This window comes from Sphingomonas sp. MA1305 (genome assembly GCF_016107325.1).
Classification (GTDB): domain Bacteria; phylum Pseudomonadota; class Alphaproteobacteria; order Sphingomonadales; family Sphingomonadaceae; genus Sphingomonas.
Genome location: NZ_RCVT01000004.1, coordinates 224,294 through 269,073, shown reverse-complemented (window position 1 = coordinate 269,073; position 44,780 = coordinate 224,294). Strand labels below are relative to the sequence as shown.

Below are 44,780 nucleotides of genomic sequence, written 5' to 3'. Positions count from 1 at the left end.
GACTTAAAATCGGCTTCCTATGGAGTGCGGGTTCGAGTCCCGCCGTCCGCACCATCGCCGCGCTGCTCGCGCTGGCGGGTTGCAACCAGCGGCCGGATTCGGGGGCGGTGATCGTCAGTGCGATCGGCCCGGCACCGCGCGCCGCGGACCCGGCGCGGGTCTCGCTCGATACGCCGACGCGCTTGCTGCTCGACGCGACCGCGCAGGGGCTGGTGCGGTTCGACGCGACCGGCCAGATCGAGCCCGGCCTGGCCGAACGCTGGATCGTCATCGACGACGGCACCAGCTACATCTTCCGCCTCCGCCCTGCGCAATGGGCCGACGGCAGCACGGTCACCGCCGAACAGGTCGTCGCCCTACTCCGTCGCCAGTTGCGCCCCGGATCGCGCAACCCCCTCGCCCCCTTCCTGACCGCCGTCGATGAAATCGTCGTGATGACGCCGCAGGTGATCGAGGTGCGGCTGCGCCGGCCTCGACCCGACCTGCTCAAGGTGTTCGCTCAGCCCGAACTCGCGCTGTGGCGGGCCCGCGCCGGCGGCACGGGGCCGCTGCGCATCGCGCGGGGCTCGGCCAGCCCGCTGCTCCGCCCGGCACTCGATCCCGGCCGGGCCGATCTAGACGACCAGCGCACCCCAGGTCCCGAAGAGAATGTCCGGCTAATCGGCGAACGGGCGGCACGCGCGATCGTTCGCTTCGCCGCACATGATTCGGATCTGGTCGCCGGCGGCACCTTCACCGACTGGCCCCTGGTCGGGATCGGCGGCATCGCACCGGCCAACATCCGCATCGATCCGGCCGCCGGCCTGTTCGGACTGTCGATCGAGCGCCGCACCGGCTTTCTGGCGGATGCGGCCAATCGGTCGGCGCTGAGCGGCGCGATCGATCGGGGTGCGGCGACGGCCGCGGTGATGGGGGGCTGGGACACGGCCGACCGGCTGTTGCCGGAACAGCTCGATTCGGCCGCGCCGCCGGCCCTTCCGAGTTGGTCGCTACTCACCCTCGACCAGCGGCGCGAGGCGGCGCGAACCCGCGTCGCCGCTTATGCCGATGGCCCGGTGACGCTCGCCGTGGCGGTGCCGACCGGGCCCGGCGGCACCTTGCTCTACGCCGGCATCGCCGCCTCGCTGACCGAGATCGGTATCACGGCCCGCCGGGTCGGGCCGGACGAGGCAGCCGATCTGCGGCTGGTCGATCTGGTCGCGCCCTATGACAGTGCGCGCTGGTATCTGGCTCAGGCGTGCCGGCCATGTAGTCCCGATGCGGAGGCGGCGATCCTCGCCGCACGCGACGCGCCGACGCTGGCCGAGCGGGCGCGGCTGATCGCGGCGGCGGATGTCGCCCTGGCCAATGACGCGGCCTTCATCCCGCTCGCCCGGCCGCTGCGCTGGTCGCTGGTCGCGATGCGGCTGCGCCAGTGGCGGCCGAACAGCCGCGCCTGGCACCCGTTGAACCGGCTGCGCGACGACACCAGATGATCGGGCATGCAAGACCGAGTCCGCAGCATCGATCCCCAGCAGGTCCTGAGCGCCCTTCCCGTCGGGCGTGATCCGGCGTCGGTCCGCAAGCGGATCGAGGCGATGGAGCGCCTGATGGAGGGACTGTTCGTCATCCCGGGCACGCAGCGCCGCGTCGGCCTCGACGTCTTGCTCGACCTCGTGCCCGTGATCGGCACCAGCGTCGCGGCGATCCTCGGGTCGTATCTGGTCTGGGAAGCGCGCAACCTCGGCATGTCGAAGATGCAGATGGCGCGGATGTTCGGCAATGTCGGCGTCGACTGGGCGCTGGGCATGATCCCGTGGATCGGCGCGGTGCCCGATTTCTTCTTCCGCTCGAATACGCGCAACCTGCGGTTGATCCGGCGGCACCTCGACCGGCATTTTCCCGGCACGGTGACGCTGCAAGCCTAGGTCCCGGCCCGACAGGCGCGTGGCGGCGGGCCATCGCCGCCCGCCCGGCATATCCACGTTGAGGCGCAGAGCCATCGCGTCTATTCGCGCACTCTCGCCATCAAGGGCAATTCATGGCCGCGACCTACCTGCCGACGCTCAAACAATTGCAATATCTCGTCGCGCTGCGCGACCATGGCCATTTCGGGCGTGCGGCCGACGCTTGCTATGTGACGCAATCGACGCTGTCGGCGGGGCTGCGCGAGCTGGAGACGCTGATCGGCGTGGTGCTGGTCGAACGGACGCGGCGGGTGGTGCGATTCACGCCGCTCGGCGAACGGATCGCCGACAAGGCCCGCCGCGTGCTGCGCGAGGCCGAGGAGCTGGGCGACATGGCGCGTGCTGCCGGCCGGCCGCTGTCCGGCGAGATGCGGATGAGCGTCATCCCGACCATCGCGCCCTTCATGCTGCCGCGCATCCTGCCGCGGTTGCGCGCCGACTATCCTGACCTGAAGCTGTTCTTGCGCGAGGAGCCGAGCGGCGCGGCGTGCGAGGGGCTGCACAACGGCCGCACCGATTGCGTGCTGCTCGCCCTGCCCTTCGCTTGTGGCGAGGTGGCGTCGCAGACACTGTTCGACGACCGGCTGTTCGTCGCCTATCATCAGGGTGACCTGCCCGACGATCCCGCGTCGATTCCGGCGGCGGCGATCGACGAGGACCGGCTGTTGCTGCTCGAGGACGGGCATTGCCTGAAGGACCACGCCCTCGCCGCCTGCAACCGGCCGGAGTTGCGCGCCGAGGCGACGATGCTCGGCACCTCGCTGCACACGATCGTGCAGATGGTCGACAACGGCTTGGGCATGACGATGTTGCCGGAAATGGCGATCGAGGCCGGCATCCTCGATCACACCAACATCATCGCGCGGCCGCTTGCGGCGGACAATGCGGTGCGGCGGATCGCACTGGTCTGGCGCCGTGCGTCGCCGCGGGAGCGCGATTTCCAGCTGCTGGCGGAGACGCTGGCCAAGGTCCGCTGAGCCTCACCCATCGGCGTGCAACCGCGATGCCGGCTCGAACGTAGCAGCCGGGTGAATGTCGCTCTTCCCCGCCGGGCGTGGCTGGTCGTCCTGCTCGCCGCCCTGCCGGGATGCGTGCCGCCCGCTGCCGCCCCGCCGCCCGCCGTGCCGGCGGCGATCGCCCCGGTTTCGGTCGATGTGACCCGGATCCGGCCGGAGGCGACGATCGGCACGTCGATCGCCCAGGTTCCGGGTCTGACGCAGCTCGCACGCGAGGCGGCGGTCGCGGACGCGACTGCCCTGCTCGACGGTGCCGGCCCCTATACGCTCTTCGCGCCGACCGACTCCGCCTACGCCCGGCTGGCGGAAGACGTGCCGGCCGCGCTGCTCGCGCCGGAGAATCGCGTGACGTTGCAGCTGCTGCTGCGCGACCATCTCGTCGCCGGTGCGGTGAGCGAGGCCGATCTGGTCGCGCGCATCCGGGCCGGAGGGGGCCGGGCGACGCTGACCAGCCTGGCCGGGCAGCCGATCGTCGCGACGCTGGACGGCGATGTCGTGATGCTGACCAGCAGCAGCGGCAGCCGCGCCTATATCGAGACGGCCGACCGTCGCCAGGCGAACGGCGTCATCCATGTCATCAACGGCGTGCTGGTGCCGACACTAACGGAATGATTACGGCGTTCCGCGTGTATTATCCTTACAAAACAGCTCGTTGAAGCGTTGCGTTTGTGCGACGAACAGGGTCAGATGCCTCCACAAGCGTATACCAAAGTCTTTACATTGCAGTGCAGCATATGACAGCTTCATGACGTTCGCCGACGTTGGAGATGTCCCATGACCCGCCACTCCCAGCTTGCCACCGCCCTTACGCTGACCGCCCTGCTCTGCGCCGGTACGGCCGCAGACGCCAAGAAGAAGGAGAAGCCGCCGCAGCTGTCGGTCGGGCGGGTCGCCTTGCCGCCGGAAGCGCCGACCGCGACGATCGCCCAGGCGCTGCCGACGCTCGACCATCATGCCACGCTGGCGCGGCTGGTGTCCGCCTCCGCGGTCGCTCCGACGCTGGCCGGAGCCGGCCCGTTCACCGTCTTCGCACCGAGCGACGACGCCTTCGCCCGACTGGCCCCCGGCACCGTCGACACGCTGATGAAGCCTGAGAATGCGGCAAGCCTCGCCACCATCCTGAAGACCCATGTCGTGCAGGGCGCCTATACGGCCGAACAGATCAAGGCGCTGGTCGCGGCGGGCAACGGTTCGGCGTCGCTGCCGACGCTGTCGGGACAGCCGCTGACCGCGACGATCGACAACGGCAATTTGGTGCTCACCGACCCGAGCGGCAACAAGAGCTATGTCAGCCAGCCGGACGTCAAGGAGGCCAATGGCATCGTTCACGTCACCAACGGGGTGAGCGTACCCAAGCTGAGCTGACCGATCGACGCGCCGCGTCGACTTTATGCCCCGTCGCGCCAGCGCGCGGCGGCGGCATCGTCGGTATCGCGGGCCTCGACCCAGCGGCTTTCGCCGTCGCGCGTCTCGCGCTTCCAGAACGGCGCGTCGGTCTTCAGCCGGTCGATCAGGAAGGTGCAGGCCTCCAGCGCGGCGGCGCGGTGCGGCGCGGCGGTCGCGACGAAGACGATCCGCTCGCCCGGCGCCATCGGTCCGACGCGATGGACGATCGTCGCCGCGCCCAGCGACCAGCGCGCCGTCGCCGCCTCGGCCAGCCGGGTCAGCGCCGCTTCGGTCGCGCCGGGGTAATGTTCCAGTTCCAGCGTACCGACGCCGTCGTCGGCGCGCACCAGCCCGGTGAAGGTCGCGATCGCGCCGGCGCCGGGTGCCGCCTCGACCCGCGCCAGTTCGGCGTCGATCGCGATCGGCGCGGGATGGACGACGACCCGGATCATCCGCCAGTCACCGGCGGGAACAGCGCCACCTCGCGCGCGCCGGCGATCGGCGCGTCCATCGCCACGAACGCCTGGTCGACCGCGGCGCGCAGCCGGGCGCGGTCGGCGAGCGCCGTGCCGCTGTCGGCATCGCGGGCGGCGAGCCAGTCGACCAGTTGCGCCACCGTCGCGACCGTCGACGGCGGGGTCACCGTCTCGGCAGCACGGCCCATCCGTTCGCGCACCCAGGCGAAATAGAGCATTTCGATCGCCATGCCGGTCAGTCCATGTGCTTCAGGCCGACGCGCAGATAATCCCAGCCCGTCACCAGCGTCAGCACCGCAGCGCCCCACAGGCTGCCCAGACCGACGATCTTGACCCAGGGCTGTCCCGGCAGCGCGCCGGCGAGGATCAGCGCGCCGAGCGCGACGAGTTGCAGCGTCGTCTTCCACTTGGCCAGTTTCGACACCGGCAGCGACACCTGCAGCCCGGCGAGGAATTCGCGCAGGCCCGACACCGCGATCTCGCGCAGCAGGATCACCAGCGCGGCGATCAGATGGACGCCGGTGATCAGCGCGGCGTCGTCGTGACGCGTGCCGACCAGCATCAGGATCACCGCGGCGACCATGATCTTGTCGGCGATCGGGTCGAGGAACACGCCCAGCCGCGACACGGCACCCTGTGCGCGGGCCAGATAGCCGTCGAAATAATCGGTGATGCCCATCAGGCAATACAGGCCGAAGGCGATGCCGAAGCCCGCCTCCCAGCGCGGCCACCACAGCAGCGCGACTAGCAGCGGCACCGCGACGATCCGCGACAGCGTCAGGAGGTTGGGCAACGTCAGCATGATCCCTCCCTACGCTGCCGCGCGCGCCAGCGTAAGGCAGAGCGTGGCAGAAAGTCGTGCCGTCGCGACACCCCGCCGCCACCGGCCGGCTGGGGCCGCGACGCAGGCCGGTTGGCGTGCCGGTGCGGCTCGGCTATGCCGGTGCGCTACACATCGAGCGAAAGCCACGTTTCGTCATGCTGAATGCCTTGGGGTTGCTGAAGCAACGCCGCTTCCTGCCCTTGTTCACGACGCAGTTCCTCGGCGCGTTCAACGACAATCTGTTCAAGACGTCGATGGTGCTGTTCGCCACCTATGCGATCTTCAACGACCCGAAGATGGAGGCGAATTTCAACGCGCTGGCGACCGGGCTGGCGATCCTGCCGTTCTTCCTGCTGTCCGCTCTGGCCGGCCAGCTCGCCGACAGTCACGACAAGGCGCGGATCATCCGCATCGTCAAGACGGCGGAAATCCTGATCATGCTGCTCGGCGCGTCGGGGCTGATGGTGGCACGCGCCGGCCTGCCGGGGGTCGGCATCGGTCTGATGTTGGGTGCGGTGCTGTGCCTGGGCGTCCATTCGACCTTCTTCGGCCCGATCAAATATGCGATCCTGCCGCAGCATCTGCCGCCGCACGACGTGCTGGGCGGCACCGGCCTGGTCGAGGCGGGCACCTATCTCGCCATCCTGCTTGGCACGGTGACCGCGGGCTGGATCCCGATCGAGGGTGCGGCGATCACCGTGCTCGCCGTCGCCGCGCTGGGCTGGCTGGTCGCGCGGCAGATCCCGCCGGCGCCGCGCGAGGGACCGCGGCTGGTGCTCAACTACAATCCCTTCACCTCGTCCTGGCGACTGATCAGGGCGACGCTGCACATCCCGCGGCTGTTTCTGGCGATCTGCGCGATCAGCTTCTTCTGGACCATCGGCGCGGTGCTGATCGTCGTCTTTCCGCCGCTGGTGAAGAACGTGCTGACCGCGGACGAGCGCGTCGCCAGCGGTGCCATCGCGGTCTTCTCGGTCGGCGTCGCGATCGGTTCGGTGATCATCAACACGATGCTGCGCGGCCGGATCAGCGCGCGCTATTCGCCCGTGTCGGTGATCGCGATGGGCGGCTTCGTCGTACTCTTCTCGGTCCTGTGCCGGGAATGGCCGGCGGCGCCGGTCGGCACGCTCTATTCCTGGGGCGAATTCATCGCCCAGCCCCGCGCGATCGCGATCATGCTGAGCCTGCTGGCGATCGCCACGACGGGCGGGATGTTCGTGGTGCCGCTCTACGCCTTCCTGACCACGACGGTGGAAAAGGACCAGACCGCGCGTACCGTGGCAGCGAACAATGTCGTCAATTCCGGCGCGATGACGATCGGATCGGTGGCCGTCCTGATCATCACCGCATTCGGCGTCGGGCCGACCGACATGCTGCTGCTGGTGGCAGCGATGTGCCTGGTTTCCGCCTGGATCGCGCAGCGGCTGCACCGCGCCTGCGACTGAGCGCAGGCGGCTTCGCCCTCCGTCAGATCAACAGCGTGTAGAAACAGATGAAGAAGGCGGCGAAGCTGAGCATGAACAGCTTCCAGTCCTGATCGTCGTTGCGTGCGGCGCGCGCCATCGGGGGCGGCGGCAGCATCTGGCGGAAAGGATGGCGGGCCGCTTCGTTGGTGATGACTAGACGTCGTTTCATAGCGAGGTGTTAACGCCCTGTTTACGATTTCGACCAGCGACAAAGGTGGTTAAGTTCGGACCGTCCCGGCCCGGTACAGATTCCCCTTTTCTTATAGGACGTGAAAGGCGACCGGCATGAGCGTGGCATTCCGCCGCGAAAGCGATGACGAGCATCTCGAACCGAAGTTCGAGATCCCCCTGCCCGCGGGTCCCAATCGGGTGACGCGTGCCGGGCTGGCGGTGATCGCCGAGCGGATCGCCGGGATCGAACAGGCCCTGGCGACCGCGCCGGAGGCCGAGGCGGAGACGCTGCGCCGCGACCTGCGCTATTGGCAGACGCGGCGGGCGACTGCGGAATGGACGCCGGCGCCCGGCGACGGGACGATCGGGTTCGGCACGCTGGTGACGGCGATGGTGGCGGGGCGGGAACGCCGAATCGCGATCGTCGGCGATGACGAGGCGGATCCCAAGCTGGACCGTATCGCCTTCGGCGCGCCGCTCGCTCGGGCGCTGATCGGGGCGGAAGCAGGCGACGAATTGCCGTTCAACGGTCGCGACGGCGCGATTCGGGTACTGGCGGTGGCGGCGATCGATCCGCCCGCGGCCTGAGGATTATCCGGGCTGCGACGGCTGAAAGCCACCGCAGCCCGGGTCCGGGCGCCGGGGAGCACCCGATAGGCCGGTGATGCTTGATTGGGAGAGAACAGCACCGACACCGCCGTCCTAGCCGCCCGGTGTGTCTGGGGTATGTCCGGCAGCCACGGCGGCGGACATGCGCCTGCAAATCGGGTCGGCCATGATGCGCCATGGCAACGCTCTCCCCCTCCGCTCGCGTGCCGCGCTGCACGGCGAGCCGCCACCGGCCCGGCAGCGTGATCCGCGAGACGGGCGACGTCGCCCGCGCGCGCTGCCGCTGCTGCGGCCTGATGCTGATGCGACTGGCGATCAGCCGGCGCTGGATCATCGCCGACGAACTGGGGACGACGGCGCCACCCGGCCCGTCGCGTCACTAGCTGCAGCCCGGCAGGCCCGCCGCGAGGCGGATCGGCGGTCGCGTCGTTCAGATCGGCAGCCAGACCGTCGCGATGACGCCGCCATCGGGATGGTTGGCGATGTCCGCATCGCCGCCATGCGCCCGTGCGACGCCACGCACGCTCGCCAGTCCGAGACCGATGCCGCCGGTGTCGCGGTTGCGCGACCGCTCGCCGCGGAAGAAGGGTTCGAACACCCGATCGAGATCGTCGGGGTCGATTCCCGGGCCGTGATCCCGCACGGCGATCTGCGCATGGTCGCCGTCACGGCTCAGCGTCAGCGCCGCATCGCCCGCATATTTGAGCGCATTGCCGACCAGATTGCCGATGATCGTCTTGATCCCGGTCGCATCGCCGGTCAGCACCAGCGGCGCGCCATCGGCCAGCGTCACCGCCGCGCCGCGATCGGCGAGATCGTCGACGATGCTCTCGGTCAGCGAACGCAGGTCGAGCGGGCGCCGCTCGACCGATTGGGTCGAATCGCGGAAGAAGGCGAGGCCGGCGGCGATCATCGCGTGCATGTCGTGGATATCCGCCTCGCTGGCGGCGCGGATCGGCTCGGGCGCCTGCTCCAGCCGCAGGGCGAGTCGCATCAGCGGGGTGCGCAGGTCGTGCGCGATCGCCGCGATCACGGTGGTGCGATCCTCGACATAGCGGTTGAGTCGCGTCTGCATGCGGTTGAACGCCACCGCGGCATCGGCGACCTCGGTCGGCCCGTCGACCGGCACCGGCGCGGCGCGTGGATCCCGGCCCAGCCGCTCGGCGGCGGCGGTGAAGATGCGGAGCGGCCGGGTCGACCGGCTGGCGAGGAACCAGGCGAAGGGGGCGACCGCGACCAGCGCCGCGAGCAGCCACAGCAGCGCCCGCCAGCGCCACCCTTCCAGCCCGGTCCGCGTCGCCCGCGCCACCACCCAATCGCCGCCGGATCGCTGTACCCCGACGGTGAAGCCGCCGAACAGGATCTGGCTGCGGGCGTCCGGCGGCGGCCGGTGATGCGGTCCGAAAACGACCGGCGGGAACGGCCGGAACGCCGTCGCCGGACCGCCGAAATGGATGCGCACCCGATCCGGTGCGATGCGCAGGTGATCGGCAATCGCCTGTTCGAGCCGGTCGGTGCGCCAGTCATTGTCGTCCGGGACGTCGGCCACGCGCGCCAGCTTGATCTCGCCGGTCGCGTCATGCCCCGTGCGGAGCGCGCTGGCGACCTGCGCCACCGAGAAGATCCGCGGGGTCGGCGGGCTGACGAAGACGAGCAGCGCGACGTTGACCAGTTGCACGCTGGCGACGCTCGCCAGCATCACCAGGAAGATTCGCCAGAACAGCGACAGACCCAGCCGGCGGCCGGGAACGATGCCGGGAATCTCCTCTGCCTGCCCCGATCCCTCGGTCACAGCCGGGTCACGGCGGGGACGAACAGATAGCCTTCGTTGCGGATCGTGCGGATCATCTCGTCGCCGCCGCTGCGCAGCTTGCGGCGGACGCGGCTGATCTGGACGTCGATCGCCCGATCGAAGGCGTCGCTGTTGGGACCACGCGCCGCCTCCAGCAGCATCTCGCGCGACAGCACGCGCCGCGGCCGCTCGACGAAGGCGCGCAGCAGCGCGAATTCGCCGTCGGTCAGCCCGACCAGCACGCCGGCCGGATCGAAGATCTCATGCGCGACCAGATCCATCGTCCAGCCGTCGAAGCCGAGCCGCAGCCGCTCGCCTGCCTGCATCTGCCGCCGCGCCCGCAGTGCCGCGCGCACCGTCGCCAACACCTCGCGCGCGCTGCACGGCTTGGGCAGATAATGGCTCGCGCCGAGTTCCAGCCCGACGATCCGGTCGCGTTCCTCGCCCAGCGCGCTGAGGAAGATGACCGCCGGCCCGTCGTCCCGGGCGATGCGGCGACAGGCGGAGATGCCGTCCTCGCCGGGCATCATCACGTCGAGCAGCACCGCATCAATCCGGTCACGCTCCAGCACCGCGTCCATTTCGCGCGTATTCGCCGCCGCCTGCACGCGATAGCCCCGCGCGCCGAGGCTCTGGGTCAGCAGAGTGCGGATCTCGCGGTCGTCGTCGACGACCAGGATCGAGGCGGGCTGTTCGATGGATTGCTGCATGGTCATGTCCGGCGGTGGGATGACAGGCGAATGTTGCTGCCGAATATCAGATGGCGCAGGCAAGCGACATCCCGCCGGGGTGCGGTGCGGCAGGAGTGCCGCACGTCCCCTCTCGCCTCGCCTGACATTCTGCCGCAATACTGGGGTGATTGACCGTCACATCGGTTCCGGGAAACCCATCATGCGCCGCATCGCCTGCCTTGCCCTGCTCGTCACCACCGCCATGCCCGGCGCGATCGCCGCGGCGCAGACCGCGCCGCCCGCCGCGTCCTCCGCTCCGGCAGCGTCGACACCGCCACAGGCCGAGCCGCCGATCACGGTGACCGCCCGTGCCCAGGCATCGCGCGGCCCCCGCCGCATCTTCATCAGCCCGATGGGTCAGCCGTTCCGCGGCACCGAGGCCGCGCCGGATCCGGAGCGCGCCTGGTTCGACAGCGTCGACACCAACCATGACGGCGCGCTGACGCTGGCCGAGTTCAAGTCGGATGCGGGGCGTTTCTTCACCATCCTCGACCGCAAGCGCGACGGCGAGATCGATCCCGACGACATCGACTATTACGAGAACACGCTGGCGCCGGAGGTCCGCTCCGGCAATGCCGTCGGCAGCGGCATCATCGCGCGCGTGCAGGACGGCGAAGGCGGCGCGAGCACGCAGGGAACGCGCGGCGTGCTCTACGATGCGGGCACGCTCGGCGCGGCGCGGTTCAGCTATTTCGATCTGCCGGAGCCGGTCACCGCCGCGGACCGCAACTTCAACCGCGGCGTCGACCCGATGGAATTCGGGCGCGCGGCCGAACAGCGTTTCGATTCGCTCGACAAGAACCATAACGGCAAGCTGACCTGGGACGAGCTGCCGCACGTAAGGGTCAGGGCCGAGGTGCGCTCATCGGGCAATCGCGATGGCGGCGAACGTCGCGGCCGCGGCGCCGGACGACGGCCGATGGGCGGCGGCATGAACGGTGGAATGAGTGGCGGTATCGACGGCGGCATGGGTGGCCGCAGCGCGTCCGGCGACCCGATGAACTGAAAATCCTCCCCGCTTGCGGGGAGGGGGACCGCCGCAGGCGGTGGAGGGGGATGTCCGCGAGCGGTACGCGGCGTGGCGCCCCCCTCCGTCAGCGATTGCACGCTGCCACCTCCCCGCGAGCGGGGAGGATTCTAGGGTCCCCGGCCCCGTGCCGATCAATCCAGGCGGCGCGCCAGTTCCTTGTTGAGCCCGAGCGCGATCAGCGTGCCGAGCGCGCCCGACAGCAGATAGCCGCCCGCCGCGATCAGGCCGAACTTGCTCGCCAGTACCAGCGCGGCGAGCGGCGCGAAGCCGGCGCCGAACAGCCAGGCGAGGTCCGAGGTCAGCGCCGCGCCGGTATAGCGCGCGCGCTTGGGGAAATTGCTGGTCACCGCACCCGACGATTGGCCGAACGACAGGCCGAGCAGGATGAAGCCGCCGATCATGAACACCAATTCGCCGGCGTCGCCGCCGCGCAGCAGCTGCGGTGCGAAGCCACTGAACGCCGCGATCGCCGCCGCGGTATAGCCGAGCACCGAGCGCCGGCCGATACGATCGGCGAGCATGCCCGAGGCGACGGTGGAGGCGAGGCCGAAGACCGCGCCGATCATCTCGATGCCGAGGAAGCGGGCGATATTCTGGTCGGTGTAAAGGTTGATCCACGACAGCGGGAACACCGTCACCATGTGGAACAGCGCGAAGCTGGCAAGCGGCGCGAAGGCGCCGATGACGATGTTGCGCCACTGCGCCTTGATCGTCGCGCTGACCGGCGACGGGGTCAGCTCGCGGCTCTTAAACAGTTCCGTATATTCCGGCGTCACGACGATGCGCAGGCGGGCGAACAACGCAACCACGTTCAACGCGAACGCCACAAAAAATGGATAGCGCCAGCCCCAGGCGAGGAAGTCGACCGGCTGCATATTGCTGAGGAAGAAGGCAAACAGGCCGCTCGCCACGATCAGGCCGAGCGGCGCGCCGAGCTGCGGCACCATCGCATACCAGCCGCGCTGCTTTTCCGGCGCGTTGAGCGCGAGCAGCGAGGCGAGCCCGTCCCAGGCGCCGCCGAGCGCCAGCCCCTGGCCGATGCGGAACAGCGCGAGCAGGATCGCCGCCCAATTCCCCGCCTCGTTGTAGCCGGGCAGGAAGGCGAGCGACACGGTCGAGGTGCCGAGCAGCAGCAGCGCGATGGTCAGCTTGGTGCCGCGGCCATGGCGGCGGTCGATCTTCATGAAGATCTGCGTCCCGATCGGCCGCACCACCCAGGCGAGCGGGAACAGCGCAAACGACCAGAGCGTGCCGGTCAGCCGGTCGACATAAGGGAAGACGACCTGCGGAAAGACCAGCACCGAGGCGATGGCGTAAACGAAGAAGTCGAAGAATTCGGAGGTGCGGCCGATGATGACGCCGATCGCGATTTCACCCGGACGGACCTGTTGGTCGCCATGGGTGTTGACGGCGCGTGCGTCGCGCTCGAGCGGGGCGGAAGAGGCGGTTGCCACGGCCATGATCTACGTTCCTGACTTCTTGCGGAAGGCCACCGGCCTCCGGGCGACAACGCGCCGGGCGGACGGTCGGTCCCGGCACGATAACGCGCCCCTGTATCGCCCGATCGCGGACCATGGGATAGGACAAAATGTCCTATTTTGCGGTGCAGCAACCAAGCCTAGCTGCGCGTCCATGCGCATTCCCACGCTCTCCCCATCCCGTGCCCGCACCCGGTTGCGCACGCTCGCCGCGGTGTCGCTCGCGCCCGCCCTGCTCGGCGGCTGCGACTGGGTGGTGATGAACCCGGCGGGCGACGTCGCCCGGCAGCAGGCGGACCTGCTCCTCTGGTCGACCTTCCTGATGCTGCTGATCATCGTGCCGGTGATCGCGCTGACCATCCTGTTCGCGTGGAAATATCGCGCCGCGAACAAGGAGGCGGAATATGCGCCCGACTGGGACCATTCGACGGGTCTCGAACTCGTCATCTGGTCGGCGCCGCTGCTGATCGTCATCGCGCTCGGCGCGCTGACCTGGATCAGCACCCATACGCTCGACCCCTATCGCCCCCTGTCGCGCACCGCGCCGGGCAGGCCGCTGGCCGGCAATGACAAGCCGCTGGAGATCCAGGTCGTCTCGCTCGACTGGAAATGGCTGTTCATCTACCCCGAACAGGGCGTCGCGACGATCAACGAGCTGGTCCTGCCGGTCGACCGCCAGGTCCGTTTCCGCCTGACCTCGTCGTCGGTGATGAACACCTTCTACGTCCCCACCCTCGCCGGCATGATCTACACCATGCCGGGCATGGAGACGAAGCTGCACGCCGTGCTCAACAAGCCCGGCCGCTACGAAGGGTTGTCGGCCAATTACTCGGGCGCCGGTTTCTCCGACATGCGCTTCAGCGTCACCGGCACCGATGCCGCCGGCTTCGACCGCTGGGCGGCCGCCGCCAAGGGCGCGCAGGGCAAGCTCGACCTCGCCACCTATCTGCGTGTCGAGCGGCCGAGCGAGCGCGTGCCCGCGATGCGCTTCGCCGCGGTGCCGCCGCAGCTGTTCGACCGGATCGTCGGCCAGTGCGTCAAGCCCGGCCTGCCCTGCATGCAGCACACCATGGCCAAGGACATGCGCGACGGTGGCGGCCATGGCGCCGCGACCAACGACACGCCCGACCAGCGCGGCAGCCAGGCGAAGGGCGCGATCCTGAAGCAACCGCAGGAAAAGGGCGCCGCCCCCAGCCGTGCCGCCCCGCGCGGTGAGGCGCCCGGCGCCGCTCAGCCTGGCTCCGATGCCAATCGCAACATGACCTCGGTCGACCCGCTGCCGGCGCTCATCGCCGGGCGCGCCACCGTCGCCCGTTCGTAGGACCGTATCCATGTCCGATACCCTGATGAAGACCATCTTCGGGCGACTGACGCTCGACGCCATCCCCTATCACGAGCCGATCCTGGTCGGCACGTTCATCGTCGTCGCCATCGGCGGCGCGGCGGTGCTCGGCGCGCTCACCTATTTCAAGGTGTGGGGCTATCTGTGGAAGGAGTGGTTCACCAGCGTCGACCACAAGAAGATCGGCATCATGTACATGGTGCTCGGCATCATCATGCTGCTGCGCGGTTTTGCCGACGCGCTGATGATGCGCGCGCAGCAGGCGATGGCCTTCGGCGCCAATGAAGGCTTCCTGCCCGCGCACCATTACGACCAGGTGTTCACCGCGCACGGCGTCATCATGATCTTCTTCGTGGCGATGCCGTTCGTCACCGGCCTGATGAACTATGTCGTGCCGCTGCAGATCGGCGCGCGCGACGTCAGCTTCCCGTTCCTCAATAACTTCAGCTTCTGGATGACCGTCGCGGGCGCGATGATCGTCATGGCCAGCCTGTTCGTCGGCGAATTCGCGCGCACCGGCTGGCTGGCGATGGCGCCGCTGTCGGGCCTCGACTACAGCCCCGACGTCGGTGTCGATTACTACGTCTGGGGCCTGCAGATCGCGGGCGTCGGCACGTTGCTGTCGGGCGTCAACCTGCTCACCACCATCGTCAAGATGCGGGCGCCGGGCATGACGCTGATGAAGATGCCGATCTTCACCTGGTCGGCGCTCGCCACCAACACGCTGATCGTCGCCGCCTTCCCGATCCTGACCGCGGTGCTCGCGCTGCTCAGCCTGGATCGCTACGTCGGCACGCACTTCTTCACCAACACCATGGGCGGCAACCCCATGATGTACGTCAACATGATCTGGATCTGGGGCCACCCGGAAGTGTACATCCTGATCCTGCCGGCGTTCGGCGTGTTCAGCGAAGTCACCAGCGCCTTCTGCGGCAAGCGCCTGTTCGGCTATACGTCGATGGTCTACGCTTTGCTGGTGATCACCGTGCTCGCCTATCTCGTCTGGCTGCACCATTTCTTCACCATGGGGTCGGGGGCGAGCGTCAATTCGTTCTTCGGCATCACCACGATGATCATCTCGATCCCGACGGGTGCGAAGATCTTCAACTGGCTGTTCACCATGTACAAGGGGCGGATCCGCTTCGAGCTGCCGATGATGTGGACGGTCGCGTTCATGATCACCTTCGTGATCGGCGGCATGACCGGCGTGCTGCTCGCCGTGCCGCCCGCCGACTTCGTGCTGCACAACTCGCTGTTCCTGATCGCGCACTTCCATAACGTGATCATCGGCGGGGTGCTGTTCGGCATGTTCGCCGGGATCAACTTCTGGTTCCCGAAGGCGTTCGGCTACAAGCTCGACAAGTTCTGGGGCACGATCAGCTTCTGGTGCTGGGTGGTCGGCTTCTACGTCGCCTTCATGCCGCTCTACGTGCTCGGCCTGATGGGCGTGACCCGCCGGCTGCGCCACTTCGAGGACCCGTCGTTGCAGATCTGGTTCATCGTCGCCGCCATCGGTGCGCTGATCATCGCGGTCGGCATCGCCGCCTTCCTGATCCAGCTGTTCGTCAGCTATCAGAAGCGGTACGAGCTCGCCGACACCACCGGCGATCCGTGGAACGCGCGCAGCCTGGAATGGGCGACCTCGTCGCCGCCGCCGGCCTATAATTTCGCGTTCACCCCGGTCGTCCACGATCTCGACGCTTGGTACGACATGAAGAGCCGCAACGCTGCGCGGCCGGTGGACGGCTTCCGCCCGATCCACATGCCCAGCAACACCGGCTCCGGCGTGATCCTCGCCGGCCTGTCGATGGTCTTTGGCCTGGCGATGATCTGGTACATCTGGTGGCTCGCCATCCTGTGTTTCGTCGGCATCCTTGCCGTCGCGATCGGCCACACGTTCATCTACGACCGCGACTATTACATCCCCGTCGACGAGGTGACCGCGGCGGAAGACGCGCGCACCCGCGCACTGGCCACCGCGGGAGCCTGAGGGAGTCATGACCAGCCGTAACCCCACGGTCGAAGAAGCGACCATCCCGCCCGGTGCGCAGGCGCCGATCTTCTACGAGACGGACGAGCATCACCACGAGGCCGGCGGCAGCACGATGCTCGGCTTCTGGCTCTACCTGATGAGCGACTGCCTGATCTTCGCCATGCTGTTCGCGGCCTATGGCGTCTACGGCGGCAGCTATGCGGGCGGGCCGCAGCCGCACGAGATCTTCGAACTGCCGCTCGTCGCGCTCAATACGTCGATGCTGCTGCTGTCGTCGATCACCTACGGCTTTGCGATGCTGGCGATGAACGACGGCAAAGTCCGCGCCGTGCAGGGCTGGCTGGCGGTCACCGGCCTGTTCGGCGCGTCGTTCGTCGGCATCGAACTGTACGAATTCGGCAATCTGATCGCCGAGGGCGCGACGCCGCAGCGCAGTGCCTTTCTGTCGTCCTTCTTCACCCTGGTGTCGACGCACGGTCTGCACGTCACCTTCGGCCTGATCTGGCTGGTGACGCTGATGGTGCAGGTCGGCCGCAAGGGCCTGATCCCCGCCAACCAGCGCCGCCTGCAGTGCCTGTCGCTCTTCTGGCACTTCCTCGACGTCATCTGGATCGGCGTCTTCACCTTCGTCTATCTGCTGGGAGTGCTGCGATGAGCGCCGACCATCACGCCGCCGACCATGCGCACGGCCATGGCCACGATCATGGCCACGGCCACCACGGCGACGCGCCGCACGGCTCGCGCCGCGACTATCTGATCGGCTTCTTCCTGTCGGTCGTGCTTACCGCCATCCCGTTCGGGCTGGTGATGAGCGGCGTGATCGCCGATCCGCGCGTCACCGCCGGCCTCTGCATGGCGTTTGCGCTGGTGCAGATCGTCGTCCACATGATCTACTTCCTGCACATGAACGCCAAGTCGGAGAACGGCTGGACGCTGATGGCGCTGATCTTCACCGTCGTCATCGTCGGCATCTGCCTCGCCGGCTCGCTGTGGGTCATGTACCACATGAACCTCAACATGATGCCCGGCCAGGGAGCGATGGACGGTATGTGACGGGGCGGCGGCGATGACGGCATCCCCGCCCCCCCGCCGGCACCGCGCCGCCGTCACGATCGTGGCGGCGGTGGCGGTGCTGCTGCTGATCGCGCTCGGCGTGTGGCAGCTCGAGCGCCGCCAGTGGAAGCTGGCGCTGATCGCCCAGACCGAACGACAGCTGGCCCTGCCCCCGGTCGCCGCGCCCGGCCCCGACCGCTGGCCGACGATCGGCAAGGGCGATGCCTATCGCCCCGTCATCGCCGCCGGCCGCTACCGCCGCGATGCCGACACCTATGTCCAGGCGGTGACCGATCTCGGCGGCGGCTTCTGGGTCGTCACGCCGCTCGCCACCGATGCGGGCTTCACCCTGCTGGTCAACCGCGGCTTCGTGCCGCAGGAGCTGCGCGGCCGCGTCGCGACGCCGGCCGGGCCGCAGCGCGTCGTCGGCCTGCTACGCCTGGCCGAACCGCGCGGTGCCTTCCTGCGCCACAACGATCCGGCGGCCGATCGCTGGTATTCGCGGGATGTCGCGGCGATCGCCGCACGCCGCGGCCTCGGCGTTACCGCCCCCTATTTCGTCGATGCCAGTCAGCCGACCCAGGGCTGGCCGCGCGGCGGCCTGACGGTGGTGCGCTTCCCCAACAACCACCTGCTCTACGCCTTCACCTGGTTCGGCCTCGCCGCACTGATCGCCTTCATGACCTGGCGGGCGCGGCGCTGACGCCTCAGCAATTGGCGACGAATTCGCGCAGCTCCTCGTCGCGGATCTCGAACACGGCAAACAGATCGAGCGCCTGCAAGGCTGGCACCGCCGCCGCGATCGCTTCCGACAACAGCTCCCGCGCGGCAGGGTCAATCTCGGGATCGGACCAGCGCTGCGCATTGCGGACGAAGGCCGCTACCGTGCCCTTGCGCAGCGTCAAACCGTCCACGTCGAGATAATCGTCGCCGTCCGCCAGGACATCCTCCGGCCGGGTCGCTTCACCGCTCATCGTCGCGCCTTTCCGCTCATGCCAGTTCCATCATCACTATAGCGGAGGCGAGCGCCCCGGCGAACATTTGGTCCGCTTCGGCTCTTCGGCGTGACGCCATGCACCGCGGCAGACGATCGAGCCGGCTCGGGTCGGCGAGAAGGCCGCAGATCAGCGCCTCGTCGCCACCCGCGCCGAAGGGACAGGCCCGGCACAGCGGCCTACCAAGGCAGCCCTCGCCCAGCGTCATCACGCTGTCGACCACCGGCGCGAGCATGTCGAAGCCGAGCGGCGCAAGCAGCGCGTGCAGGCGTTGCTGCACCGGCAATCGCGCGTCGCGTGCGGCACGCCAGCAGCGCGCGGCCTGCGCGATGACCGCCGCCGGCACCGTCATGACCGTGTCGCCGGCCACAACCGGCCGACCCTCGCCGCATAGATGTCATACTGGGTGCCGAACCGCGCCCGCATCATCGCCTCCTCGCGCGGCACGCGGAGCGTCCACATCGCCGCAAAGGCGGGGATGGCGAACGCGCCGGCGACGACATTGTGGATCAGCAACGGCTGGATGAGCACCGCCAGCCAGATGGCGACATACATCGGATGCCGCCAGCGCGCGTAGACGCCTTCGGTGACGAGGCGGTGTTCCGCGTGCACCTCCAGTCCCGGGCTCCAGTTGCGCCCCAGGTCGGCGTGGCTGCGCCAGAACAGCCATAGCGTCGGCAACAGCATGATCGCGCCAGCGGCCGTCGCCGCGCCGGGCAGCCGATAATCCGCGAGGGCGAACAGCCCGGTCGCCAGATGGAGCAGCGGCAGGACGATCATCGTCGCGAACATGCCGAGCAGCAGCGTGCGCTCCGTGACGTCGCTATGCGCATGGACCACGGCATTGGCGCGATTGCGGGCCGCGTGCGGCAGGCGGATCGCGGTCATCGCGACGAACAGCACAAGCCAGAGCAGCCCGCCCAAGCCGTTCTCGCGCCAGCGTAGCGTGGCGAGGCCGACGAGCACCGCACAGGTCGCCAGCATGATGACCGTCCCGATCCCGCTCATCATCGGCCGGCGACCGCTGCCCGGCGCATGGTCCCGCTCCGCGTGATCGACCATCGAAAGACCTCCCGTCATCTTCTGCTATTGCGAGTCTATAGCATCTATACAGGTGCGCGGCAATCGCGATGCGTCGTGCCTTCGCCGATCGCAGCGGCTATAGCGGTGCCATGCCCTTCGCCCCGCCCGCCCGCGCCGATGCCGCCGCGCGCAACATGCGCCAGCTGGTGCTGCTGCGCTGGCTCGCGGTCGGCGGTCAGCTTGCCGCGATCGTCATCGTCCACGCGGTGTTCGCGATCCGGCTGCCGTTGCTGCCGATGGTGTCGGTGCTTGGGGGCCTCGTCTTCCTCAATCTCGTCACGCTGCTGCGCCTGCATCGCTGGCCGGTGACGCATGCCGAATTGTTCGGCAGCCTGCTCGTCGACGTCACCGCACTGACCGTGCAGCTCTACCTCAGCGGTGGCGCGACCAATCCGTTCGTCTCGCTCTATCTCTTGCAGGTGGTGATGGGCGCCGTGCTGCTCGACGCCTGGTCGAGCTGGGCACTGGTCGGCGTGACCGGTGCCGCCTTCGCGCTGCTCGCCGTCGAGCACCGGCCGCTGCTGCTGCCCGCGGCGTTGGCGACCAGCCTGTCGCCGGTCTATATCTTCGGCAGCTGGCTCGCCTTCGTGCTCGCCGCGGTGCTGCTGGTGCTGTTCGTCACCCGCATCGCCGCCAATCTGCGCAGCCGAGACGCCCACCTGGCGGAGATGCGCCAGCGCGCGGCGGAGGAAGAACAGATCGTTCGCATGGGCCTCCTCGCCAGCGGCGCCGCGCACGAATTGGGAACGCCGCTGTCGTCCATCTCCGTCCTGCTCGGCGACTGGAAGACGGAGGCCGCGATCCGCGCCGATCCGCGCCTCGCCACCGAGGTCGACGAGATGCAGGCGGAGGTGAAGCGCTGCAAGGCGATCGTCTCCGGCATCCTGTTCGCCGCGGGCGAGGTCACCGGCGAGGCGCCGGCGCGGACGACGCTGCGCCGCTTCCTGACCGCGATCGTCACCACCTGGCCGGGCAAGGTGACATTCGAGGACCGGCTTGGCGCCGACCGGCCGATCGTCGCCGACCGCGCGCTCGGCCAAGCGCTGACCGCCCTGCTCGACAATGCGGCGGAGGCATCGGCGAACTCGATCGCACTCGTCGCGCGCACCGCCGACGACGCGCTGGTGCTGGCGGTACAGGACGACGGCATCGGCTATCCGGACCAGGTGCTCGAAAGCCTGGGCCGCCCCTACAACAGCAGCAAGCCGCGCCAGGGCGCTGGCCTCGGCCTGTTCCTCGCCACCAACGTGCTGCGCACGCTGGGCGGGACGCTGGAGGCGCGCAACTTGCCCGGCGGCGGCGCGGAGACACGGCTGACGCTGCCACTGGCCAGCCTGGCGCTGGAGGAGGACGCATGACCGACATCGAGACGGATACGGCGACGGACCGGCGCCTGCTCGTCGTCGAGGACGATGCCAGCTTCGCCCGCACATTGGCGCGCAGCTTCGAACGGCGCGGCTATCGAGTGGAGATGCTCGCCGGCCCCGACGGACTGGAAGCGGCGGCGCGCGACTTTCGACCCAGCCATGCGGTGGTCGACCTACGCCTGGGCGGCGCGTCCGGGCTCGCCTGCGTCGCCGCACTGCACACGCTCGACCCGGCGATGAAGATCGTCGTGCTGACCGGTTTCGCCAGCATCGCCACCGCGGTTGAGGCGATCAAATTGGGCGCGACCAACTATCTGACCAAGCCCGCCAACACCGATGACATCGAGGCCGCCTTCGCGCGTGAGGACGGCGATGCAGATGTCGACATTTCGGCGCCGCCGACCTCGATCAAGACGCTGGAATGGGAGCATATCCACCAGACGCTGGCGGATGCCGACTTCAACATCTCCGAGGCGGCCCGGCGGCTGGGCATGCACCGGCGGACGCTGGCGCGGAAGCTCGACAAGCGACACATGGGCTGAGCCAGCAACGCCGTCATTCCCGCGCCGGCGGGGATCCAGACACGCGACGTTTGCGCTTCTATCGTGAAGCCCAGCGTTTCTGGATTTCCGCCTGCGCCCGAATGACGGAGCGGCAGTCAGCGCAGCAGCTTCGGCGCTTCCTGCTGCAGCACCTCGCGGATCTTGCCCGAGAACATCGCCAGGAACATCGGTACGTCGACGACCATATGAACATTGTCCGCAGCGACCGTCGCACGGGTCGCCAGCGCCTGCCCCATCGCCTCCACCTTGAAATGCAGCGTGTCGCCATCCCAACGCTGTTCAGTGATCGAACCGCCGGGGATCACCTTGCCGATCTTGCCAATGCCGCCGTCCAGCCGCGCCCTGGCGGCGTCCTTGCCGAGCTGGTGGGGGATGTTGACGTCGATCTGGCTCATGCCGGTTCCTTCTCGTTCTGTTCGGTCGCGAACAGCATCGCATCGTCGGCAAACGCCTTGAACTCGAGCGCGTTGCCCGAAGGATCGGTGAAGAACATCGTCGCCTGTTCACCGACCTGGCCGGGAAAGCGGACGTGCGGCGGGATGCCGAAGCGGACGCCGGCCGCCTCCAGCCGGTCGGCGAGGCCCCGCCAGTCGGCCATGGTCAGCACCACGCCGAAATGGGGTACCGGCACATGATGACCGTCGACCGGATTGGCGACGGCGATCGGCTGTGCCGCCGGATCGAGATGTGCGACGATCTGATGGCCGTAGAGGTCGAAGTCGATCCACTGGTCGCTCGACCGCCCCTCCCGGCAGCCGAGCAGCCCGCCGTAAAAGGTGCGCGCCGCGGCGAGATCGTGAACGGGGAAGGCGAGATGGAAGGGGCGAAGCGTCATAATGGTTGCATAGCCTATTCTCCGCGGCACCGGATAGCCTGCCCGCGCACGACGAACCCCTCCCCGCCCCGACCCGGATTTGCTAGGCGCGCGGGCGATGACCCGCCGCCCCGCCCTTCTCGCTCTGCTGTTCGGCGCGCTTGCCGCCACCGGTTTCGCGCCGCTGCAACTTTGGCCGCTGATGCTGGGCGGGCTTGCCGGCCTCGCCTGGCTGATCCATCGCGCGCCGACGATGCGCCGTGCCGCATGGCTCGGCTGGTGCTGGGGCCTTGGCCATTTCACCGTCAACAACAACTGGTTCCAGCACGCCTTCGACTTTCAGGACAAGATGCCGCCGGTGCTGGGCTATTTCGCCGCGGTCGGCCTTGCGCTCTATCTCGCGATCTTTCCGATGGCGGCGGCGATGGCGACATGGCGGCTGGGTCGTCGGAAGCGACCGGACGCCGCCTTCGCACTGATCTTCGCTGCGGCGTGGATCGCGACCGAATACCTCCGCTCCATTTTGTTCACCGGCTATGCCTGGGACCCGGTCGGCGTCGTCTGGCTGCCGGTGATCGGGGTCGCGCGTCTTTCCGCCTTGATCGGCACCTATGCGCTGTCCGGCGTCACCGCGCTGGCCGCCGCGTCGCTGCTGCTGGTGCCGCAGCGGCGGTGGACCCTGCCGGCTCTCACGTTCTCCGCGCTGGCGGTGGCTGCGATCCTCGCCCCGCTGTCGCGCGCGCCGGATGCCGCGCCGGGTGCGCCGCTGCTCCATGTCGTCCAGCCCAATATCGGCCAGGATGCGCGCGGCGAGGACGATCAGGAGGCGATGCTCGCTGCGCTAACCCGTTGGTCCGGCCGCCCGGGCCCGCGCCCACGCCTGGTGCTGTGGCCGGAGGGCGTGATGCGCGACTATCTGGAAAGCGGCTATCCCGGCTGGATCTATGACGGGCAGAGCCCGCTGTTCAACCGCTGGCGGCTGGCCCGCCTGCTCGGCCCGCGCGACATTCTGCTGACCGGCCATACGCCGCTACGCTTCGACAGGGCCGGCGACGTCGCGGGCGCGTCCAATTCGGTATTCGCCGTCGACTCGCGGGCGCGGATCGTCGGCCGCTACGACAAGGCGCATCTCGTCCCCTATGGCGAATATCTGCCGATGCCCTGGCTGCTCAAGCCGCTCGGCCTCGCCCGGCTGGTCCCCGGCGACTTCGACTTCGACAGCGGCCCCGGCCCGCGTACCCTGACCCTGCCCGGCTTCGGCGCGATCGGTTTCCAGATCTGCTACGAGATCATCTTCTCCGGGAGGGTCGTCGACGAGGCCCATCGACCGCGGCTGATCTTCAATCCGTCGACCGATGCCTGGTTCGGCCGCTGGGGCCCGCCGCAGCATCTGGCGCAGGCGCGGATGCGCGCGATCGAGGAAGGGCTGCCGATCGTCCGCTCGACACCGACCGGCATCTCCGCTGTCATCGCTGCCGACGGCCGCCTGCTGGCCACGGTTCCGCATGAGCGCGCGGGCGCGATCGAGGTCGCGATGCCGCCGCCGCTGCCGCCGACGCCATTCAGCCGCATCGGCAATTGGGCGGCCCTGCTCACGGCGGCGGTGTTCGCCGCGCTCGCGATTGCCATCCGCCGCCCTACGCTATAGTGGTCATATAAAGGCATCTTTATATCGTTATGAGGCAGTGATGCGCAGTTCCTATATCTTCACCTCCGAGTCCGTATCCGAAGGTCATCCCGACAAGGTCGCCGACCAGATCAGTGACGCGATCGTCGACCTGTTCCTCTCCAAGGATCCGGAGGCGCGCATCGCCTGCGAGACGCTGACCACCACCAACAAGGTCGTGCTGGCCGGCGAAATCCGTTGCAAGGGCGTGTTCGAGAACGACCAATGGGCGCCCGGCGCGCTCGACGAGATCGAGGCCGCGGTGCGCGACACGGTGAAGCGCATCGGTTACGAACAGTCGGGCTTCCACTGGCAGACGTTCGACTTCTCGAACAATTTGCACGCCCAGTCGGCGCATATCGCGATGGGTGTCGACGAGAGCGGCAACAAGGACGAAGGCGCCGGCGATCAGGGCATCATGTTCGGCTATGCGACCGACGAGACGCCCGGCCTGATGCCCGCGACGCTCTATTATAGCCACAAGATCCTCGAGAAGATGGCGGCCGACCGCCACTCGGGCGCCGCCCCCTTCCTGGAGCCGGACGCCAAGAGCCAGGTGACGCTGCAGTATGAGAACGGCGTGCCGGTCAAGGCGACCGCGCTGGTCGTCTCGACCCAGCACAATGCTGACCATTCCAACCCCGAGGGTCAAGCGAAGCTGCGCAACTACGTCAAGGGCGTGTTCGCCGAGATCCTACCCGACGGCTGGCTGCCCGAAGACGAGAAGATCTACGTCAATCCGACCGGCCTGTTCGAGATCGGCGGCCCGGACGGCGACGCCGGCCTGACCGGCCGCAAGATCATCGTCGACACCTACGGCGGTGCCGCCCCCCACGGCGGTGGCGCATTCAGCGGCAAGGACCCGACGAAGGTCGACCGCTCGGCCGCCTATGTTGCGCGCTACCTCGCCAAGAACGTCGTCGCCGCCGGCCTCGCCAAGCGCTGCACGATCCAGCTCTCCTATGCGATCGGCATCGCCGAGCCGCTCAGCGTCTATGTCGACACGCACGGCACCGGGACGGTCGACGAGGCGAAGCTGGAGCAGGTGCTGCCGCAGCTCGTCCGCCTGACCCCCAAGGGCATCCGCGAGCATCTCAAGCTCAACGCGCCGATCTATTCCAAGACCGCCGCTTACGGTCACTTCGGCCGTGAGCCGGACGGCCAGCTGTTCACCTGGGAAAAGACCGATCTGGTCGATCAACTCAAGGACGCGGTCGCGGCCTGATACCGGCCGGGCCCCGGCAAAAATCGGGGGCCGGTGAGCGCCATGCAAAAGACCGCCGCGGTGCTACCGCGGCGGTCTTTTCGTTTTCCTAGCCATGTCCGCCTGGAATCGGCCGCCTACCGCCGGTAGGCGTGCCGCATCTCGTCCATCCAGCCGACCTGAACGTTCGACGCGGGCGTACCCGACGCCGCCGCCGAGCGCGGCCTGCGCGCCGCTTCCAGATCGATCGGCTGGGCGAAATTCAGGCCGGCCAGCCGATCGGTGACCCACATCACCATCGCGGGCAGCCCTTCGAGCAGCCCCATGTCGACGATGATCGGCATGTCGGCCTTCAATTCGCCGTGATGCTCGACACAGGCCCCGGTCAGCGACAGATTGCGGACACGTTGCAGCATCGGGCGCGGCAGCCCTGGAACATGCAGATAGGCGCGTACGATGACGCTGCTGCGCTTCTGCCGGGGGGATTCTAGCGACTGATCCATCACAACCTCGTTGCCGCCGCTATGCCGGCTGCGTAGTTACCGAACTATGAATTTTGCCAGCTAATCCGGAGGTTTCGCTCGCATGCTCGGCCGCGCCGTGCGGCTTGTGCAGCGCCGCGACGGCCGCCGCCGTCGCCCGCTCGATCATCGCCGCGGTGATCCACGACGGCAAGCCGTGCCGCGTGTCGGGACCGCCCAGCCGGCGCGCCGCCACTGCTCCCACCGCGACCACGATCTGGCTCGCCAGCATACGCGTGCCACCGCGCGTCAGCCTTGGATTCCGCAGCGCCAGCCCCGCCGCCACGGCGCCGGCGGCAGCGACCAGCATCAGCGGCTCGCGCGCGGCCTCGTGCCAGACGGCGGCGATCGGATGGGCTTCGGCCTTGGGGGGATGGCTCACGATGGTGTCTCCGTCATTTCGCCGCGCACCTGCGCATGCGCCAGCAACGCGAAGATCCCCGCGCCGCCGATCAGATTGCCCAGCACCGCCGGCGCGATCAACCCGCCCAGCGTCTGCGCAAGATCGATCCGCCCGGCGAACATCAGGGTGAAGGCCTCCGCCGAGCCGACCACCGAATGGCTGAAGCCGGCGATGGTCAGCGCATAGGTGAAGGCGAGGATCACCCAGAAGCTCTGCTCGCGCGCATTGGGCAGCACCCAGGCGACGATCGCAATCAAGAAGCCGGCGGGAATGGCGTTGACGATCGTCCGGCCGGCCGACAATTCGGTGATCTTGTCCGACACGGCCAGCGCCGCCTCACGCAGCGCGGCATCGCCGATGATGCCATGCGCGATCGCATAACCGGCGATCGCGGTGCCGATCAGATTGGCGAACAGCACGATCCCCCACAGCCGCAGCGTCGCCATCGCCGCCCGCCCCGATGGCCGGGTGACCAGCGGCAGCATCGCGGTGATGGTGCTTTCGGTGAACAGCTGCATGCGGCCCAAGATGACGATCAGAAAGCCGATCGGATAGCCGAGCGCGGCAACTAGCTCCCGCCATGGCGTATCGGGCAAGGCGCGATGCAGCGCCGCCTCCGTCAGCAGCGAGGTGCTGATCGCGATCCCCGCCGCCAGTCCCGACCAGAACAGCGAACGGGCGGGCCGCCGCATCTCGTCCTCGCCCGCCTCGCGCACGGTGCGGTGCAGTTCGCGTGCGTCGGCCGCTTTCAGATCGTCATCGTGGTCAGCGCGGTCGGCGGGAGGGGAATCGGCCATAAGCGGCCAACGGGCGGCGCCACGCTTTGCTCCGCCGGGCGCGGTGCTTTGCGCCGCGACGCGAAGCGGCTAAGGCCCCGCTCCCATGAACGATCCCGTCACCATCCGCCGTCTCTACGGCCGCCGCCAGGGCCACAAGCTCCGCCAGGGCCAGGCCGCGCTCGTCGAGGAGCTGTTGCCGCGCGTCAGCGTTCCCGAAGACGGCGCGCTCGACGCCGCGACGCTGTTCGGCGACGACCGTCCGCTGGAGGTGGAGATCGGCTTCGGCGCGGGCGAGCATCTCGCCGGCCAGGCGGAGGCGCGGCCCGGCACCGGCTTCATCGGCTGCGAACCCTTCCTCAACGGCGTCGTCGGCGCGCTCGGCCACATCCGCGACCGCGACCTCGGCAACGTCCGCCTCCACATGGGCGACGCGCTCGAGGTGCTGGAACGGCTGCCCGACGCCAGCCTGGGCCGCGTCTATCTGCTCCACCCCGATCCCTGGCCCAAGGCGCGCCACGCCAAGCGGCGGATGGTCAACCACGGCCCGCTCGACGTCATCGCCGCCAAGCTGAAGCCCGGCGCGGAATTCCGCCTCGGCACGGACGACCCGACCTATTGCCGCTGGTCGATGATGGTGATGAACCAGCGCAGCGACTTCGTCTGGACCGCCGAGGGGCCGCAGGACTTCCTCAGCCGCCCCGCCGACTGGCCGGAAACCCGCTACGAGCGCAAGGCGCGCCGCCAGGGGCACGAGGTCTGGTATTTCCGGTATATCCGGCAATAGCGCGCAGGGGTGTGCCAGGTTTGGACATAGGACCGGTACTGGCCCATCGCCCTGCTTCGAAGGACGACGGACCAATCCCCTCAGCATAATGCGCTACCCGACTCTATTTGCATGCTTACAGCGATAGAAAGCGCTTGGGCTCGGGTTCGCCTCGGCAGTCAAACGCGTTCGACTCGGAACTTGAACAGATGACGCTCCCCGTTGACCTCAACGGCCAACGCAACCAACTCACCGATCTTCGCATTTTTGAGTTTCGAGCAGATGATGCGCCCGCCATAGCCACTATCGGGATCTAGTGTCGTCGTTTGGATATACTCATCATTCAACATTTCGAGCGTCTTGTTGAGCCCGACTTGACTCAACGCGATGGCGCCCCCGCCAGCGGCCACCGCCGCGACTTGGCCATCGCTCAATCCAGGTCGTTCGATCACCGTTCGATAGATTCGCCCACTCGGCGCATACGTCGTCACGGTTGTGTTGTTGTTCTGTGCGGCAGCCGCCGCGCCTGCTAACATGGCGTAGCCAATCTGAGACCACATCGCCCGCTTCTTAGCCTTCGACTCTACCTGGGCCTTGGTGAAAACAGGAAGCCGGTTGGCACCATAGCTGAACGCGATATTCTCCACGCCCACGTTCATCGCTTGCCTGGATTTGTTGTACACGGCTACCTTGAATGTCAGGCTGCCGTGATCGAGACCGGGTAGCGGCACGATGCGGACTGCCGCCTGCTGATCCGGAAGATCCTCCTCAATTTCAGGAACACCCTGATTGAAGCGGACGATTTGTGCTGGCCCTGCGACCGGCTTGATTTCCAGCTTGGCGTAAGCCGGTGTGGCAACGACGAGCGCAATGCCCATCGACATCATTACCTTTTTCATCAGACCCCCTACAGCGCATTCCCATTGCGCTGACGGGAAGTATCAATCACGGATTGGCAGTAATCAAGCAAGTTGATCCTAAATATCAATATCCATTTTGGCTCTACATTAGCCACTATGGACAGAATACCAATTCTAAAAAGCGGCCAGCTAGCAAGTCGCTATGTACCGGTGGACACCGTCCATAAGGACCGGAAAGGAACTAATCCGCTATGGCTGTTTATGAGTGAGTGCCGATACAACGGCAAACCCGCATTCTGAAGCCGGACCTTTCCCAACGATGGGGTACTCGGCAACGCGTCGCGAGACCTTCAGAGCGGCGCTCACCAACTGCTTACAAACAGCGTCAAAGGTGAAGTTGAGCTGGTATTCGAAGCTGAAGCCTCGTCACTTCGGACGGTGGGCGCCCGGTCTCGCAAACGCCTTCGTCGGCCTCGCGCTGCCCGTGCCAACTTACGCGGCGCGCCGTTTGCATATTGCCGGACGCCCAAGGCGCGCCGCCTCACTCCTCCAGCTTGGCCCCGTCGAGCGTCCGGTCGCTACGCGCGCGTTCCATGGCGTCCGCCTGCTTCTCCGCCTTGGTGCGGCCGAACTTGGCGCGGTTGGCCTCCGCAGTCTGGCGGGCGGCGGCGCGGTCGCGGGCCTTGCGCGCGCGGTTCAGGTTGACGATCTCAGCCATCGCCACAGCCTAACCTGCCGCGAGCGTCCGCGCCATCGCGCAGACCCGCTGCCACCGCGCCAGTTCATCGCGGGCGTCGGCGAGCGCGCGGTGCGCCGGCGTGCCGCGTTCCGCCACCCCGGCCCGCGCCCGCGCCTCCTCGACCAGCGGCGCGACGCGGTCCGCCGGCACCGCCTCGCGCAGGATCGCGGCCGCCGCCTCCCGTTGCGCCTCGTCCGTGTCGCGCAGGCGCAGACTGTGCCGCGGCCGTTTCGCCGCGCGCAGCAGCACGCTCAGCCATTTTCCGTCCCACGACGGCGCGCTGGCGAACAAATCGTGGCCACCTAGCGTGTCGATCATCCGCGCCGCGACGACATCGTGTGGCGTGCCGTCGCGGACCAGGGCCTCGCGGGGGATATGGTGGATCGCCTCGGCTTCGGCATCCCAATCCGTCCACCCCTCCGCGGGCCGGATCAGATGGGCTTCGCCGCGGCCGTCCTCGAACACCCAGGCGACCTCGATCGGATAGCTGGTCTTGGCGAGCGAGGAGGCTTCGAAGTCGAGGAAGACGCGCATCGCCGAACAACGCATCGGCGCGTGTCACGGGTTCAGCGATGCTGCCCCGACCGTTGCCAGAGGCCGCGCAGCAGCCGCCCGGCCAGCGCCGGCAGGCGCGGCGGCAGCAGCAGCCAATCGCGGATCGCCGGGCCGCGGTCGGCGCCGATCACCTGTTTGTAGCCGCTGTCGCCGGCACCCCAATCGACGCGCGTCACGCCCCGCCCGATCGCCTCGACCAGATTGCGGTAATAGAGCAGCTTGCCCGGCGAATGTTTGGCGAAGGCCGGATCGTAGCTGTTGGCGATCGCATATTTCAGGTCGCCGGCATCCAGATCAAAGGAAAAGGCCGCCGGCCGCCCGTCGATCGTCAGCAACGCGGCGCGCAACATGTCGGCGAGCACCGGGTCGGCCGCCGCCGCGCGCCAGAAGGCGCCATGGCCGGTGGTGGTGAATTTGGCGTCGCTGCCGTCGGTGCGGGTCGCGATCCAACTCGCCTCCTCCACCGCCGCCAGCCGGTCGAAGGCCGCGGGCCAATCGGCGCCGTGCAGGAAATGCCAGGCGGGCACGCCGTGTTCGGCGAGGTGCTTCTCGTGGAAGCGGTTCTTGCGCAGCGTCGAATTGCGCGGCCAGGTGCCTTCGGCCTGCACAGCGGCCATGTCGAGCAGCCAGCTGTCCGCGACGAAGCGGTCGATCGTCGTCCACCCGCGCATGCGCGCCGCGGCGATCAGCGGCATCGCCGTCGCATCGTCGTCATAGACCGGCCCGATCCGCAGGCCGTTGATCGTGCCGGCGAGCGCGTCGAGCGCCGCCCCCAACGCCCCCTCGCCCGCGCCCAGCGCGATCGGGAAGCTGCGGAACGGCCAGTAACAGCCAGGCACCGCGGCGAGCCGCAGCATCGCCGGTCCCAGTCCGACGAACGGCAGCGCGAGGACCGGCGCGCCATCCTCCTCGACCACCAAGGTGCGCGCGGCGCCGCCATAAGCCGCCAACGCCGCGGCGTACCAGCCGTAGCGCAGGAAGGCGTGGCTGGCCGATCCCGCCTCCGCGACCCGGTCGATCGCCACCGACAGGCCGTCGCCGATCTGCGCGCGCGCGGCCGGCGGCAGCTGCTGGAAGTCGGCAAGGCGCATCGGCTTGGTCACGTGCCTCGCTGTAGAAGCAGAGGGTTACCAACCGGTGCAACCCGAAGGGTCACCACTCGGCGCTTTCACCGAACCGTATACCGCCCTAGAATGTCGCCATGCCGACCTTGCCCGCCGTCACGACCATCGCGCAGACGATCCAGCTGTCCCTCGCGCCGGTGTTCATGCTCGCCGCGATCGGCCAGGTGCTCAACGTCCTCGCCGGACGGCTGGCCCGCGTGATCGACCGCGCCCGCGCGCTGGAGGAGGCGCTGGTCCATGCCCCCGAAGACGCGGTGCAGCGGCACAAATGGGAATTGCGGCTGCTCGACGAGCGCATGTCGATCATCAACGGCGCGCTGTTCCTGGCGGTGGCGAGCGCGGTGATGGCGTGCATCGTGATCGCGATGCTATTCGTCGCCAATCTGGCCAAGCTGCATATCGGCACCTGGATCGCTTTGGCATTCATCGTCGCGGTGACGCTGCTGATCCTGTGCCTGATCGCCTTCATGTGGGAAGTGCGCGTGTCGCTGCGCGCGATCCACGTCCGCAAGGAAATTCTGTTGTGAGCGCGCGGCTCGAGCTGCGGCTGCTGCAGGCGGTGGTCGCGATCGCCTGTTGCGTGCCGCTGCTGATCGGTGGCGAGGGCGTGCTGCACGGCCCCGCTTTCCTCGGCCATCCGCCGGTGATCCCGCGCGATCTCGACAGCCATTTCCGCTATGTCTCGGGCATCTTCCTCGGCGTCGGCATCGCCTTTGCGACCTGCATCCCCGATGTCGCCGACAAGGGTCCGCGGTTCCGCTTGCTCGGCGCGCTGATCGTGGCGGGCGGTCTGTCGCGGCTGGTGTCGCTCGCCAGCGTCGGGGCGCCGTCGGTCGGACACCGTTTCGGGCTGGCGATGGAGCTCGGCGTGGTGCCGCTGCTGATGCTGTGGCAGGCGCGGGTGGCGCGGCGGCAGGCCCGATAGCGGCCCGCCGCACTACGCCGCACCGTCAGCGCGTCCCGTCCAGTCCCGGACCGACATCCGCCTGCGGCAGATAGCGCGGCGCCACCCGCGCCTTGGCGCGTTGTTCGTAGGCATAACCAGCGCCGAGCACCCGCGCATCCTCGCCGCGCGTCGCGATGAACGACAGGCCGACCGGCAGTCCCTTCACCAGCCCCATCGGCACGGTCAGATGCGGGTAGCCGGCGATCGCCGGCAGTTCGGACGCCGACGGGCCATTATACTGGTCGCCATAGACCGGATCGCTGAGCCAGGCGCCGGCATAGGTCGGCTCGACCAGCACGGTCGCCCCTGCCGCCTTCAGCATCGTGTCGATGCCGCCCGCCCCGGCGAGGCGCAGCGATTTTGCCCGCGCCGCCTTATAGTCCGGGTCGTCGAGCCCCTTGGTCTTCGCCGCCAACTCGAAGATTTCCTGCTGGAAAAAGGGCATCTCCGTCGCGGCGTGATCCCGGTCGAAGGCGATCAGCTGGTCCAGCGTCCGCGCGGTCACCGCCGCCGGCGTCGTCGCCAGATAGGCGTTGAGGTCCGCCTTTAGCTCGGTCTTCAGCACGGTGAATTCGGCGTCGCCGATGCCGTCGAGCTTGGGCGGCGTGACCTCGACCAGCCGGGCTCCCGCCGCGCGCAGCACGCCAAGTGCGCGGTCGTAGGCGGCGGCGAGGTCCGCCGCCATGCCTTCCGGCCGGATCACGCCGACCGTTGTGCCCGACAGCGCGCTGACCGACAGGCCGGCGGCATAGTCGCGCGTCACCGCACCCTTGGTCACGGCATCCTCCGGATCGGCGGCGACCATCGCGGAGAACAGCGTGGCGACGTCGCGGACGCTGCGCCCCATCGGTCCCGGCGTGTCCTGGCTGTGGCTGATCGGCACGACGCGGGTGCGGCTGACCATGCCGATCGACGGCTTCAGCCCGACGACGCCATTGAGCGACGAGGGGCAGACCACCGACCCATCCGTCTCCGTGCCGACCGCCGCCGCGGCGAAGCTCGCCGCCACCGCCGCGCCCGAGCCGGACGAGGACCCGCAGGCGGTGCGATCGAGCGCATAGGGGTTCTTCACCAGCCCGCCGATCGCGCTCCAGCCACTCATCGCATGGGTGGAGCGGATGTTAGCCCATTCGGACAGATTGGTCTTGCCGAGGATCACCGCACCGGCACGGCGCAGCTCCGCGACGACCGGCGCGTCGCGGCCGGTGACATTGTCCTTCAGCGCCAGGCTGCCGGCGGTGGTCGGCATCCGGTCCGCCGTCTCGATATTGTCCTTGATCAGGATCGGCACGCCATGCAGCGGCCCGCGCACCCGCCCCGCCTTGCGCTCCGCGTCCAGCGCCTTGGCCTGGGCGAGCGCGTCGGGGTTGAGCGTGATGACGCTGCGCAGCGTCGGCCCCTTGCGGTCCATCGCCGCGATCCGCGCGATATAGGCGCGGGTCAGCGCGACGCTCGACGTCTGTCCCTGTCGCATCAGCGCCTGCAACTGGTCGATCGACGCTTCCTCGACCTTGACGTCGGCGGCCGCGGCGACCGTCGGCACGGCCAGGCCGGCAAGCGAAAGGGCCAATAAAATCCGGCGCATGGAATCCCCTCTTGAAACAGATTGCGATGCTATCGCCGGAAATGGCCGACGCAAGCGGGCTTGCGGCATGAACCATGACCCTTCACCTGCGTTACCCGGCGTCCCTTCTTCCGGATTTCCGCGTGGCCACAGCGCTCAAGATCATCGGTGCCGTCCTCGTCCTGCTGATCGTCACGATTGGGCTGGCGGTGACGATCGTGCCGCGGTTCCTCGACCGCATCTATTATCGCGGGCCGGCCAGCGACCATTTTGACGGCGAACGCTTCCGCAATCCCGACGGCGACGCCGACACGATGCGCCTGCCCGCGGGCGGCGGCCGCGCCGGCTTCTTCTGGCGCCAGCTGACCGGCAGCGACGGCCGCCCCGCCTGGCCGAAAAGCGTCGCCGTCACCCAGGCGCGGCCGCCGGCACGGGTCGATGGCGACCGCATGCTGGTCACCTGGGTCGGTCATGCCACGGTGCTGATCCAGACCGGCGGGCTCAACATCCTCACCGATCCGGTGTGGAGCGACCGTGCCGGGCCGCTCGGCTTCGGCCCGAAGCGCGTCACCGCGCCCGGCATCCGCTTCGAGGATCTGCCGCGGATCGACCTCGTACTGGTCAGCCACAACCATTACGACCATCTCGACCAAGCGACGCTGCAGCGGCTGTGGCAGCGCGACCGGCCGCAGATCGTCACCAGCCTCGGCAACGACAGCGTCATCGGCCAGGTCGGTGCGAGGGCGACCGCGCTCGATTGGGGCCAGGCGGCGACGCTGACCGCCAGCGGCCTGACCGTCACGCCGGTCGCGCCGCGCTGCGGCGAGAGCCCCTGGTGCCGCGGCGACCGGGCGCAGATCATCGTCACCCGCAACCACCATTGGGGCAGCCGCTGGTTCACCGATCGCAACCGAGCCTTGTGGTCAAGCTTCGTGATCCGCCTGCCGGGCGAAGGCGGCAACATCTTCTTTGCCGGCGACACCGGCTTCGGCGACGGCCACTGGCCGCGCGAGGCCGCGGGCTACGGTCCGATCCGCTTCGCCATGATCCCGATCGGCGCCTTCCGCTTCGTGCCCGGCCAGATGTCGTCGGGCAGCCATATCGGTCCGGCGGAGGCGGCGCTGATCCACCAGCGGTTGGGCGCGGCGCACAGCATGGCGATCCATTGGGGCACCTTCCGCCTGTCCTATGAAGGCTATGACACCCCGCCGGAGATGCTGGCGGAAGCAATGCGCTGCACCGGCGGTACCGGATTCGCCGCGGCCGGCATCGGCGAGTCGTTCGAAGTGCCAAGCTATGCCGCGCCGGCGCCGACCCGGCCGCTGACCCGCGAGGCGATGCTGCGTTGCATGGACCGTCCGGCGGTCAACGCGCTGCGCTAAACCACCCTTCTCGTCATCCCCGCGCAGGCGGGGATCCAGACGCGTGGGCCTTCGCGAGGGTCAAAAGCGTCAGCATGTCGGGATTCCCGCCCGTGTGGGAATGGCGAAGCGGGCGTCCCTAACCTCTACCGAAACGTCGCCGCCAGCCCGTGGTACAGCTTCTCCCGGCACACCGCCTGGCTCGCCCAATCGGCGATAAACGCCGCCGCGAACATCGGCAGCAGCAGGCCGCGGCTCGCCGTCGTCTCCGACAGGATGATCACCGCGGTCAGCGGCGCGCGCACCACGCCGGCGAAATAGGCGGTCATGCCCAGGATCACCACCGCGCCCGCCGGGTCGCCGGGAAAGACGAAGCGCAGCAGATTGCCGACGCCGGCACCGACCGCCAGGCTCGGCGCGAAGATGCCGCCCGGCATCCCCGCCACCGCGGTCGCCAGCGTCGCCAGCGCCTTGGCCGGCCCGAACCACAGGGGCGCATCGACGCCGACGATCATCGCCCGCGCCGCGCTATAGCCGGTGCCCCAGGTCAGGCCGACGGTGGCGATGCCGAGCACGGCGACGACCAGCCCGCAGCCCCCGGCGAACAGGATCGGGTTCGCCTTGGCCAGCCCGGTGATCCGATGCCGCCCGTTGGCGAAGCCGAGCATGGTGCGCGAGAACAGGCCACCGAACGCGCCGCCCGCCAGCCCGGCGACGGGCACGACGATTACCGCCGCCTGCAGCGAGATATGCGCGCCGATCGCGCCGAAATAGATATAGTCGCCCATCAGCGCCTGCGCGGTCATGCCCGCGACGACGATCAGCGACAGGACGAGCAGCGTCACCTTCTGCTCATAGGCGGCGGCGAGTTCCTCGATCGCGAACAGCACCCCGGCGAGCGGCGTGTTGAACGCCGCCGCGACTCCCGCCGCGCCGCCCGCGACGATCACCGCCGCGTTCAGCGGTACGCGCAGGAAGCGGTGGGTCACGCCCATCACGGCCGCCGCGATCTGCACCGTCGGCCCCTCGCGGCCGACGCTGGCGCCGCACAGGATCGCGCCGATGGTCAGCGCGACCTTGCCGATCACCGTCGGCACGGAGATGAGCCCGCGCGTCGCTCCCTGTGGATCGTGACGCGCCGCCATCACCTGCGGAATGCCCGATCCGCGCGCCAGCGGCACGAAGCGGCGGGTCAGCCAGACCAGCGCCATGAAGCCCAACGGCGTGGTCAGCAGCGGCAGCCAGTGCCAGCGCCGGGCGAAGGCCGCGAAGGTCAGCCCCATCGCGTCCGACAGTTCGGCGAACAGCACCGCGACGATGCCGATCGCGATCGCGCCGGTCAGGACGGCGATGCGGCGCCGGAAGCGGAGGCTGGTCGGCCCCCGCGAACGCAGCAGCGCACGGAAGCGTCGGAGCGTCCACCCCCGCGGGCGACGCGGCGGTGGGGGCTCGCCGGTCATGCGGTGGGGGTTAGGGTAAAGGGGAGGAAGATAAAAGCTTTCTCTCCCCTCCCACTTACGGGAGGGGAATGGCTTTAGTCGACGAAGGCGCGCTCGATCACATAGGTGCCGGGCTTGGCGTTCGATCCTTCCTCGAACCCGATCCCATCCAGCATCGCCGCCGTCTCGCGGATCATCGCCATCGATCCGCACAGCATGATCCGGTCGTTCTCCGGATCGAGCCTCTTGGGTCCCTGTACCGGATCACCGAACAGGGCGGCGCTTTCGATCAGGTCGCCGATCCGCCCGGTGGTGCGGAACGGCTCGCGCGTCACGGTCGGGATATAGTGGAATTGCGCCGCCGCTTCCTCCGATACCAACGGATCGTCGGCCAGCCGCGCCTGCAACTCGTCATGATAGGCAAGGTCGCTGACCTGCCGCACCGAATGGACCAGGATCACCTGATCGAACATGCCGTAGACGTCGGGATCGCGCGCCAGGCTGAGGAACGGCGCCAGGCCGGTGCCGGTCGAGAAGAAGAACAGCCGCTTGCCGCCGACCAGAGCGTCGGTGACCAAAGTGCCGGTCGGCTTCTTGCCCATATAGACCTCGTCGCCCGGCTGGATCAGCTGGAGCTTGGAGGTCAGCGGCCCGTCCTCGACCTTGATCGACAGGAACTCCAGCTCCTCGGCATAATGCGGGCTGGCGACCGAATAGGCGCGCATGATCGGCTTGGCGTTTTCATCGTCGCCGGGCAGGCCGATCATCACGAACTCGCCGGAGCGGAAGCGGAACGAGGCCGGCCGCTCGACCGCAAAGGAGAACAAGCGGTCGTTCCAGTGACGCACCCACAGCACCTTGACGTTGAGGAACGCCTTGGTCTCGGGAATCAGCACGGGGGCACGGGTATCGGTCATTGCGGGCAAAGCTTCGGATCGTTCGCGAAGCGGTCGCAATATGGGTGCGGGCCGGACGGGTCAACCAAAGCGAAACTTGCAGCCTCCCCAGTGCTCCTGCGCGTGCAAGAGCACATGGATGTTCCCGATCCGTTGCCACCGCCAAACGCCGCCCCCATATCCCGTCGTCTATGGCCATTCAGATCCGCACCAGCCTCGCCGAGCCGGAAACCGGTGAGAGCTTCGTCCCCCACCGTCCCGCGCGTCCCGACAAGGTGGAGGGCGGCAAGCGCTTCGAACTGGTCAGCGAGTATCAGCCGTCGGGCGACCAGCCGACCGCGATCCGTGAACTGACCGAAACCGCGCGCGCCGGCGAGAAGGACCAGGTGCTGCTCGGCGTCACCGGCTCGGGCAAGACCTTCACCATGGCCAAGGTGATCGAGGAACTGCAGCGTCCGGCGCTGATCCTCGCGCCCAACAAGATCCTCGCCGCGCAGCTTTACGGGGAGTTCAAGAGCTTCTTCCCGCACAATGCGGTCGAATATTTCGTCAGCTATTACGATTACTACCAGCCGGAAGCCTACGTCCCGCGCTCCGACACCTATATCGAGAAGGAATCGTCGACCAACGAATCGATCGACCGGATGCGCCATTCGGCGACGCGGTCGCTGCTCGAACGCGACGATGTGATCATCGTCGCCTCGGTGTCGTGCCTCTACGGTATCGGCTCGGTCGAAACCTATTCGGCGATGATCTTCGACCTGAAGAAGGGCCAGACCGCCGACCAGCGCGAGATCGTGCGCAAGCTCGTCGCGCTCCAGTACAAGCGCAACGACGCGGCCTTCGCGCGCGGCAATTTCCGCGTGAAGGGCGACACGCTGGAGGTCTTCCCCTCGCACTATGAGGACACCGCCTGGCGGATCAGCTTCTTCGGTGACGACATCGAGGAGATCGTCGAGTTCGATCCCCTGACCGGCAAGAAGATCGCCAACCTCAACTCGGTCCGTATCTACGCCAACAGCCATTATGTGACGCCTGGCCCGACGCTCAAGCAGGCGACCGAGGCGATCAAGCACGAGCTTGCCGAGCGCCTCAAGGAACTGGTCGCCGAGGGCAAATTGCTCGAGGCGCAGCGGCTCGAGCAGCGCACCAATTTCGACCTCGAGATGATCGCGGCGACGGGCAGTTGCGCGGGGATCGAGAATTACAGCCGCTTCCTGACCGGCCGCCTGCCCGGCGAGCCGCCGCCAACCCTGTTCGAATATCTGCCGGAAAATTCCCTGTTGTTCGTCGACGAGAGCCACCAGACCGTGCCGCAGATCGGCGCGATGGCGCGCGGCGACCATCGCCGCAAGATCACGCTCGCCGAATATGGCTTCCGCCTGCCCTCGTGCATCGACAATCGCCCCTTACGCTTCAACGAATGGGATGCGATGCGCCCGCAGACGGTCAGCGTCTCGGCGACGCCGGGCGGCTGGGAGATGGAGCAGACCGGCGGCGTCTTCGCCGAACAGGTCATCCGCCCGACCGGGCTGATCGACCCGCCGGTCGAGATCAAGCCGGTCGAGGAGCAGGTCCAGGATCTGATTCAGGAGTGCAAGGCGACCACGGCGAAGGGCTATCGCAGCCTCGTCACCACGCTGACCAAGCGCATGTCCGAAGACCTCACCGAATATATGCACGAGGCGGGGATCAAGGTCCGCTACATGCACTCGGACGTCGAGACGCTGGAGCGTATCGAGCTGATCCGCGACCTGCGGCTCGGCGTCTATGACGTGCTGATCGGCATCAACCTGCTGCGCGAGGGCCTGGACATTCCCGAATGCGGGCTGGTCGCGATCCTCGACGCCGACAAGGAAGGCTTTCTGCGCTCCGAGACCTCGCTGATCCAGACGATCGGCCGCGCCGCGCGCAATGTCGACGGCCGCGTCATCCTCTACGCCGACCGCGTCACCGGATCGATGGAGCGGGCGATGAACGAGACAGCGCGTCGTCGTGAGAAGCAGCAGGCGTACAATCTCGAACATGGCATCACGCCGCAGACGATCCGCCGCAACATCGGCGACATCATCGCCCATGTCAGCCAGGGCGATCAGGTCACCGTGCCGATCGACGACGAGCGTCCGCACATGGTCGGCCACAACCTGCGCGCGTACATCGAGGAGCTGGAGAAGAAGATGCGCAAAGCCGCGTCCGACCTCGAGTTCGAGGAGGCCGGCCGCCTGCGCGACGAGATCCGCAGCCTGGAACAGGAGGAACTCGGCCTGCCGGTGGAGCAGCAGAAGGCGCCGATCATGGGCCGCAGCAACGAAGGCAAGCCGGGCACGCGCAAGACTCGCTACGGCAAGCAGCAGAAGATGCGAATGGGGGGACGGCGGTCGCGTTGATCGCCACCTCTCTGCCCGCGCCACCGCAAGATCGTCTAGATTAGCGGCGGAGGCGCCGTGCATGATCCGCAGCTTCGCCGATCCCGAAACCGAACGCATCTGGAACCGCGATCGTAGTCGCAAACTCCCGCCAGACATTCAACAACGGGCGATGCGCCGCCTGACGTTGCTCGACTCCGCGCAAAGCCTTGACGAGGTCGGCAATCTCAAGGGTAATCGGCTGCACGCCTTACGGGACGATCGCGCCGGTCAGCATGCGATTGCCATCAATATGCAGTGGCGCATATGTTTCGTATAGAAGGACGGTGACGCCCATGACGTCGAAATCACGGATTACCACTGATCCGGAATGGCTCGCAAACGAGCATGCCGGTCAGCTGCTGGTCAGCGAATTTCTGGAACCGGAAGAACTCAGCGTCGACCAGCTTGCGCAAGCAATCGAGGCGGACAGCGCACATATCCAGTCGGTCATCGACGGCGTGGAGCCCATCGATGCCGAACTCGACCTCCGTCTCGCCCGTTATTTCGGCCTGTCGGAGGGGTTCTTCCTGCGGCTGCAGGACCGGTACGAGATCGTCGAGGCCAAGCGCGCCTTGAACGACGCGCTCGACCGGATCGTGCCCCGCGCCGCTTAACCCGCGCTCAGATCCTCGGCGCGGACGCCGTAATAGCTGGCGACGCGGTCGGCATAGGCCTGGTCGAACACCGGCGCGTTGTTCGCCCAGCTCGGCCCGCCCTCCAGAATGCGCCGATCGATGGTGATCACGTACAGGTCGCGGACCGGATCGAACTGCAACAGGTCGAACGGCACCGGATAGAAGCTCTTGCCCATGCCGAGGAAGCCGCCGAGGCTCAGCACCGCATGCGTGGAGCGCCCCGAACCCTTGTGCACCATCAGCGCATAGACCGACCCGACGACGTCGCCGTCGCGGCTTTCGACCTTCAGCGTATGGGCGACATTGGCCTGCACAAGCAGCTGGGTCGTGGCGGTCTGGCTGGCGGGGGCTTCGGTCGACATGGCGGCTCCTGGACGCGAGGACGTTGGGGTTGATGCAGGTGAACCGCCCGGCCGCCACGGCGGTTCCCGCGGACGCGGGTTGAGGCGCCCGGCCGCATCGCCCATAAGCCGCCGCCATGTCGACACGCTCCTGGCCCCGCCTGTTTTCCGTTCTGGCGTCCGCGCTTGCCGCCGCCTGCGTGCCGCAGGTCGCGCCCGAGCCCACGCCGGCGCCGCCCCCGGTCGCGGCGCGGCCGACACCGCGCCCGGTCGTCCAACCGCTGGCTGACGATTGGCGCGACTGGCCGCCGACGCCGGGCACCTGGACCTACCGCCAGGACGGCCGCGGCAGCCTGGCGCTGTTCGGCCCGGCGGGTGGCGACGCGCTGCTGACCCTGCGCTGCGACCGGGCCGCGCGTCGGATGTATGTGTCGCGCAGCGGCAGCGCGGCGGCGCCGCTCGTCATCCGCACCACCAGCACGACGCGCCAGCTTTCGGTGCAGCCGACCGGCGGCACCCCGCCCTATGTCGCGGCCGCGCTGGCGGCGGACGACCGCCTGCTCGACGCCATGGCGTTCAGCCGCGGCCATATCGCCGTCGAGCAGCCGGGCACGGCGACGCTGGTCGTGCCGGCCTGGGCCGAAATCGGACGCGTGACGGAGGATTGCCGCGGCTAGCCGCACATTGGCAACGGGCGACCAATGTCGCGCAGACGGCGCCGTAAAACAAGACTTGTATCTCGACGCCTTGGTGCGCACATTGGTGGTGTGGCGGGGGTCCTCGTCACTTGGCTATCCACAAGCGAAAGGAGGTGATCCGATGTCTCATGGTTCAGCAATGGGGTCGGTTCAGTTCGTTCGGGGGACTGGCTTCTAAGACCTGTTGACGCCGCATCGGGGGGTATCCTCCCCCAATCAACGATGCCGGCAAGGGTTGAAGAGGCCTCATGGTCTCCCGGGCTGGAGCTCTCCGGCCGCTGACCATGTTTAGGGGTTGTCGGGCACACTCGTGAGGGGTGTCCGGCAACCTCTTCTCATATGGGGCCGCCTCTTCCCACCGGTCCGCATCCGACCTAGACTGTCCGGTAAGGGAGGTATGGATGGCGCAGCGGAACTGGATCGTCGCGCTTGCCGTGATCGCGCTCGCCGGGCTCGGCTATTGGTATGCCGGGCGACGGCCTACTTCGCCGCCGCGCGCCGCCGCTGACGAGGTCCCGGTCGTCGCCGCGTCACCGGCGCCGGCAGCCGCCGCGACAGTCGCGCCCCGCGCTGCCCCGGCCCCGTCGCCAGCCGCCGCCGGCGTCACACCCCAACCGGATGACATCGCGGCCACTTTGCCGCCGGACGGTATCTCGCCCGCCCAGCTTCATGCCCGTTTCCGCGCCGAACCGCGCGATCCCGCCTGGGCATCGCGCAGCGAAGCCGGCTTGCGCAACGCCCTGGCCGAGATCCCGCAGATCGGCGGCGGCAATGCGCTCACCGTGCAATGCGCGAGCAGCCTGTGCGAAGTCAGCGGCGATTATGCCGCGAATCTGCCCCTCGCCGACGCCAATGCGGTCATGCAGGCGCTGCAAGGCGAAACACTCTCCCGCCGCGCCACCGCGCTCGGCCTGGATAATCCGACGTCTAGCTTCGGCTCGGCGCACGGACGGCCGACCTTCTTCCTCGTCTATCGGCGCAAGTAGCGGCGCCTGCCGCGCCGCACCTCGCGGTGCGGTCGCATCCCAGAACCGACAGCCGCCGCGCCTTCGCTCACGCCGGCTGCAGCAGCCCTTCCCGCGCGATCTTCTCGCGCCACACCAACGGCGCGAGCTGGTGGACGTTCTGCCCCTCGGCGTCGACCGCGACGGTGACCGGGAAGTCCTTCACCTCGAACTCGTAGATCGCCTCCATGCCGAGGTCTTCAAAGCCGACCACCTTGCTGCCCTTGATCGCGCGCGCGACCAGATAGGCGGCGCCGCCGACCGCCATCAGATAGGCGCTCTGGTGATCGCGGATCGCCTCGGTCGCGGCGGGGCCGCGCTCCGCCTTGCCGACCATCGCCAGCAGGCCCTGCTCGAGCATCATGCGCGTGAACTTGTCCATCCGCGTCGCTGTGGTCGGCCCCGCCGGCCCGACCACTTCCTCGCCGACCGGGTCGACCGGCCCGACGTAGTAGATCACGCGGCCCTCGAACTCGACCGGCAACTCCTCACCCTTGGCCAGCATATCGGCGATGCGCTTGTGCGCGGCATCGCGGCCGGTCAGCATCTTGCCGTTGAGCAGCAGCCGGTCGCCGTGCTTCCACGTCCGCACCACCTCGGGGGTCAGCGTGTCCAGGTCGACGCGGATCGCCGCGCTGTCCGGCTGCCAGTCGACCTTGGGCCATTCGTCGAGCTTCGGCGCTTCGAGATAGACCGGCCCGCTGCCATCCAGCGTGAAATGCGCATGACGGGTCGCGGCGCAATTGGGGATCATCGCCACCGGCTTGGACGCGGCATGCGTCGGCCAGTCGAGGATCTTGACGTCGAGGATGGTCGACAGACCGCCCAGCCCCTGCGCGCCGATGCCGAGCGCATTGACCTTGTCGAACAGCTCGATGCGCAGCGCCTCCAGGTCGTTCTTCGGCCCGCGCGCCTTGAGCTGCGCCATGTCGATCTGGCCCATCAGCGATTCCTTGGCGAGCACCATCGCCTTTTCCGCGGTGCCGCCGATGCCGATGCCCAGCATGCCCGGCGGGCACCAGCCGGCGCCCATCTGCGGGATCATTTCCAGCACCCAGTCGACGATCGAATCGCTGGGGTTCATCATCTTGAACTTGGTCTTGTTTTCGCTGCCGCCGCCCTTGGCCGCGACGTCGACATGGACCTGCGCCCCCGGCACCATCTCGACATGCAACACGCTGGGCGTGTTGTCGCGCGTGTTGCGACGGGTGAAGGCCGGGTCGGCGAGGATCGACGCGCGCAGCTTGTTCTCGGGATGGAGATAGGCGCGCCGCACCCCCTCGTCGACCACCTCCTGCAGGCTGCGATCGCCCTCCAGCCGGCAATCCTGGCCCCATTTGACGAAGACGGTGACGATGCCGGTATCCTGGCAGATCGGACGGTGCCCCTCGGCGCACATCCGGCTGTTGGTCAGGATCTGCGCCATCGCATCCTTGGCGGCTGGGCTCTGCTCGGCGGCATAGGCCTCGCCCAGGGCGCGGATATAGTCCATCGGATGATAGTAACTGATGAACTGCAGCGCGTCGGCGACGCTCTCGATCAGGTCGTAGGGGCGGATGGTGACGATCGCGCCGGTCGACGCGGCAGGATGATGGGAGATCACGGGCAACAGGCTCCTTTGCGCCGAAGCCTTAATTCCCCCCGCCCCGCCCGCCAAGGCCCCCGCCGCGGTCGGCCCGACACGGGCCGCGCCTCGGCGGCGGTCCCATCGATTCGCTTCCGCCTCTAAACCCTTCGGCAACCAGACATTGTTACGCTGTCCGCATGCCGATCATCCCGAGCCGCGCCGCTATCGATGCCGAACGGAACACCTCTCCGGCGCAGCTGCTCGGCCTGACCGACGAAGGCGGCGACCGCTTCCTGCGCAGCCACGATTCCGGCCTGCATCTGGTCGGCGTGGTCTGGCCGTTCGCCATGCTGGCGCAGGGATTCGCCATGCTGATCCTGATCGGCGCGACGCTGGCGCTGCGCCAGCCCGGCATGGTGGCCGCCGCGCTCATCCACGGGGGCTTCCTGATCGCGCTGTCGCTCGCCGGCTATGCGCTGCTTGTCCGACAGGAGGTGCGCACCTGGCCGGCGCATCTGCGCACACGCAGCTTCGCACTGGCCGGCGGTGGCATGGCCGCGGCGATCATGGCGATGTTGTGGTCGACCATCGCGCTGCCCGCAGGGCCGCTGCAGCTCGCCAGTTTCGTCGGCATGCTCGGCGCGGCGGGCATGACCGCCCTGATCCTGCATCCGGTTCGCGCCGCCAGTCTCGCCTTCGGCGGCGGGCTGGTGCTGATGCTCGCCATCCTCAGCCACCATTGGGCGCCGGTCGGTGTCGCCGCGCTGGTCCTGACGGGGCTGGCGCTCGCCTCGCTGCGCGTCGCCCGCATCGACATCGCCGCCAGCCGCGCCAGTGCCGAGGAGCGCGAGGCCGGCCAGTTTGCGACGCGGATGATCGGCGAGTTCGAGGCGCATGGCGCCGGCTGGTTCTGGCAGACCGATCGCCACGGGCGGCTGACCTATCTGTCGGCCAAGGTCGCCGGCGCACTGGCGCGCGACGCGGAAACGCCGCTCGGCCGGATGCTGATCGACGTGCTGCGCCTCGACAGCGTCGCACCGGGAACCGAGCGGACGCTCGCCTTCCATCTGTCGTCGCGCACCTCCTTTGCCGACTATACCGTCTGCGCGACGCAGGCGAAGGAGCCCGACCGCTGGTGGTCGATCTCCGGCCGGCCGCTGGTCGATCATCTTG

The 44,780-nt window shown here is 68.2% G+C and carries 52 protein-coding genes (1 of these 52 cut by a window edge); 28 read left to right on the top strand and 24 right to left on the bottom strand.

Translation table 11 applies throughout. From position 1 onward, the window contains the following. The 5 genes from D9601_RS16585 to D9601_RS16565 form a co-directional block, all read left to right on the top strand. A partial coding sequence (locus tag D9601_RS16585; RefSeq protein ID WP_332838036.1) for an ABC transporter substrate-binding protein occupies positions 1-1,475 on the top strand: 1,475 nt, incomplete at its 5' end. Between the two features lie 6 nt (positions 1,476-1,481). After that, positions 1,482-1,907: a DUF4112 domain-containing protein gene (locus D9601_RS16580; RefSeq protein ID WP_198355190.1), complete on the top strand. Its 426-nt coding sequence runs from the start codon at positions 1,482-1,484 to the stop codon at positions 1,905-1,907. A gap of 113 nt (positions 1,908-2,020) precedes the next feature. After that, complete coding sequence (locus D9601_RS16575) at positions 2,021-2,923, top strand: hydrogen peroxide-inducible genes activator (protein WP_198355189.1); 903 nt, start codon at positions 2,021-2,023, stop codon at positions 2,921-2,923. A gap of 51 nt (positions 2,924-2,974) precedes the next feature. Next, complete coding sequence (locus tag D9601_RS16570; RefSeq protein WP_198355188.1) at positions 2,975-3,574, top strand: fasciclin domain-containing protein; 600 nt, start codon at positions 2,975-2,977, stop codon at positions 3,572-3,574. Between the two features lie 162 nt (positions 3,575-3,736). After that, the gene (locus D9601_RS16565) at positions 3,737-4,327 is read left to right on the top strand and encodes a fasciclin domain-containing protein (RefSeq protein ID WP_198355187.1); all 591 of its coding nucleotides are present in this window, start codon (positions 3,737-3,739) and stop codon (positions 4,325-4,327) included. A 23-nt stretch (positions 4,328-4,350) separates the two neighbouring features. Here the strand turns inward: D9601_RS16565 and D9601_RS16560 are convergent, their stop codons facing one another. The 3 genes from D9601_RS16560 to pgsA are packed head-to-tail and all read right to left on the bottom strand — an operon-like array spanning position 4,351 to position 5,626. Beyond that, positions 4,351-4,800: a molybdenum cofactor biosynthesis protein MoaE gene (locus D9601_RS16560; protein WP_198355186.1), complete on the bottom strand. Its 450-nt coding sequence runs from the start codon at positions 4,798-4,800 to the stop codon at positions 4,351-4,353. After that, positions 4,797-5,054 (bottom strand): molybdopterin converting factor subunit 1, encoded by a 258-nt coding sequence (moaD, locus tag D9601_RS16555; protein WP_198355185.1) that lies wholly within the window; start codon positions 5,052-5,054, stop codon positions 4,797-4,799. The genes D9601_RS16560 and moaD overlap by 4 nt, the downstream gene beginning before the upstream one ends. A gap of 5 nt (positions 5,055-5,059) precedes the next feature. Continuing rightward, complete coding sequence (gene pgsA, locus D9601_RS16550) at positions 5,060-5,626, bottom strand: CDP-diacylglycerol--glycerol-3-phosphate 3-phosphatidyltransferase (protein WP_198355184.1); 567 nt, start codon at positions 5,624-5,626, stop codon at positions 5,060-5,062. Between the two features lie 176 nt (positions 5,627-5,802). Here pgsA and D9601_RS16545 point away from each other — a divergent pair, with 176 nt between their 5' ends. Beyond that, positions 5,803-7,092, top strand: coding sequence for an MFS transporter (locus D9601_RS16545; protein WP_198355217.1), 1,290 nt, complete (start codon positions 5,803-5,805; stop codon positions 7,090-7,092). 22 nt (positions 7,093-7,114) lie between these two features. On the opposite strand, the gene D9601_RS16540 is transcribed toward D9601_RS16545, so the two are convergent. After that, on the bottom strand, positions 7,115-7,282 hold the full coding sequence (locus D9601_RS16540) for a hypothetical protein (protein WP_198355183.1): 168 nt from the start codon (positions 7,280-7,282) through the stop codon (positions 7,115-7,117). Positions 7,283-7,398: 116 nt separating this feature from the next. Between D9601_RS16540 and D9601_RS16535 the strand changes: the two genes are divergently transcribed. Together D9601_RS16535 and D9601_RS16530 are read left to right on the top strand one after the other, a co-directional pair. Beyond that, positions 7,399-7,872, top strand: coding sequence for a GreA/GreB family elongation factor (locus D9601_RS16535; RefSeq protein ID WP_198355182.1), 474 nt, complete (start codon positions 7,399-7,401; stop codon positions 7,870-7,872). Positions 7,873-8,069: 197 nt separating this feature from the next. Beyond that, a complete protein-coding gene (locus D9601_RS16530; RefSeq protein WP_198355181.1) occupies positions 8,070-8,276 on the top strand; it encodes a hypothetical protein in 207 nt (68 codons plus the stop codon). Positions 8,277-8,323: 47 nt separating this feature from the next. On the opposite strand, the gene D9601_RS16525 is transcribed toward D9601_RS16530, so the two are convergent. Further along, positions 8,324-9,685 carry a sensor histidine kinase gene (locus D9601_RS16525; protein ID WP_332838035.1) on the bottom strand — a complete coding sequence of 454 codons (1,362 nt, stop codon included), beginning with the start codon at positions 9,683-9,685 and terminating at the stop codon, positions 8,324-8,326. Continuing rightward, entirely contained in the window at positions 9,682-10,395 is a 714-nt protein-coding gene (locus tag D9601_RS16520) for a response regulator (RefSeq protein ID WP_232474306.1), read from the bottom strand. The genes D9601_RS16525 and D9601_RS16520 overlap by 4 nt, the downstream gene beginning before the upstream one ends. A 181-nt stretch (positions 10,396-10,576) precedes the next feature. Here D9601_RS16520 and D9601_RS16515 point away from each other — a divergent pair, with 181 nt between their 5' ends. Beyond that, positions 10,577-11,422 carry an EF-hand domain-containing protein gene (locus D9601_RS16515; RefSeq protein WP_198355179.1) on the top strand — a complete coding sequence of 282 codons (846 nt, stop codon included), beginning with the start codon at positions 10,577-10,579 and terminating at the stop codon, positions 11,420-11,422. A 155-nt stretch (positions 11,423-11,577) separates the two neighbouring features. Here the strand turns inward: D9601_RS16515 and D9601_RS16510 are convergent, their stop codons facing one another. Continuing rightward, complete coding sequence (locus D9601_RS16510; RefSeq protein WP_198355178.1) at positions 11,578-12,906, bottom strand: MFS transporter; 1,329 nt, start codon at positions 12,904-12,906, stop codon at positions 11,578-11,580. A 172-nt stretch (positions 12,907-13,078) separates the two neighbouring features. On the opposite strand from D9601_RS16510, the gene cyoA reads away from it, so the two are divergent. Genes cyoA through D9601_RS16485 form a run of 5 tightly spaced genes read left to right on the top strand, consistent with a single transcriptional unit; the run spans position 13,079 to position 18,015 of the window. Continuing rightward, complete coding sequence (gene cyoA / locus D9601_RS16505; RefSeq protein WP_198355177.1) at positions 13,079-14,245, top strand: ubiquinol oxidase subunit II; 1,167 nt, start codon at positions 13,079-13,081, stop codon at positions 14,243-14,245. Positions 14,246-14,255: 10 nt separating this feature from the next. Then, positions 14,256-16,256: a cytochrome o ubiquinol oxidase subunit I gene (gene cyoB / locus D9601_RS16500; RefSeq protein WP_198355176.1), complete on the top strand. Its 2,001-nt coding sequence runs from the start codon at positions 14,256-14,258 to the stop codon at positions 16,254-16,256. 7 nt (positions 16,257-16,263) lie between these two features. Then, a complete protein-coding gene (gene cyoC / locus D9601_RS16495; RefSeq protein WP_198355175.1) occupies positions 16,264-16,914 on the top strand; it encodes a cytochrome o ubiquinol oxidase subunit III in 651 nt (216 codons plus the stop codon). Next, complete coding sequence (cyoD, locus tag D9601_RS16490) at positions 16,911-17,312, top strand: cytochrome o ubiquinol oxidase subunit IV (RefSeq protein WP_198355174.1); 402 nt, start codon at positions 16,911-16,913, stop codon at positions 17,310-17,312. Before cyoC ends, cyoD begins: the two co-directional genes overlap by 4 nt. A gap of 13 nt (positions 17,313-17,325) precedes the next feature. After that, the gene (locus D9601_RS16485; protein ID WP_198355173.1) at positions 17,326-18,015 is read left to right on the top strand and encodes an SURF1 family protein; all 690 of its coding nucleotides are present in this window, start codon (positions 17,326-17,328) and stop codon (positions 18,013-18,015) included. A 4-nt stretch (positions 18,016-18,019) separates the two neighbouring features. On the opposite strand, the gene D9601_RS16480 is transcribed toward D9601_RS16485, so the two are convergent. The 3 genes from D9601_RS16480 to D9601_RS16470 are packed head-to-tail and all read right to left on the bottom strand — an operon-like array spanning position 18,020 to position 19,369. Beyond that, entirely contained in the window at positions 18,020-18,286 is a 267-nt protein-coding gene (locus D9601_RS16480; protein ID WP_198355172.1) for a hypothetical protein, read from the bottom strand. Positions 18,287-18,302: 16 nt separating this feature from the next. Then, positions 18,303-18,659 (bottom strand): hypothetical protein, encoded by a 357-nt coding sequence (locus D9601_RS16475; RefSeq protein ID WP_198355171.1) that lies wholly within the window; start codon positions 18,657-18,659, stop codon positions 18,303-18,305. Further along, a complete protein-coding gene (locus D9601_RS16470; RefSeq protein ID WP_198355170.1) occupies positions 18,656-19,369 on the bottom strand; it encodes a protein-S-isoprenylcysteine O-methyltransferase in 714 nt (237 codons plus the stop codon). Before D9601_RS16470 ends, D9601_RS16475 begins: the two co-directional genes overlap by 4 nt. Positions 19,370-19,479: 110 nt before the next feature. Between D9601_RS16470 and D9601_RS16465 the strand changes: the two genes are divergently transcribed. Together D9601_RS16465 and D9601_RS16460 are read left to right on the top strand one after the other, a co-directional pair. After that, on the top strand, positions 19,480-20,748 hold the full coding sequence (locus D9601_RS16465) for an ATP-binding protein (RefSeq protein WP_232474305.1): 1,269 nt from the start codon (positions 19,480-19,482) through the stop codon (positions 20,746-20,748). Then, a complete protein-coding gene (locus tag D9601_RS16460; protein WP_198355169.1) occupies positions 20,745-21,299 on the top strand; it encodes a response regulator transcription factor in 555 nt (184 codons plus the stop codon). The genes D9601_RS16465 and D9601_RS16460 overlap by 4 nt, the downstream gene beginning before the upstream one ends. A gap of 116 nt (positions 21,300-21,415) precedes the next feature. On the opposite strand, the gene D9601_RS16455 is transcribed toward D9601_RS16460, so the two are convergent. Together D9601_RS16455 and D9601_RS16450 are read right to left on the bottom strand one after the other, a co-directional pair. Then, positions 21,416-21,715, bottom strand: coding sequence for a polyhydroxyalkanoic acid system family protein (locus D9601_RS16455; protein WP_198355168.1), 300 nt, complete (start codon positions 21,713-21,715; stop codon positions 21,416-21,418). After that, entirely contained in the window at positions 21,712-22,155 is a 444-nt protein-coding gene (locus D9601_RS16450; RefSeq protein WP_198355167.1) for a VOC family protein, read from the bottom strand. Before D9601_RS16450 ends, D9601_RS16455 begins: the two co-directional genes overlap by 4 nt. Positions 22,156-22,252: 97 nt before the next feature. On the opposite strand from D9601_RS16450, the gene lnt reads away from it, so the two are divergent. Continuing rightward, positions 22,253-23,782, top strand: a complete 1,530-nt coding sequence (gene lnt / locus D9601_RS16445; RefSeq protein WP_198355166.1) for an apolipoprotein N-acyltransferase — start codon at positions 22,253-22,255, stop codon at positions 23,780-23,782. A 40-nt stretch (positions 23,783-23,822) separates the two neighbouring features. Then, positions 23,823-25,025, top strand: coding sequence for a methionine adenosyltransferase (metK, locus tag D9601_RS16440; RefSeq protein ID WP_232474304.1), 1,203 nt, complete (start codon positions 23,823-23,825; stop codon positions 25,023-25,025). A gap of 116 nt (positions 25,026-25,141) precedes the next feature. Here the strand turns inward: metK and D9601_RS16435 are convergent, their stop codons facing one another. From D9601_RS16435 to D9601_RS16425, 3 genes are read right to left on the bottom strand one after another with little or no spacing between them, the layout of a single operon-like run. After that, positions 25,142-25,507 (bottom strand): PilZ domain-containing protein, encoded by a 366-nt coding sequence (locus tag D9601_RS16435; RefSeq protein ID WP_198355164.1) that lies wholly within the window; start codon positions 25,505-25,507, stop codon positions 25,142-25,144. Positions 25,508-25,526: 19 nt separating this feature from the next. Then, complete coding sequence (locus D9601_RS16430; protein ID WP_198355163.1) at positions 25,527-25,907, bottom strand: hypothetical protein; 381 nt, start codon at positions 25,905-25,907, stop codon at positions 25,527-25,529. Next, the gene (locus D9601_RS16425) at positions 25,904-26,725 is read right to left on the bottom strand and encodes a formate/nitrite transporter family protein (protein WP_198355162.1); all 822 of its coding nucleotides are present in this window, start codon (positions 26,723-26,725) and stop codon (positions 25,904-25,906) included. Before D9601_RS16425 ends, D9601_RS16430 begins: the two co-directional genes overlap by 4 nt. An 85-nt stretch (positions 26,726-26,810) precedes the next feature. On the opposite strand from D9601_RS16425, the gene trmB reads away from it, so the two are divergent. Further along, positions 26,811-27,491 (top strand): tRNA (guanosine(46)-N7)-methyltransferase TrmB, encoded by a 681-nt coding sequence (gene trmB, locus D9601_RS16420; protein ID WP_198355161.1) that lies wholly within the window; start codon positions 26,811-26,813, stop codon positions 27,489-27,491. A 158-nt stretch (positions 27,492-27,649) separates the two neighbouring features. On the opposite strand, the gene D9601_RS16415 is transcribed toward trmB, so the two are convergent. The 4 genes from D9601_RS16415 to D9601_RS16400 all read right to left on the bottom strand — a co-directional run bounded on the left by D9601_RS16415 (position 27,650) and on the right by D9601_RS16400 (position 30,727). Further along, positions 27,650-28,369 carry a hypothetical protein gene (locus D9601_RS16415; RefSeq protein WP_198355160.1) on the bottom strand — a complete coding sequence of 240 codons (720 nt, stop codon included), beginning with the start codon at positions 28,367-28,369 and terminating at the stop codon, positions 27,650-27,652. A gap of 502 nt (positions 28,370-28,871) precedes the next feature. Beyond that, positions 28,872-29,048: a DUF4169 family protein gene (locus D9601_RS16410; protein WP_198355159.1), complete on the bottom strand. Its 177-nt coding sequence runs from the start codon at positions 29,046-29,048 to the stop codon at positions 28,872-28,874. 9 nt (positions 29,049-29,057) lie between these two features. Further along, positions 29,058-29,603, bottom strand: a complete 546-nt coding sequence (locus D9601_RS16405; RefSeq protein ID WP_198355158.1) for a 3'-5' exonuclease — start codon at positions 29,601-29,603, stop codon at positions 29,058-29,060. Positions 29,604-29,635: 32 nt separating this feature from the next. After that, the gene (locus D9601_RS16400) at positions 29,636-30,727 is read right to left on the bottom strand and encodes a GNAT family N-acetyltransferase (RefSeq protein WP_332838034.1); all 1,092 of its coding nucleotides are present in this window, start codon (positions 30,725-30,727) and stop codon (positions 29,636-29,638) included. 98 nt (positions 30,728-30,825) lie between these two features. On the opposite strand from D9601_RS16400, the gene D9601_RS16395 reads away from it, so the two are divergent. Together D9601_RS16395 and D9601_RS16390 are read left to right on the top strand one after the other, a co-directional pair. Then, positions 30,826-31,275 (top strand): DUF2721 domain-containing protein, encoded by a 450-nt coding sequence (locus D9601_RS16395; protein ID WP_198355157.1) that lies wholly within the window; start codon positions 30,826-30,828, stop codon positions 31,273-31,275. Then, positions 31,272-31,673 (top strand): DUF4345 domain-containing protein, encoded by a 402-nt coding sequence (locus D9601_RS16390; protein WP_198355156.1) that lies wholly within the window; start codon positions 31,272-31,274, stop codon positions 31,671-31,673. Before D9601_RS16395 ends, D9601_RS16390 begins: the two co-directional genes overlap by 4 nt. Before the next feature lie 25 nt (positions 31,674-31,698). Here D9601_RS16390 and D9601_RS16385 read toward each other — a convergent pair whose 3' ends face one another. Beyond that, a complete protein-coding gene (locus D9601_RS16385; protein WP_198355155.1) occupies positions 31,699-33,279 on the bottom strand; it encodes an amidase in 1,581 nt (526 codons plus the stop codon). Positions 33,280-33,401: 122 nt separating this feature from the next. Here D9601_RS16385 and D9601_RS16380 point away from each other — a divergent pair, with 122 nt between their 5' ends. Next, complete coding sequence (locus D9601_RS16380) at positions 33,402-34,640, top strand: MBL fold metallo-hydrolase (protein ID WP_332838033.1); 1,239 nt, start codon at positions 33,402-33,404, stop codon at positions 34,638-34,640. A 125-nt stretch (positions 34,641-34,765) separates the two neighbouring features. Here the strand turns inward: D9601_RS16380 and D9601_RS16375 are convergent, their stop codons facing one another. Beyond that, entirely contained in the window at positions 34,766-36,079 is a 1,314-nt protein-coding gene (locus tag D9601_RS16375; protein ID WP_198355153.1) for a chloride channel protein, read from the bottom strand. 74 nt (positions 36,080-36,153) lie between these two features. Next, positions 36,154-36,975, bottom strand: coding sequence for a ferredoxin--NADP reductase (locus D9601_RS16370; protein ID WP_198355152.1), 822 nt, complete (start codon positions 36,973-36,975; stop codon positions 36,154-36,156). Positions 36,976-37,145: 170 nt separating this feature from the next. Between D9601_RS16370 and uvrB the strand changes: the two genes are divergently transcribed. The 3 genes from uvrB (at position 37,146) to D9601_RS16355 (ending at position 39,976) form a co-directional block, all read left to right on the top strand. Continuing rightward, positions 37,146-39,341, top strand: coding sequence for an excinuclease ABC subunit UvrB (gene uvrB, locus D9601_RS16365; protein ID WP_198355151.1), 2,196 nt, complete (start codon positions 37,146-37,148; stop codon positions 39,339-39,341). A 61-nt stretch (positions 39,342-39,402) separates the two neighbouring features. Next, entirely contained in the window at positions 39,403-39,639 is a 237-nt protein-coding gene (locus D9601_RS16360) for a type II toxin-antitoxin system RelE/ParE family toxin (RefSeq protein ID WP_198355150.1), read from the top strand. Between the two features lie 16 nt (positions 39,640-39,655). After that, a complete protein-coding gene (locus tag D9601_RS16355; protein ID WP_198355149.1) occupies positions 39,656-39,976 on the top strand; it encodes a HigA family addiction module antitoxin in 321 nt (106 codons plus the stop codon). Here D9601_RS16355 and D9601_RS16350 read toward each other — a convergent pair. Beyond that, positions 39,973-40,359 carry a PRC-barrel domain-containing protein gene (locus D9601_RS16350; RefSeq protein WP_198355148.1) on the bottom strand — a complete coding sequence of 129 codons (387 nt, stop codon included), beginning with the start codon at positions 40,357-40,359 and terminating at the stop codon, positions 39,973-39,975. The genes D9601_RS16355 and D9601_RS16350 overlap by 4 nt on opposite strands. Before the next feature lie 116 nt (positions 40,360-40,475). On the opposite strand from D9601_RS16350, the gene D9601_RS16345 reads away from it, so the two are divergent. Beyond that, positions 40,476-41,015, top strand: coding sequence for a hypothetical protein (locus D9601_RS16345; RefSeq protein ID WP_198355147.1), 540 nt, complete (start codon positions 40,476-40,478; stop codon positions 41,013-41,015). Between the two features lie 422 nt (positions 41,016-41,437). Next, the gene (locus tag D9601_RS16340; RefSeq protein ID WP_198355146.1) at positions 41,438-42,022 is read left to right on the top strand and encodes a hypothetical protein; all 585 of its coding nucleotides are present in this window, start codon (positions 41,438-41,440) and stop codon (positions 42,020-42,022) included. A 67-nt stretch (positions 42,023-42,089) separates the two neighbouring features. Here the strand turns inward: D9601_RS16340 and D9601_RS16335 are convergent, their stop codons facing one another. Further along, positions 42,090-43,643, bottom strand: a complete 1,554-nt coding sequence (locus D9601_RS16335) for a fumarate hydratase (RefSeq protein WP_332838038.1) — start codon at positions 43,641-43,643, stop codon at positions 42,090-42,092. 161 nt (positions 43,644-43,804) lie between these two features. Here D9601_RS16335 and D9601_RS16330 point away from each other — a divergent pair, with 161 nt between their 5' ends. Next, positions 43,805-44,780, top strand: the 5' end (the start) of a protein-coding gene (locus D9601_RS16330; protein ID WP_232474303.1) for a putative bifunctional diguanylate cyclase/phosphodiesterase. Its footprint extends 1,658 nt past the window's final position; 976 of the gene's 2,634 nt are visible here — the first part of the coding sequence; the start codon lies at positions 43,805-43,807; its stop codon lies beyond the right edge, outside the window.

Excerpts from the sequence above, each read along its gene's own strand:
- D9601_RS16345 (WP_198355147.1), top strand. The coding sequence starts at position 40,476 with ATGTCGACACGCTCCTGGCCCCGCCTGTTTTCCGTTCTGGCGTCCGCG.
- D9601_RS16565 (WP_198355187.1), top strand. The coding sequence starts at position 3,737 with ATGACCCGCCACTCCCAGCTTGCCACCGCCCTTACGCTGACCGCCCTG.
- D9601_RS16465 (WP_232474305.1), top strand. The coding sequence starts at position 19,480 with ATGCCCTTCGCCCCGCCCGCCCGCGCCGATGCCGCCGCGCGCAACATG.
- D9601_RS16355 (WP_198355149.1), top strand. The coding sequence starts at position 39,656 with ATGACGTCGAAATCACGGATTACCACTGATCCGGAATGGCTCGCAAAC.
- metK (WP_232474304.1), top strand. The coding sequence starts at position 23,823 with ATGCGCAGTTCCTATATCTTCACCTCCGAGTCCGTATCCGAAGGTCAT.
- D9601_RS16510 (WP_198355178.1), bottom strand. The coding sequence starts at position 12,906 with ATGGCCGTGGCAACCGCCTCTTCCGCCCCGCTCGAGCGCGACGCACGC.
- D9601_RS16475 (WP_198355171.1), bottom strand. The coding sequence starts at position 18,659 with ATGACGGTGCCGGCGGCGGTCATCGCGCAGGCCGCGCGCTGCTGGCGT.
- D9601_RS16530 (WP_198355181.1), top strand. The coding sequence starts at position 8,070 with ATGGCAACGCTCTCCCCCTCCGCTCGCGTGCCGCGCTGCACGGCGAGC.
- D9601_RS16580 (WP_198355190.1), top strand. The coding sequence starts at position 1,482 with ATGCAAGACCGAGTCCGCAGCATCGATCCCCAGCAGGTCCTGAGCGCC.
- cyoB (WP_198355176.1), top strand. The coding sequence starts at position 14,256 with ATGTCCGATACCCTGATGAAGACCATCTTCGGGCGACTGACGCTCGAC.
- cyoD (WP_198355174.1), top strand. The coding sequence starts at position 16,911 with ATGAGCGCCGACCATCACGCCGCCGACCATGCGCACGGCCATGGCCAC.
- D9601_RS16385 (WP_198355155.1), bottom strand. The coding sequence starts at position 33,279 with ATGCGCCGGATTTTATTGGCCCTTTCGCTTGCCGGCCTGGCCGTGCCG.
- D9601_RS16485 (WP_198355173.1), top strand. The coding sequence starts at position 17,326 with ATGACGGCATCCCCGCCCCCCCGCCGGCACCGCGCCGCCGTCACGATC.
- D9601_RS16410 (WP_198355159.1), bottom strand. The coding sequence starts at position 29,048 with ATGGCTGAGATCGTCAACCTGAACCGCGCGCGCAAGGCCCGCGACCGC.
- D9601_RS16350 (WP_198355148.1), bottom strand. The coding sequence starts at position 40,359 with ATGTCGACCGAAGCCCCCGCCAGCCAGACCGCCACGACCCAGCTGCTT.
- D9601_RS16535 (WP_198355182.1), top strand. The coding sequence starts at position 7,399 with ATGAGCGTGGCATTCCGCCGCGAAAGCGATGACGAGCATCTCGAACCG.
- D9601_RS16515 (WP_198355179.1), top strand. The coding sequence starts at position 10,577 with ATGCGCCGCATCGCCTGCCTTGCCCTGCTCGTCACCACCGCCATGCCC.
- moaD (WP_198355185.1), bottom strand. The coding sequence starts at position 5,054 with ATGGCGATCGAAATGCTCTATTTCGCCTGGGTGCGCGAACGGATGGGC.
- uvrB (WP_198355151.1), top strand. The coding sequence starts at position 37,146 with ATGGCCATTCAGATCCGCACCAGCCTCGCCGAGCCGGAAACCGGTGAG.
- D9601_RS16425 (WP_198355162.1), bottom strand. The coding sequence starts at position 26,725 with ATGGCCGATTCCCCTCCCGCCGACCGCGCTGACCACGATGACGATCTG.
- trmB (WP_198355161.1), top strand. The coding sequence starts at position 26,811 with ATGAACGATCCCGTCACCATCCGCCGTCTCTACGGCCGCCGCCAGGGC.
- cyoA (WP_198355177.1), top strand. The coding sequence starts at position 13,079 with ATGCGCATTCCCACGCTCTCCCCATCCCGTGCCCGCACCCGGTTGCGC.
- D9601_RS16405 (WP_198355158.1), bottom strand. The coding sequence starts at position 29,603 with ATGCGCGTCTTCCTCGACTTCGAAGCCTCCTCGCTCGCCAAGACCAGC.
- D9601_RS16545 (WP_198355217.1), top strand. The coding sequence starts at position 5,803 with ATGCTGAATGCCTTGGGGTTGCTGAAGCAACGCCGCTTCCTGCCCTTG.
- D9601_RS16470 (WP_198355170.1), bottom strand. The coding sequence starts at position 19,369 with ATGGTCGATCACGCGGAGCGGGACCATGCGCCGGGCAGCGGTCGCCGG.
- D9601_RS16340 (WP_198355146.1), top strand. The coding sequence starts at position 41,438 with ATGGCGCAGCGGAACTGGATCGTCGCGCTTGCCGTGATCGCGCTCGCC.
- D9601_RS16575 (WP_198355189.1), top strand. The coding sequence starts at position 2,021 with ATGGCCGCGACCTACCTGCCGACGCTCAAACAATTGCAATATCTCGTC.
- D9601_RS16375 (WP_198355153.1), bottom strand. The coding sequence starts at position 36,079 with ATGACCGGCGAGCCCCCACCGCCGCGTCGCCCGCGGGGGTGGACGCTC.
- D9601_RS16460 (WP_198355169.1), top strand. The coding sequence starts at position 20,745 with ATGACCGACATCGAGACGGATACGGCGACGGACCGGCGCCTGCTCGTC.
- pgsA (WP_198355184.1), bottom strand. The coding sequence starts at position 5,626 with ATGCTGACGTTGCCCAACCTCCTGACGCTGTCGCGGATCGTCGCGGTG.
- lnt (WP_198355166.1), top strand. The coding sequence starts at position 22,253 with ATGACCCGCCGCCCCGCCCTTCTCGCTCTGCTGTTCGGCGCGCTTGCC.
- D9601_RS16450 (WP_198355167.1), bottom strand. The coding sequence starts at position 22,155 with ATGACGCTTCGCCCCTTCCATCTCGCCTTCCCCGTTCACGATCTCGCC.
- D9601_RS16370 (WP_198355152.1), bottom strand. The coding sequence starts at position 36,975 with ATGACCGATACCCGTGCCCCCGTGCTGATTCCCGAGACCAAGGCGTTC.
- D9601_RS16480 (WP_198355172.1), bottom strand. The coding sequence starts at position 18,286 with ATGAGCGGTGAAGCGACCCGGCCGGAGGATGTCCTGGCGGACGGCGAC.
- D9601_RS16520 (WP_232474306.1), bottom strand. The coding sequence starts at position 10,395 with ATGCAGCAATCCATCGAACAGCCCGCCTCGATCCTGGTCGTCGACGAC.
- D9601_RS16360 (WP_198355150.1), top strand. The coding sequence starts at position 39,403 with ATGATCCGCAGCTTCGCCGATCCCGAAACCGAACGCATCTGGAACCGC.
- D9601_RS16560 (WP_198355186.1), bottom strand. The coding sequence starts at position 4,800 with ATGATCCGGGTCGTCGTCCATCCCGCGCCGATCGCGATCGACGCCGAA.
- D9601_RS16395 (WP_198355157.1), top strand. The coding sequence starts at position 30,826 with ATGCCGACCTTGCCCGCCGTCACGACCATCGCGCAGACGATCCAGCTG.
- cyoC (WP_198355175.1), top strand. The coding sequence starts at position 16,264 with ATGACCAGCCGTAACCCCACGGTCGAAGAAGCGACCATCCCGCCCGGT.
- D9601_RS16435 (WP_198355164.1), bottom strand. The coding sequence starts at position 25,507 with ATGGATCAGTCGCTAGAATCCCCCCGGCAGAAGCGCAGCAGCGTCATC.
- D9601_RS16455 (WP_198355168.1), bottom strand. The coding sequence starts at position 21,715 with ATGAGCCAGATCGACGTCAACATCCCCCACCAGCTCGGCAAGGACGCC.
- D9601_RS16540 (WP_198355183.1), bottom strand. The coding sequence starts at position 7,282 with ATGAAACGACGTCTAGTCATCACCAACGAAGCGGCCCGCCATCCTTTC.
- D9601_RS16415 (WP_198355160.1), bottom strand. The coding sequence starts at position 28,369 with ATGAAAAAGGTAATGATGTCGATGGGCATTGCGCTCGTCGTTGCCACA.